At 64.2% G+C, this 57,671-nt stretch carries 50 protein-coding genes and 1 tRNA gene (1 of these 51 cut by a window edge); 37 read left to right on the plus strand and 14 right to left on the minus strand.

Annotated features, from left to right (window positions below; all coding sequences use genetic code 11):
- Positions 1–147, plus strand: partial view of a type II toxin-antitoxin system PrlF family antitoxin gene (locus GA0071312_RS03430; RefSeq protein ID WP_074443614.1) — the 3' portion only. It extends 180 nt beyond the left edge of the window; the window shows 147 of its 327 coding nt (coding positions 181–327); its start codon lies beyond the left edge, outside the window; its stop codon occupies positions 145–147.
- The gene (locus tag GA0071312_RS03435; RefSeq protein ID WP_074443615.1) at positions 144–662 is read left to right on the plus strand and encodes a type II toxin-antitoxin system YhaV family toxin; all 519 of its coding nucleotides are present in this window, start codon (positions 144–146) and stop codon (positions 660–662) included. The genes GA0071312_RS03430 and GA0071312_RS03435 overlap by 4 nt, the downstream gene beginning before the upstream one ends.
- Before the next feature lie 70 nt (positions 663–732).
- On the opposite strand, the gene GA0071312_RS03440 is transcribed toward GA0071312_RS03435, so the two are convergent.
- On the minus strand, positions 733–2,412 hold the full coding sequence (locus GA0071312_RS03440; protein WP_074443616.1) for a thiamine pyrophosphate-binding protein: 1,680 nt from the start codon (positions 2,410–2,412) through the stop codon (positions 733–735).
- A 292-nt stretch (positions 2,413–2,704) separates the two neighbouring features.
- Here GA0071312_RS03440 and GA0071312_RS03445 point away from each other — a divergent pair.
- The 6 genes from GA0071312_RS03445 (at position 2,705) to GA0071312_RS03475 (ending at position 10,536) form a co-directional block, all read left to right on the plus strand.
- Positions 2,705–2,794 (plus strand) — tRNA-Ser (locus GA0071312_RS03445).
- Between the two features lie 83 nt (positions 2,795–2,877).
- On the plus strand, positions 2,878–4,137 hold the full coding sequence (locus tag GA0071312_RS19540; RefSeq protein WP_131817692.1) for a hypothetical protein: 1,260 nt from the start codon (positions 2,878–2,880) through the stop codon (positions 4,135–4,137).
- A gap of 19 nt (positions 4,138–4,156) precedes the next feature.
- Positions 4,157–5,917 (plus strand): hypothetical protein, encoded by a 1,761-nt coding sequence (locus tag GA0071312_RS03455; protein ID WP_131817693.1) that lies wholly within the window; start codon positions 4,157–4,159, stop codon positions 5,915–5,917.
- A 310-nt stretch (positions 5,918–6,227) separates the two neighbouring features.
- A protein-coding gene (locus GA0071312_RS19105; protein WP_420819944.1) for an IS630 family transposase occupies positions 6,228–7,288 on the plus strand; the annotation gives its coding sequence in 2 pieces (ribosomal slippage) (positions 6,228–6,717 and positions 6,717–7,288; 1,062 coding nt in all).
- 65 nt (positions 7,289–7,353) lie between these two features.
- On the plus strand, positions 7,354–8,403 hold the full coding sequence (locus GA0071312_RS03470) for an NAD-dependent epimerase (protein ID WP_074443619.1): 1,050 nt from the start codon (positions 7,354–7,356) through the stop codon (positions 8,401–8,403).
- A gap of 210 nt (positions 8,404–8,613) precedes the next feature.
- Entirely contained in the window at positions 8,614–10,536 is a 1,923-nt protein-coding gene (locus tag GA0071312_RS03475; RefSeq protein ID WP_074443620.1) for a polysaccharide biosynthesis protein, read from the plus strand.
- A 28-nt stretch (positions 10,537–10,564) separates the two neighbouring features.
- Here the strand turns inward: GA0071312_RS03475 and GA0071312_RS20545 are convergent, their stop codons facing one another.
- The 5 genes from GA0071312_RS20545 to GA0071312_RS03495 form a co-directional block, all read right to left on the minus strand.
- Positions 10,565–11,023, minus strand: a complete 459-nt coding sequence (locus GA0071312_RS20545; protein ID WP_420819957.1) for a transposase — start codon at positions 11,021–11,023, stop codon at positions 10,565–10,567.
- Positions 10,918–11,232 carry a helix-turn-helix domain-containing protein gene (locus GA0071312_RS20550; protein WP_420819948.1) on the minus strand — a complete coding sequence of 105 codons (315 nt, stop codon included), beginning with the start codon at positions 11,230–11,232 and terminating at the stop codon, positions 10,918–10,920. Before GA0071312_RS20550 ends, GA0071312_RS20545 begins: the two co-directional genes overlap by 106 nt.
- Before the next feature lie 545 nt (positions 11,233–11,777).
- Positions 11,778–12,821 (minus strand): ABC transporter substrate-binding protein, encoded by a 1,044-nt coding sequence (locus GA0071312_RS03485; RefSeq protein WP_074443621.1) that lies wholly within the window; start codon positions 12,819–12,821, stop codon positions 11,778–11,780.
- Entirely contained in the window at positions 12,791–14,161 is a 1,371-nt protein-coding gene (locus GA0071312_RS03490; RefSeq protein WP_238947078.1) for a sensor histidine kinase, read from the minus strand. The genes GA0071312_RS03485 and GA0071312_RS03490 overlap by 31 nt, the downstream gene beginning before the upstream one ends.
- A gap of 8 nt (positions 14,162–14,169) precedes the next feature.
- On the minus strand, positions 14,170–14,832 hold the full coding sequence (locus tag GA0071312_RS03495) for a response regulator (protein ID WP_074443623.1): 663 nt from the start codon (positions 14,830–14,832) through the stop codon (positions 14,170–14,172).
- Positions 14,833–14,969: 137 nt separating this feature from the next.
- Here GA0071312_RS03495 and GA0071312_RS03500 point away from each other — a divergent pair, with 137 nt between their 5' ends.
- The 6 genes from GA0071312_RS03500 to GA0071312_RS03525 all read left to right on the plus strand — a co-directional run bounded on the left by GA0071312_RS03500 (position 14,970) and on the right by GA0071312_RS03525 (position 21,347).
- Positions 14,970–15,956 carry a tripartite tricarboxylate transporter substrate binding protein gene (locus tag GA0071312_RS03500; RefSeq protein ID WP_238947079.1) on the plus strand — a complete coding sequence of 329 codons (987 nt, stop codon included), beginning with the start codon at positions 14,970–14,972 and terminating at the stop codon, positions 15,954–15,956.
- A 98-nt stretch (positions 15,957–16,054) separates the two neighbouring features.
- On the plus strand, positions 16,055–16,540 hold the full coding sequence (locus GA0071312_RS03505) for a tripartite tricarboxylate transporter TctB family protein (RefSeq protein ID WP_074443624.1): 486 nt from the start codon (positions 16,055–16,057) through the stop codon (positions 16,538–16,540).
- Between the two features lie 203 nt (positions 16,541–16,743).
- Positions 16,744–18,264 carry a tripartite tricarboxylate transporter permease gene (locus GA0071312_RS03510; RefSeq protein WP_074444182.1) on the plus strand — a complete coding sequence of 507 codons (1,521 nt, stop codon included), beginning with the start codon at positions 16,744–16,746 and terminating at the stop codon, positions 18,262–18,264.
- On the plus strand, positions 18,254–19,450 hold the full coding sequence (locus GA0071312_RS03515) for a CaiB/BaiF CoA transferase family protein (RefSeq protein ID WP_074443625.1): 1,197 nt from the start codon (positions 18,254–18,256) through the stop codon (positions 19,448–19,450). The genes GA0071312_RS03510 and GA0071312_RS03515 overlap by 11 nt, the downstream gene beginning before the upstream one ends.
- Positions 19,447–20,214: a citryl-CoA lyase gene (locus tag GA0071312_RS03520; RefSeq protein ID WP_074443626.1), complete on the plus strand. Its 768-nt coding sequence runs from the start codon at positions 19,447–19,449 to the stop codon at positions 20,212–20,214. The genes GA0071312_RS03515 and GA0071312_RS03520 overlap by 4 nt, the downstream gene beginning before the upstream one ends.
- A gap of 353 nt (positions 20,215–20,567) precedes the next feature.
- Positions 20,568–21,347, plus strand: a complete 780-nt coding sequence (locus tag GA0071312_RS03525; RefSeq protein ID WP_074443627.1) for an ion channel — start codon at positions 20,568–20,570, stop codon at positions 21,345–21,347.
- A gap of 158 nt (positions 21,348–21,505) precedes the next feature.
- On the opposite strand, the gene GA0071312_RS03530 is transcribed toward GA0071312_RS03525, so the two are convergent.
- The gene (locus GA0071312_RS03530) at positions 21,506–22,549 is read right to left on the minus strand and encodes a LacI family DNA-binding transcriptional regulator (RefSeq protein ID WP_074443628.1); all 1,044 of its coding nucleotides are present in this window, start codon (positions 22,547–22,549) and stop codon (positions 21,506–21,508) included.
- 149 nt (positions 22,550–22,698) lie between these two features.
- Between GA0071312_RS03530 and GA0071312_RS03535 the strand changes: the two genes are divergently transcribed.
- The 5 genes from GA0071312_RS03535 (at position 22,699) to GA0071312_RS03555 (ending at position 26,817) form a co-directional block, all read left to right on the plus strand.
- On the plus strand, positions 22,699–23,655 hold the full coding sequence (locus GA0071312_RS03535; protein WP_083204274.1) for a Bug family tripartite tricarboxylate transporter substrate binding protein: 957 nt from the start codon (positions 22,699–22,701) through the stop codon (positions 23,653–23,655).
- Between the two features lie 97 nt (positions 23,656–23,752).
- A complete protein-coding gene (locus tag GA0071312_RS03540) occupies positions 23,753–24,205 on the plus strand; it encodes a tripartite tricarboxylate transporter TctB family protein (RefSeq protein ID WP_074443629.1) in 453 nt (150 codons plus the stop codon).
- A gap of 9 nt (positions 24,206–24,214) precedes the next feature.
- Entirely contained in the window at positions 24,215–25,711 is a 1,497-nt protein-coding gene (locus GA0071312_RS03545) for a tripartite tricarboxylate transporter permease (protein ID WP_074443630.1), read from the plus strand.
- Positions 25,712–25,840: 129 nt separating this feature from the next.
- The gene (locus GA0071312_RS03550; protein ID WP_074443631.1) at positions 25,841–26,176 is read left to right on the plus strand and encodes a hypothetical protein; all 336 of its coding nucleotides are present in this window, start codon (positions 25,841–25,843) and stop codon (positions 26,174–26,176) included.
- Between the two features lie 434 nt (positions 26,177–26,610).
- A complete protein-coding gene (locus GA0071312_RS03555) occupies positions 26,611–26,817 on the plus strand; it encodes a hypothetical protein (RefSeq protein ID WP_131817694.1) in 207 nt (68 codons plus the stop codon).
- On the opposite strand, the gene GA0071312_RS03560 is transcribed toward GA0071312_RS03555, so the two are convergent.
- Positions 26,807–28,435 carry a TadE/TadG family type IV pilus assembly protein gene (locus GA0071312_RS03560; protein ID WP_074443633.1) on the minus strand — a complete coding sequence of 543 codons (1,629 nt, stop codon included), beginning with the start codon at positions 28,433–28,435 and terminating at the stop codon, positions 26,807–26,809. The two genes, GA0071312_RS03555 and GA0071312_RS03560, sit on opposite strands and share 11 nt — an antisense overlap.
- Before the next feature lie 239 nt (positions 28,436–28,674).
- On the opposite strand from GA0071312_RS03560, the gene hrpB reads away from it, so the two are divergent.
- A complete protein-coding gene (gene hrpB / locus GA0071312_RS03565) occupies positions 28,675–31,266 on the plus strand; it encodes an ATP-dependent helicase HrpB (protein ID WP_074443634.1) in 2,592 nt (863 codons plus the stop codon).
- Positions 31,267–31,350: 84 nt separating this feature from the next.
- Entirely contained in the window at positions 31,351–34,422 is a 3,072-nt protein-coding gene (locus GA0071312_RS03570; protein ID WP_074443635.1) for a bifunctional diguanylate cyclase/phosphodiesterase, read from the plus strand.
- A gap of 21 nt (positions 34,423–34,443) precedes the next feature.
- On the opposite strand, the gene hemW is transcribed toward GA0071312_RS03570, so the two are convergent.
- Positions 34,444–35,637 (minus strand): radical SAM family heme chaperone HemW, encoded by a 1,194-nt coding sequence (gene hemW, locus GA0071312_RS03575; RefSeq protein ID WP_074444184.1) that lies wholly within the window; start codon positions 35,635–35,637, stop codon positions 34,444–34,446.
- 113 nt (positions 35,638–35,750) lie between these two features.
- On the opposite strand from hemW, the gene GA0071312_RS03580 reads away from it, so the two are divergent.
- From GA0071312_RS03580 to GA0071312_RS03625, 10 genes are all read left to right on the plus strand, one after another.
- A complete protein-coding gene (locus tag GA0071312_RS03580; RefSeq protein WP_074443636.1) occupies positions 35,751–36,548 on the plus strand; it encodes an MOSC domain-containing protein in 798 nt (265 codons plus the stop codon).
- 365 nt (positions 36,549–36,913) lie between these two features.
- Positions 36,914–39,253 (plus strand): hydrogen gas-evolving membrane-bound hydrogenase subunit E, encoded by a 2,340-nt coding sequence (gene mbhE, locus GA0071312_RS03585; protein WP_238947080.1) that lies wholly within the window; start codon positions 36,914–36,916, stop codon positions 39,251–39,253.
- A gap of 3 nt (positions 39,254–39,256) precedes the next feature.
- Positions 39,257–39,676 (plus strand): MnhB domain-containing protein, encoded by a 420-nt coding sequence (locus GA0071312_RS03590; RefSeq protein ID WP_074443638.1) that lies wholly within the window; start codon positions 39,257–39,259, stop codon positions 39,674–39,676.
- Entirely contained in the window at positions 39,673–40,155 is a 483-nt protein-coding gene (locus tag GA0071312_RS03595; RefSeq protein ID WP_074443639.1) for a sodium:proton antiporter, read from the plus strand. The genes GA0071312_RS03590 and GA0071312_RS03595 overlap by 4 nt, the downstream gene beginning before the upstream one ends.
- Complete coding sequence (locus tag GA0071312_RS03600; protein ID WP_074443640.1) at positions 40,148–41,734, plus strand: proton-conducting transporter transmembrane domain-containing protein; 1,587 nt, start codon at positions 40,148–40,150, stop codon at positions 41,732–41,734. The genes GA0071312_RS03595 and GA0071312_RS03600 overlap by 8 nt, the downstream gene beginning before the upstream one ends.
- On the plus strand, positions 41,734–42,078 hold the full coding sequence (locus tag GA0071312_RS03605) for a Na+/H+ antiporter subunit E (protein WP_074443641.1): 345 nt from the start codon (positions 41,734–41,736) through the stop codon (positions 42,076–42,078). The genes GA0071312_RS03600 and GA0071312_RS03605 overlap by 1 nt, the downstream gene beginning before the upstream one ends.
- Positions 42,071–42,361 carry an MrpF/PhaF family protein gene (locus tag GA0071312_RS03610; protein ID WP_074443642.1) on the plus strand — a complete coding sequence of 97 codons (291 nt, stop codon included), beginning with the start codon at positions 42,071–42,073 and terminating at the stop codon, positions 42,359–42,361. The genes GA0071312_RS03605 and GA0071312_RS03610 overlap by 8 nt, the downstream gene beginning before the upstream one ends.
- Complete coding sequence (mnhG, locus tag GA0071312_RS03615; RefSeq protein WP_074443643.1) at positions 42,361–43,578, plus strand: monovalent cation/H(+) antiporter subunit G; 1,218 nt, start codon at positions 42,361–42,363, stop codon at positions 43,576–43,578. Before GA0071312_RS03610 ends, mnhG begins: the two co-directional genes overlap by 1 nt.
- A gap of 103 nt (positions 43,579–43,681) precedes the next feature.
- The gene (locus GA0071312_RS03620; protein ID WP_074443644.1) at positions 43,682–45,154 is read left to right on the plus strand and encodes a sensor histidine kinase; all 1,473 of its coding nucleotides are present in this window, start codon (positions 43,682–43,684) and stop codon (positions 45,152–45,154) included.
- The gene (locus tag GA0071312_RS03625) at positions 45,151–46,542 is read left to right on the plus strand and encodes a sigma-54-dependent transcriptional regulator (RefSeq protein ID WP_074443645.1); all 1,392 of its coding nucleotides are present in this window, start codon (positions 45,151–45,153) and stop codon (positions 46,540–46,542) included. Before GA0071312_RS03620 ends, GA0071312_RS03625 begins: the two co-directional genes overlap by 4 nt.
- Before the next feature lie 26 nt (positions 46,543–46,568).
- Here GA0071312_RS03625 and GA0071312_RS03630 read toward each other — a convergent pair whose 3' ends face one another.
- Entirely contained in the window at positions 46,569–46,841 is a 273-nt protein-coding gene (locus GA0071312_RS03630; protein ID WP_074444185.1) for a hypothetical protein, read from the minus strand.
- Positions 46,842–47,149: 308 nt separating this feature from the next.
- Between GA0071312_RS03630 and GA0071312_RS03635 the strand changes: the two genes are divergently transcribed.
- Both GA0071312_RS03635 and GA0071312_RS03640 read left to right on the plus strand, forming a co-directional pair.
- Positions 47,150–47,650, plus strand: coding sequence for a Panacea domain-containing protein (locus tag GA0071312_RS03635; RefSeq protein WP_131817695.1), 501 nt, complete (start codon positions 47,150–47,152; stop codon positions 47,648–47,650).
- Entirely contained in the window at positions 47,613–48,137 is a 525-nt protein-coding gene (locus tag GA0071312_RS03640) for a hypothetical protein (RefSeq protein WP_074443647.1), read from the plus strand. The genes GA0071312_RS03635 and GA0071312_RS03640 overlap by 38 nt, the downstream gene beginning before the upstream one ends.
- A gap of 10 nt (positions 48,138–48,147) precedes the next feature.
- On the opposite strand, the gene fdhF is transcribed toward GA0071312_RS03640, so the two are convergent.
- Both fdhF and GA0071312_RS03650 read right to left on the minus strand, forming a co-directional pair.
- Entirely contained in the window at positions 48,148–50,958 is a 2,811-nt protein-coding gene (gene fdhF / locus GA0071312_RS03645) for a formate dehydrogenase subunit alpha (protein ID WP_074443648.1), read from the minus strand.
- 81 nt (positions 50,959–51,039) lie between these two features.
- Positions 51,040–51,750 carry a TlpA family protein disulfide reductase gene (locus GA0071312_RS03650; protein ID WP_238947081.1) on the minus strand — a complete coding sequence of 237 codons (711 nt, stop codon included), beginning with the start codon at positions 51,748–51,750 and terminating at the stop codon, positions 51,040–51,042.
- Positions 51,751–51,789: 39 nt separating this feature from the next.
- Between GA0071312_RS03650 and argH the strand changes: the two genes are divergently transcribed.
- Positions 51,790–53,181, plus strand: a complete 1,392-nt coding sequence (gene argH / locus GA0071312_RS03655; RefSeq protein ID WP_074443649.1) for an argininosuccinate lyase — start codon at positions 51,790–51,792, stop codon at positions 53,179–53,181.
- Positions 53,182–53,208: 27 nt separating this feature from the next.
- On the opposite strand, the gene GA0071312_RS03660 is transcribed toward argH, so the two are convergent.
- Positions 53,209–53,541: an antitoxin Xre/MbcA/ParS toxin-binding domain-containing protein gene (locus GA0071312_RS03660; protein ID WP_074443650.1), complete on the minus strand. Its 333-nt coding sequence runs from the start codon at positions 53,539–53,541 to the stop codon at positions 53,209–53,211.
- Positions 53,542–53,543: 2 nt separating this feature from the next.
- Complete coding sequence (locus tag GA0071312_RS03665) at positions 53,544–54,932, minus strand: MFS transporter (RefSeq protein ID WP_238947082.1); 1,389 nt, start codon at positions 54,930–54,932, stop codon at positions 53,544–53,546.
- 203 nt (positions 54,933–55,135) lie between these two features.
- Between GA0071312_RS03665 and GA0071312_RS03670 the strand changes: the two genes are divergently transcribed.
- The 3 genes from GA0071312_RS03670 (at position 55,136) to GA0071312_RS03680 (ending at position 57,662) form a co-directional block, all read left to right on the plus strand.
- Positions 55,136–56,545 (plus strand): amidase, encoded by a 1,410-nt coding sequence (locus GA0071312_RS03670; RefSeq protein ID WP_074443651.1) that lies wholly within the window; start codon positions 55,136–55,138, stop codon positions 56,543–56,545.
- 104 nt (positions 56,546–56,649) lie between these two features.
- Positions 56,650–57,027, plus strand: coding sequence for a hypothetical protein (locus GA0071312_RS19855; RefSeq protein WP_074443652.1), 378 nt, complete (start codon positions 56,650–56,652; stop codon positions 57,025–57,027).
- On the plus strand, positions 57,024–57,662 hold the full coding sequence (locus GA0071312_RS03680; RefSeq protein WP_238947083.1) for a Maf family protein: 639 nt from the start codon (positions 57,024–57,026) through the stop codon (positions 57,660–57,662). The genes GA0071312_RS19855 and GA0071312_RS03680 overlap by 4 nt, the downstream gene beginning before the upstream one ends.
- The last annotated feature ends 9 nt before the right edge of the window (positions 57,663–57,671 follow it).

The following is a 57,671-nucleotide window of genomic DNA, read 5'->3' on the forward strand; positions in this document are numbered from 1 at the left end:
GCATTTCTTGATTTCATCGAAGCGGATATCAAGGCCCATCCCGAGCGCCTGAAGGCGCTCGACGGCGCCCTGCATGATCGCCTCGCGGCGCTCGTCGGGGATATCGATGTCGATCTGGATGCGCCGCTGTCGCCGGATGACGCATGAGCGCGCCGGTGGCGCCGCTCACCGTCAACGGCTGGTCGATCTACGCGCATCCGCTGTTTCTCGACCAGCTCGACGCCCTGATCACACAGGTCGAGGCGCTGCGGGCGCGCGATCCGCAGGGATGGCGGCGCAAGAATGCAACGAAGCGCCTTGCCGCAATCTTCAGGCTCGCGCGCGAGGTCATTCCGGCGGATCCCGGATCGCCGACCTTCCGCCAGGGCGACAGTCTCGGCCCGGCGCGCAGACACTGGTTCCGGGCGAAGTTCTTCCAGCAATACCGCCTGTTCTTCCGCTTCGACACGGCGAGCGGGATCATCGTGATCGCCTGGGTGAATGACGACGAGACGCTGCGCTCTTACGGCAGTCGAAGCGATGCCTATGCGACCTTCAAGGGCATGCTCGAGAACGGTGATCCGCCGGAGGATTTCGACGCGCTCTTGCAAGCCGCCCGCAATGCCAGCGACAGGTTCGAAACAGGCCTCGCAGCCGCATCAGAGCCCGAGCCCCGGAAATGAAAACACCCGCCGTCGCCGGCGGGTGTCTCTCACGTCATCACGCGGGGACGCGCGCCTGCGCCCCGCTCCCTCACGCCTTTTCCTGCATCGCCTTCTCGCGGATGGCCGAGAGCGTGGTGGTGGGGGTGATGGTTTCGGGGTCGATCAGGAGGTGGATGATCGCCGGCTTGCCGCTGGCCATGGCTTCCTTCAGGGCGGGGGCGAATTCCTCCGTGCGCTCGACCCGCGCGCCGAAACCGCCGAAGGCGCGGGCATAGGCCGCGAAATCGGGGTTCTTCAGCATGGTCGCCGAGACGCGGCCGGGATAATCGCGCTCCTGGTGCATGCGGATGGTGCCGTACATGCCGTTATCGACGATCAGCACGATGATCGGCAGATCATATTGCACGGCAGTGGCGAATTCCTGACCGTGCATCATGAAGCAGCCATCGCCCGCGACCGAGATCACCATGCGCTCGGGGAAGGCGCGCTTGGCGCCGACTGCTGCGGGCAAGCCGTAGCCCATGGAGCCGGATGTCGGGGCGAGCTGGGTGCCGTAATGGCGGAATTTCCAGAAACGGTGCACCCAGCCGGCATAATTGCCCGCGCCATTGGCCATGATCGCGTCATCCGGCACGGCTTTGGCGAGTTCAGCCATGACCTGGCCCATCTGCAGATCGCCCGGATGGGTGATCGCAGCCGGATCGCTCCAGGCCAGATAGTCTTCATGCGCCGCGCGGGTATCCTCCGCCCAGGGCAGATCCGCCGGCGGCTGCAGGCTCTCGAGTGCGGCGGCGAAGGCGCCGGGGCTGGCATTGATCGCCATGAAGGGGCTGTAGACGCGACCGAGCTCGGAGGAATCGGGATGCACATGCACGAGGCGCTGGCGCGGTGCGGGAATCTCGAAAAGGCTGTAGCTCTGGCTCGGCATTTCCGACAGGCGCCCGCCGACGACGAGCACCAGATCGGAATCCTTGATGCGCTTCAGGAGTTTGGGGTTGGGGCCGATACCGAGATCGCCGGCATAGCATTCATGCAGGGTGTCGAACAGCATCTGGCGACGGAAGGACGTGTGCACCGGCAGCCGGAAGCGCTCGGCGAAACGCTTGAAGCGTGTCACGGCCTGCGCGTCCCAGCGCCCGCCGCCGAGAATGGCCACCGGGCGTTTGGCACCGGCGATCAGCTTTTGCAGCTCCGCCATCTGTGAAGGGCCGGGATATGTCTCGATCGGCGTATAGGCGGGCGCATCCGCAGTGACGGCGGCCTCGGTGAGCATGTCTTCCGGCAGGGCGATCACAACCGGACCGGGACGCCCGGAGGTGGCGACATGGAAGGCACGCGAGACGAGTTCGGGAATGCGGGCGGGATCGTCGATCTCGGTCACCCATTTGGCGATGCTGCCGAAGACGGCGCGGTAATCGAGCTCCTGGAAGGCCTCGCGCTCGCGCATCTCGCGCCCGATCTGGCCGACGAAGAGAATCATCGGGGTGGAATCCTGACGCGCGATATGCAGACCCGCCGAGGCATTGGTGGCGCCGGGGCCGCGTGTGACGAAGCAGATGCCGGGCTGGCCGGTGATTTTGCCATAGGCCTCCGCCATCATCGCCGCCCCGCCTTCCTGGCGACAGACAGTGACGCCGATCTGCGCATCATGCATGGCATCAAGCGCCGCGAGATAGCTCTCACCGGGCACGCAATAGATCTGCTGTGCCCCGTGCAGGGCGATCTGGTCGACGAGTATCTGGCCGCCGGTGCGGGCTGTCGCGCTCATGGTGTTTCCTCTCCGATGCGCCCCTCGCAGGGCGCTTTCTCCGGGCATTCACCGCATCACGAATGCGGATTCGCCGGTTCGACGTGATCATTGCCGTGAGACTAGCCGATGGCCCGCCCGCAATGAAGGCGCAAGCCCGCCCACGCGGCTTGTGCGCGATGCCTGCGCGCCGGCGAAGCGGGTCGGAATTTCGAACGAAGCCCCCTCAACCCGCTTGTCCCCACGCCCGCCCCATGCTAATCCGCAGCCGGCCACCGAAGAGCACCCCACGCGGGCGCTAGTCGATCATTGCGGAGAGGTGGCAGAGTGGTTGAATGCACCGCACTCGAAATGCGGCATACGGGCAACCGTATCGGGGGTTCGAATCCCCCCCTCTCCGCCATCCCTGGGTTGCAAAAATCGTAAGCCGAGAAAGTCCCTCGCAAAGTGCCCGGTTGTGTGCCCCGCAACACGATGGAGATCGCAATGGGACACAACAGTCATATCCCGGGCCGCAATGGGCATGAAAGCATCAATTGCGCCGACCCGACAAAAATCCAAGCAAAATCAACAAACGTAACCGCAGATGTAACCCCGGATGTAACCGCAAATGTAACCAGCGGGATTCAGCTGCCGGAAGCGGGAGGACCGCGAAAGGCTGTGGATCATTCCTGCGGCATGACGCCGCAGGCTGATATCGGGCTGCGGAGCGGGGCCGCCGGGGCCGCCCACATGGAACAGGGTTTGCATGGAGGCGGGTTCGCTGCGTCGACAGCGGCGTCCGCACGGGAAAATGCCAGCGCCGACACGCACCACGCCGGCCATCACGCTGGCATTGACGGACCTTTGTCAGAGCAAACGAATCGCAATACGCTGATCGAACATGCCGATCACCGCGCCCAGGGGCGGCGCTCAAGAAATGGAGAAAGCAGGAAACGCTTCAGCCAAGGTGACTTACTGCGAAACTTGCCGCAGAATCTGTCACGGGACCGTGACGCTTATGTGTTTCAGCGGCGTGTTCCGAAATCCGTTTTCGGATCAACTGCAGAAACAGCGTTTACAAAGAAGCATTCGTCGCGCATCCTTCGTATCCGGCTCGGCCCGATGACGCCGCCCGAAGCGAAGAAGCGGGCACGTCATCTGAATGCGTTTTTTGACATTCTGGTTGCGTCCATGAGTTCGACCGTGAATACACCGATGAATAAGAATATGATTTCGTCCGAACAGCCCGATCCTTTCGATATTCTCGCAGGGGAACTACGGCGTCTGCGTGATGCGTTTGCGGGCGCGGCCCCGCCGCTCGATCCGGCGACTGCTATCTATGCCACGCATATCCGCGATATCGTGCATGCGGAGCGCGCCCGAAAGGGCGGCGAGAGTGACGATATCGTCGCCCGGCATGCCCCGCAGATCACTGCCAACGCGTTTTCCCGGATGCAGACATTCAGCAGCTTGATGGACCAGCTGAATGGTGATCCCGGCCTGCTTGATCATCTCGGGGCAATGATCGGCGATCGGAACCGGCAGCCGAGCGGGCCGCAAGACGCGGCCCATGATGAGGATTTCCGGTACGCCCATAGGTCAACCGGGCCGATGAAGTACAGCGATCATGACGGCGCGGAGCACGCGCAGGGTCGCATCCGCATGAATCTGCTCGGGCATCAGGGTGGGGACAAGACTGTGAACCCGGATGCAGCCTCCATGCCATTAGGCACCGCGACTGCGCCCGTGCGGGGGGCCGGGTGATCCCGACGCTTCGGTGATCTTGATCCCGGAAGCCTTGATCCCGGAAGCCAAGAGGGGCATGCCACCGGCTCAAACGGGATCGAAGCCGCAGGCCGCGCCGGACGGCATGCCTGTGGCGATGACCAAAAATCAACCTCAGACAACGGCTTCGCGTGCAGGGCAGAGGACGCAGACAATTGCCAGTGTGACGTCGGGCAGTCCGATCGCGCCCACTTCGCCAGATCAGGACACATCAGCTCAGGGCGCATCAGATCATGATGCAGTGGCGAACCCGGATCGTTCCTTGCCGAATATGTCCGCTTCCGACCTGTCGCGGCAGGAGAGCGCGTCGAGCATCGCAGATCTCGGCCCCAAGCCTGCGGAACTTGGCATCCCTGCGTCCAGCATGAGCACCGCTTACGCGACGCATTATGCGTTTGGCGGATTTGCCCTGTCCGTTGCCCCTGCAGCGACCGCGACCTGGCAAGCGTCGGCGCCCGCGCTGGGCAATCATATGCCGCCGCAGCATGGACCCTCGCAGCATGGCCCCACGCATCACGGACCAGGGCATCAGTTCCCGCCATATCAGGCACACCCCTATCATCAGCCCGGTCCGGCACCGACATTCTCTGAGCTCGCGGATTCCTATGACGAACGCCAACGTCAGCGCGCGGCGACCGAAAAACTGCTCAGCAAAGCACGGCTTGCGCGCGCTACCTTCATCGGCCTCCTCGGCGATCTCCCGATTACCGCCTACCGACCGAGCGATCTGCAATTCTATATCGACCGGATGCAGTACTGGCCAAAAAACCACATCAAGCGCAGCTCCGAATTGCATGACGTGGCACTGACGGAATGGCCGATCGCGGAAATCATCGAAGACAACCGCGACTTCAAATGTGAGGGGATCTCGCGCAAGACGCTGGAAGACAGCTATGTCGCCTTCGTGCGCGCGATCATTCGTGACCGGCGCACGGAACTCGGCTTCGCGGACCCCTTCCGTGACATGAAGATCGCCTGGCCGCTGAGCAGCACGAGCCCGCGCAAACGCTTGCCGATCAGCACGCTCACGCTGAACAAGGTCTTCGTCCATGGCGTCGAAAGCGGGTATCTCGAAGAAGCAATCCTGCCGCTGATGGCCTATCTGACCGGGCGGCGGATCGGTCTGCTGCTGCATCTGCGGGGTGAGGATTTCCGCCAGCGAGACGGCGTCTGGATCGTTCATCCCCAATCGCATATCCGTTTTGAAGGCAAGCGCATTCGCGTTCCCTACAAGACCGAAGCCTCGTTGCGTGCCTTTGTTCTCCACAACGTGCTCGATGAGATCGGTTTTGCGTTGTGGGCGAGCGAGCAGACAGGGCCGGTCTTCGCCAATGCGCTGCGCTATCCCGATCCGTCAAAACTCGCTTCGCGTCGTCTCAACCGGTTGCTGCAGCGCTCTGACGCCATCGCCGAGAACATCGAAGTGCTGCACAGCTTGCGTCACCAGGCGATCGATCGCATGCGCCATGAAAAGCTCGACGACAAGAGCCGGTACCTCCAGGCCGGCCATCGGGGCGCGAGGACGGAACACGACGATTATGGCGCTGATAATCTCAGCGGCGAGAACCTGCACGCGGTTGCGAACATGCCCCTCGACGACGGGCTTGATCTCTCGCCGTTCAAGAAGTTGGATTTTGACAGGATGGTGAAAGCAGTCCGCACCACCGGGCGCCGGGCCGGGGTGACGGCGCGGCGCTCGGGCCGAAATCCAGCCACCACTGCGATGGTCAGCTCCCCGTCTGTTTTTAGGGTCGCATGACTGTCTGAGGAGGATGAGGGCCAAAGTTGCGCGGCACGCCCGCGCCATCAGCTTCCATTGGGCCGTGGCTTCAACCACCGGTACCGACGGTAAAGGTGCCGTGCTTGTACAGCCATGCAAGCGGAACAGCATATGGACTGCGCACCCTTACGGAGTTGGCTCAGGTTCTGCGCTTATTCGGTCTCCAAGCAGACTGCGTTCAGAAATTCCGTACGTTATTGCGGATAATACCAATCCGCATTGAAATTGACTCGGGGGATTCCCTCCGAGGCGCAAATCAGATTCAAGGTGGCGAACGGAGGAGTTCGCCATGGCTGCTTTGCCCTTGCGGGATGATTTTGACGCGGAACGCTGCCGTGCGGCGGCGCGGCGCTCGAAGGATGGGGCGCAAACGCGCCGGCTTCTGTCTATCGCGGCTATCTATGAGGGATCGAGCCGGGCGGAGGCGGCCCGGCTCGGCGGCGTGACGGCGCAGATCGTCCGCGACTGGGTTGAGCGGTTCAACCGAGAGGGACCGGAGGGGCTCGTCGACCGCAAGGCGCCGGGCAAGGCTCCTCTGCTCGGCCCCGATCATCTGGCGGCCCTGGCACGGCGGGTGGACGAAGGACCGATCCCGTCCGTCCATGGCGTGGTGCGCTGGCGGATCGTCGATCTCGCGCAATGGCTCTACGAGGAGTTCCGCATCGCAGCGAGCGAAGACACGGTGAGCCGGGCCCTGCGCAAGATGGGCTATCGCAAGCTCTCGGCGAGGCCGCGCCATCATGCGCAGGACACGCATACCATCGAGGATTTTAAAAAAGTTTCCCCGCCCGCCTGGACGAAATCGCCGCCCACCAGAGCCTCGCGCCCGATGACATAGAGGTCTGGTTCGCCGACGAGGCCCGCATCGGCCAGAAGAACAAGATCACCCGACGCTGGGCCAAGCGCGGAACCCGCCCCTCGGCGCCGCACGATCAGCGCACCGCCTCGACCTACATCTTCGGGGCGATCTGCCCGCAGGAGGGAAAAGGGGCGGCTCTCGTCCTGCCGCGCTGCGACACAAAAGCCATGAACCTTCATCTCGTGGAGATCGCCGCCGCAGTCGCCCCGGGCAAACACGCCATCCTCATTCTCGATCAGGCCGGATGGCACATGGCCAAAGGCCTCGAGATCCCGCAAAACATCACCCTCCTGCCGCTGCCGCCAAAATCGCCCGAGTTGAATCCGGTCGAAAACCTCTGGCAGTTCATGCGCGACAATCTCCTCTCCAACCGAGTCTTCGCCTCCTATGACCAACTCCTCGACCTGTGCTGCCAGGCCTGGAACGCCATCATCGACCAGCCATGGCGCATCATGGCCATCGGGCTGCGAGACTGGGCTCATCGGTTCTGATCATTGCGGGTTGGTATTAGCCGGCACCGCCTTGGCGAAATGTTCTTCGCGGAGGATTTGGTCGGATGAGCACTTCAGGCACACGCACCGCACTCGTCACGGGCGCTGCCGGTTTCATCGGCTTCCACCTCGCGCGCCGCCTCCTTGCCGATGGCTGGGTGGTGATCGGCATTGACGGGATGACCGATTATTACGATGTGCGCCTCAAGCAGGCGCGGCTGACCCAGTTGCGCGGCGCGGGCGGCGAGGGCACCAACGCCTTCCGTTTCCATGAGGTGATGCTGGAGGACGCCGCGCGCATTGCGGAGATCTTCGGCGAGGCAAAGCCGGATACGGTGGTGCATCTCGCAGCCCAGGCCGGCGTGCGCTATTCGCTGGAAAATCCGCGCGCCTATATCGATTCGAATCTCACCGGGACCTTCAACGTCATGGAGGGCGTGCGCGAGAGCGCGCCGCGGCATTTCCTCGCCGCCTCGACGAGCTCCGTCTACGGCGCCAACACCGAAATGCCGTTCGGCGAGACGGATCGTACCGATCATCCGATCACGCTCTATGCGGCCACCAAGAAAGCCAATGAGGCGATGCTGCATTCTTATGCGCATCTGTGGAACCTGCCGACGACGGCGTTTCGCTTTTTCACCGTCTATGGCCCCTGGGGCCGCCCGGACATGGCTTTGTTCAAATTCGTCAAGGCCATCCTCGCGGGCGAGCCGATCGATATCTATGGCGAAGGTCGCATGAAGCGTGACTTCACCTATATCGACGATCTGATCGAATCCGTCACCCGCCTGATCGAGACCCCGCCGGAGGCGGGCAAGCCCGTGGAGGGCATCGATGATTCGCTCTCCCCTGCCGCGCCCTGGCGCGTGGTCAATATCGGCGGTGGTCAGCCGGTAGGGCTCCTGCCCTTCATCGAGACCATCGAGCGCGAGCTCGGCCGCGAGGCGATCCGCAACATGCTGCCCATGCAGAAAGGCGATGTGCGCGAAACCGTCGCCTCCGCCGATCTGCTCCAGGCCCTGACCGGCTATCGCCCCGGGACAACGGTCGAGGAAGGCGTGCAGCGTTTCGTGGCCTGGTATCGGGAATACTATGGGTTGGCATCAGTGGAATGATCCTTGCCAATTGCAGCGCGAGGCGCCAGCAAACCGAGCCATGACCAGATTAGAAGGTAATGCGCTGCATCACGTTGAAATTGATTGGCTGCGTTGAATTTTGGTCGATTGCGGCGGCGCACCCGCTCTGTATCGCTCGGTGTGAACTTTACGGCTTCTGGCGTGCGTGATACTGGCAACGAAATGGCTGGCGAATAGGGATTGGCGGGAATGCGCATGCTCGGGGGAAAAATTTCCCTCTCCTGGAAAACCATGCTGGCATCCGGCCATGATGTCGTTATGGCCGTGGCATCACTCATGATCGCATTAATTGCTCGCTATGGAAATGATGTCTGGCGGATTGATCAACTCGGACTGTGGCTGACTCTCTTCGCTATCACGTGTCTGGTTATTTTTCAGTGCCTTGGTCTTGGTCGGGGCATGTGGCGCTTTGCATCGATTACTGATCTGCGGACCATCGTCCTTGCGGCGACAGCCTCCGTCATCGTCTTTATGCCGCTTCTGTTCAGCGTCACACGCCTGGAAGGATTCCCACGCACCGCATTGCCGATCACGTGGTTCGTAATGATCGTGCTGATCGGCGCGCCCCGGCTGGCATACCGCGCCTTCAAGGACGGCGGCTTGACGGGATTGCGTGCAGGCGATCTCGCGGACCGTCCGCGCGAGGAAATTCTGATCGTCGGAACCGTCAGTGAAGCCGATCAGGTCATTCGCGGATACGGTCTCGAGAATTCTCGCCACCACGTTCATGGTATCATTGATATAAAGTCTGGAAAAAACGGACGTAGTGTCAGAGGAATCCCGGTTCTCGGCGCAGTTTCCGAACTCGCCGAGATCGTCCCGCGACTCAGTCGAGCCGGCACCACCATAAATGCGCTCGTTCTGGCATCACCCAGTTTCTCTGGGGACTGGTCCACCCTGCTGCAAACGGCGACGGATTTACAGCTACCTTTGCGTCGGGTTGCATCAAAGCCTTTGACAGGGATGGAGCCTGATCTTGCCGAACTGACCCTAGAAGATCTGCTGAGACGTCCAAGCATCAACCTTGAGATGGACAATATTGCCGCTCTCATCCGTGATCGCGTCATTCTGATCACAGGCGCCGGCGGCAGTATCGGTTCCGAGATCGTCAGGCAGGTGGCGCGTTATGGTCCCCGTCAACTCATTCTCGTGGACCTCTCCGAATACGCGCTATACGAGATTAATCACGAGATCTCTCGCGACTTTCCGGAACTGTTGCACACAGCCGTGCTCGGCGATGTACGGAACAACGGTCAGATGCACACTTTGATAACGCGTGAGAGGCCGTCGGTGATATTTCACGCTGCGGCTCGCAAGCATGTTCCGCTGATAGAGATCAATGTTTGCGATGGCGTAGCGACCAATGTTTTCGGCACGCGCAATCTCGCGGATGCAGCAGTCAAAGCCGGTGTCGAAGCATTCGTGCTGATTTCGACCGACAAGGCGATCCGTCCCACAAGCACGATGGGTGCATCGAAACGGGTAGCTGAGCTCTATTGTCAGTCACTTGATGTCGCCGGTTCTAACACCCGGTTCATCACCGTGCGGTTCGGCAATGTTCTCGGTTCGACGGGTTCGGTCGTACCGCTGTTCCGACGTCAGATTCTCGCAGGGGGCCCGGTGACGGTGACCCATCCCGAGATGAAGCGCTATTTCATGACCATTCCGGAAGCCACCCAACTGGTTTTGCAGGCGGCGGCAACCGGGATCGAACAGCGGCGCGCCCGGGGTCGTATCATGGTTCTGGACATGGGCAAGCCTGTACGGATCGTCGATCTCGCGCGATCCATGATCGTGCTCGCCGGATTACGTCCCGATCACGATATCAAGCTCGCTTTCACCGGACTACGACCGGGAGAGAAACTCTTCGAGGAACTGTTTGACCCGACGGAGCACCCCGAACCTTCGGGGGTTGACGGAGTCTTTGTCGCCTCGCCCTTGCTTGCCGATCCGGAAGTCCTCATGCGCGATATCGCGGCACTTGAACGCGCCGTCTTGGATGGTGACGAGGTGATGGCCCGTTCCGGCCTGTTTGCCTTGCTACCGGAACAAGCCCCCAAGTTATCGGATCAGACGGCTACAGTGCCACCTGTTGAAAGAAGACCTGCCTGAGAGTGGGATTCGAAAGTTTATTATACTCCTACCCTGCCAAAACCCGAAAATTCTGGCGTGTTATAAGGCAGAGGTTGTTTGATACCTTGTCGCGGAAGTTGTGGCATTCATTTGGAATGGTTTCGTGCAGGAATGCGAGGATGGCATCTGCGAACTGTTTCTGCGTTGGGTAATGACGATTATGCATCACGTGCTGGTGCATGACCGCCCATAGCCGCTCTATCGGGTTTCGATGCGGGCAATATGGTGGAAGCTGGATCAGGTGAATGCGACACCCGGGTCGTGACAGGAACTGCCTGACATCCGGACCCTTGTGGTAGCGTGCGTTGTCCCAGGTCACGTGGATCAGGCATTTGTCGGGGTTGCGGGCCTCGATCTTGCTCAGAAGCTGCGCCGCACTGATCCCGTCGACCGTCGTCGGTTCGACGAAGGGGGTGTCATGCCAGATTGGCCGCCCTGCCAGGCATCTACCGAGAGCGCATCCCAGCCGGCACGTTGATAGGCCTTGTCCCAGATCCGAATGGTGTCTTCGTCAAGATACAAAAATTCGGCGATCTCTTGGCAGGACTTTCCATCACCCAGCAGCAGGATCGCATTCGCCCGCCGAGCAATGCCATGGTCCTCGCGTTGGCTGCGGAGGCAGGCCTCAAGTTCACGGCGTTCTGACGTGGAAAGGAAGCCACGGCAGATCACCATACCAGCTGAGTCGCTTCGCAGATGCGCGTCAACCCCAAATTCGGCTTCCCAACGACTCGGAGTATATGTTATTCTTTAAACTTATGGCTGGAAGCTCGGCGTGGCTCAATGGGACGCTGGGCCGCCGGGCGGAAGCATGATCCCGAGCGCCTTGATTTCGAGGTTTCGACGAAAGCGATCCGTAAGGCACCCTGACGCTGCCGTTATGATCAGCGCTTGCACTTTGAAGGCTGACCGGTTGGCAATTGCGGGCGCAGTTTGCATGCACAGGACGTCGCGTGGTTTTGCTTGCCTGATGGCCCCTCCGTGCGCAGATCGGTTACCCGATGATCGGTCGGCTCACACGCGGTTGATACGGGGCATGGCGGCATGAACCGACACACCTTATTACGCGATACCCACGCGTTATTGGGAGGGCCATCCGGGCGACTGAATCGCCGCGCGGTCTCATGGGCCCTCAATCGCCTTTTAGTCACGCGAAACTGTACCCGCTTTCGTCAGAATCCTGTATGCCAGTTTTGGCGCTCGCAGGTTCCGGCGGCGCATCAAGGCTGCTCGACCGAATTGCTCCAGGTTTCGAGGAACGCTTCACGATTGAGCGCGTCAAGATAGACCAGCAAGGCAGGCCCCAGTCTGATCGGGCCGAAATCGGATGTGTCGCGCATCGCGGGATCGCGCAACGGAGGCAAGATCCGCGGTCCGGTGAAATTCTCGGCATTGCCGGAGCGCAGCAGGTGGTCGAGGAACAGACCGGCTTGGACCGGGTCGCGCGCCGTCGTCGGGATCAGGACGGTGCGCAGCATGACGTTGCGATAATCCCCCAGCCGGATGATTTGCAGGTCCGAATCGGGATCGACATGCTGTTCGGCATAGCTGCCCAGAACATTGTAGGCCATTGCCAGTTCGCCGTTCGCAATGTCATCGATCATTTGACCAGAACAGCAATAGAGCCTGACATCCAGCCGTCCGAACACTTCGGCGAGACGCCAGAACGTATCGGAATTGCGCGCTTCCTGTGTGGCAAAGAGATAGCCCAGACCGCTTTCGCGCACATCGTATGTGCCGACTGCGCCAGAGAAGCGCTCGGGATGCTCGCGCAGCAGCGCCACCAGTTCGTGGCGTGATCGGGGCAGCGCGAGCCCCTCGAAATGTTGCGGCGAAATCACCACGACGGCTGGCTCACTGGTGAAGCCGAAAACCTGATCGCGCCATCGGGCCCATGAAGGCAGGCGCGCGGTCTCCTCCGAGCTGTAACCATGGGCAAACCCGTCATTGGCGAGTTTGAGCTGAAGATCCATGGCGCTCGAGATGGCCAGATCGAACGGCCCCTGCTCCCTGATCAGCGCGCGGAAGATCTCGGCGCTGCTCGCCGTCGTGTAGTCTATCGCAATATCCGGATGGATTTCCTGGAAACTCTCGATCAATGGCGCAAAAACGCGCAATTCTGCGGTGCCGATCAGGCGCAATTGCGAGCCATCGTCGACCCTGGCCGGAAAAAAGCCGCGCTCTTCCACTTCAAGGGCCTGCGCGAGCGTCGCCAATGCGAGCAGGGCCGCGCTCAGCGCAATGACAAGAGAAGTGTGACGCATATCCCGGGTCCATCCTGCGCGCCTGTCATTTCGAGACGCCCACCATGCGCGTGCACCACTTCGTTGGCAATCGTCAGGCCCAGCCCCGATCCGACGACGTTGCCGACATTCCCACCGCGCCTGAAGCGCTGGGTCAAGGTGGCGATGTCGGCGCCGTCGACGCCGCGGCCCTGGTCGCAGACGCGAATTCCGGCCTGTGCGCCACGGTTCTCCAATGTGATGGTGATCGTGCTCTCTGCCGGGGAATACTTGATGGCGTTATCGAGAACATTGTGTAGCGCATTCTGCAGGAGGATCGCATCCCCCTTTATCCACAGCGATGGCAGTTCGGTGCGGATCCGGATATCCTTCATGTCGGCAGTCGGGCGCAGCGTATTGATGACGTCCCCGAGCAGTTCCGCCAGATCGACGTCGCTGTGCGTCAACTTGTCTGTGCGGAAGCTCACCATGGCGTGGTCGAGCAACTGTCCGGCCGAGCGTGAACTTTCATCCACGGCCCGAATCACGCGACGCAGAATCTCCTTGTTCTCGCTCCTGGTCACGGAGTGCAGCGCGATTTCCGCTTGCGTGCGCACCGTGGTCAAGGGCGTGCGAACCCGATGTGCGGCCTCGGCGATGAAGTCCTCGGATCGATCGAGAGAGGAGGACAGTCGCTCCATGAAGCGGTTGAGCGCCGTCAGCAAGGGGGCAATCTCCTGCGGTGCGGTCGTCTCGAACGGTTTCAGGTCCGATGCGCCGCGCCGCGACACGATTTGCGTTATCGCCGTCAGGGGCTGCAGCGAGACCCTGGCGGCCCAGAAACTCAACACCGCCGCAAGCACGAAAAACGCCAGGGAAACAAGCGCCGCCGCACGTGAGATACGCGCCGAAATCGCATCTACCGCGTTGCGTGTCTGCGCCACGGCAACGATCACGCGCACCGCCCGCTCCGACGCGAAAACCGTGCGCTGGACCATCGCCACGCGCACATCGTCACCGCGATAGGACAGCGTATCGAACGCCACACCGCCATTGATGCGCGCGCCCTGTTCCACCGGCAGATCGTCATAACCGGTCAGCGTTTCGCCATCGCTGAGCACACGATAGAACACGCGCTCCTCGTTGATCGCGCCGAGCATCGAGAACGCGGCATACGGGATTTCGAGCCGGATCCGGCCTGCTTCGCTGCGCAATTCCTCGGCGATCGCGGTCGCGGAGGCGGCGAGAATGTTGTCTTGTGTCTGTTCGGCGGCCTGTTGCGAGAAGCTGCGCACCATGCCCCATGAAAGCAACGCGAGGAAAGCGGCGATCACTGCGAGTTGAAGCGTCAGCCGCCGGCTGATCGAGCCGCGGGTGCGCACCGTTGCGCTCATGGCAGCGTCATCCTGTAACCCAGTCCGCGAACCGTTTCTATGCGCGGTGTTCCCCCTTCCAGGCGCCGCCGCAAGCGCGCCACATACACCTCGATCGCGTTCTCGGTGATGTCCGCGTCGAAGCTGAACAGCCGATCGAGCAATTGTGCCTTGGAGAGTATCTGGCCGGCATTGCGCATCAGAACCTCCAGCAGGCGAAGCTCACGGTTGCGAAGCGTGAGCGCGTGATCGGCGACATGCAAAGTTCCCGCAAGCAGATCGAGGGTGACGTCGCCCAGGGTGATCCGGTTGTCGGCCGCACCGCCGCGACGGCGCAGAACGGCGCGGATGCGCGCTTCGAGTTCGGAAAAATCAAAGGGTTTGGTGATGTAGTCATCCGCGCCGAGATCCAGCGTGCTCACCCTGTCCGAAACCTGCGAGCGCGCCGTCAGCACGATCACGGGTGTGGTGCGATCGATCCGGTGCCCTGCGAGAAAGTCGCGTCCGTCACCATCGGGAAGCATGACGTCGAGCAGGATGAGATCGTATTCGGCGCATTGCAGGCAGGTTCGCGCGGCATCGAGGGAGGCGGCATGGTCGATGACATGGCCGTCAAGGCCCATGCGCTTGACGACCGACTCAGCCAGTTCCGGATTGTCCTCGATCAGAAGAAACCGCATCTGCCCTCGCTGAATCCACCGGTCCGTGGTGGCGCGCCGTCGCCGGTCGCGCCGTCTCGTGTCAGGCCGATGTCAGCCTGGGATGCAAGATGGAGCAAGTGGGTGGAGACAACCACCCTGACGCATGGGAGGATAACATGAGCATCAAGATGATGACACGCCGTTTCGTGCTGGCGGCAGCCGCGTCCACCGTGGCTTTCGCCGGAGCGGTTCAGGCCGACGAACACCAGGTACTCGACAGCATTCACTTCATCGTTCCCGGCGGCGCTGGTGGCGGCTGGGACGGTACCGCACGCGGTACCGGTGAGGCGCTCACCGAATCAGGGCTGATCGGCCAGGCGACCTACGAGAACATGTCCGGTGGCGGTGGCGGTGTCGCGATCCGTTACATGATCGACAATGCCGAGAGCCTTCATGACGCGATGATGGTGAATTCCACGCCGATCGTGATCCGCTCCCTGACAGGGGTTTTTCCGCAGAGCTTCCGTGACCTGACGCTGGTGGCCGGGACGATCGGCGATTATGCCGCTCTGGTGGTGAATACCGACAGCGATATCGAGACACTCGACGATCTGCTCGCAGCCTATCGTAACGATCCCGCGAGCATGGCAATCGGTGGCGGCTCGGTTCCGGGCGGGATGGACCATCTCGTCGCGGCTCTGGTCATGGAGGCTGCGGGCGAAGATCCGACCGGGTTCAACTACATCGCCTATGATGCCGGCGGCAACGCCATGGCCGGTTTGCTGTCGGGCGAGATCGCCGCATTGAGCACCGGCTTCTCCGAAGCGATCGATCTGGCCGAGGCCGGTGAGGTGCGCATTCTCGGGGTGACTGCCGAGGAACGCGTGGACGCCTATCCGGACGCGCCCACCATCATGGAACAGGGTGTTGATGCAACCTTCGTCAACTGGCGCGGATTCTTCGCCGCCCCGGGCCTTCCCGAGGAGCGTCTCGAGGAATTTCAGACAGTGCTGGCCGAAATGTATGACACCGAGGCCTGGGAAGAGGTCCGTGCACGCAACGGCTGGGTCAATATCCACAATAACGGCGAGGATTTCCGTGAATTCCTCGAAGAACAGGAGCAGCAGATCGGCGATCTGATGCGCACGCTCGGCTTCCTCTGAGCAAAGTGCCGCAAGGCACGATCAGGCCCGGCTTGTCCGCCCGATGCTTCGGGCGGACATCGTCTGCTTGTGGGAGCCGGCATTGACTGGAGGAAAAAATGGCACTGGATCGATGGATTGCCCTCGTTTTCGTGCTCCTGTGTCTCGTATACGGCTATGCGGCATTCTTTACTCTGGATGACCTGCTGCCCCCCTTCATGCAGCGCAATCCGGTCTGGCCATCGACCTTTCCCAAGATCCTGGCGGTGATCGGGGTCTTGAGCGGCATGGTGGTTCTGCTGGGTCTCGAGAAGGCCGCCCCCGACACGGCGAAGGAACCGGAGATCAACTATCGCCGGCTCACCGAATACAAGCTCGGCCAGGCACTCGTGCTTCTCGGGCTGATGGTGGCCTATGCGCTCGCCCTGCGGCCACTCGGTTTTCTGTTATCGACCTTCGCTTTCCTGACACTCGGCGCGGCTCTTCTCGGGGAGCGTCGTTTCATGATCCTGCTTCCCGTGGCTGCCCTGGCGACGGGGGGCGTGTGGTATCTCGTGCAGGAGGTGCTGGGGATCTTTCTCAGTCCGCTGCCACGCATCTTCTAGAGCGCATGCCGACCTGACGGAGTCAGACCGTGCGCTCCAGGTTATTGTTCGACGCATCATTTCTTTCCGTCAGCCGGTATCCACCTGACGGAATGATACTCCAGGGGCGGCTCCACCTGCCGGGGCTGCCTCACCGGCTTCGTCGCACCGTCTCATCGCGCTGTCTCGTCGCGCTTTCGCGGAATTTGCTCCAGGAGGGCATCATGCTCGAAGGGCTCCTCATCGGCCTGTCAACGGCCGTCTCACCAACGAATCTGCTGCTTGTGGTCGCCGGCTGCCTGATCGGAACCCTGATCGGCATGCTGCCCGGTCTGGGGCCCATGTCGATCATCGCCATCATGATCCCGGTGGCGATCACGATCGGTGATCCGACCGGCGCGCTGATCCTGCTCGCGGGGGTCTATTACGGCGCGATCTTCGGTGGTTCGACATCATCGATCCTGCTCAACGCGCCGGGCGTTGCCGGGACGGTGGCCTCGAGTTTCGACGGCTATCCAATGGCGCGCGCCGGTCACGCGGGAAAGGCCCTGACCATTGCGGCAATTGCGAGTTTTGCGGGCGGGACGATCGGCGTGGTCCTGCTGATGATCTTCGCGCCGATGCTCTCGTCACTGGCATTGCTGTTTCATTCGGCCGAGTACTTTGCGCTGATGGTCGTCGGACTGTCGGCCATCGCTGCTTTCGCGGGAACCGGACAGGTTTTCAAGGCCGTCATGATGACGCTTCTGGGGTTGATGATGGCGACGGTCGGCGAAGGTGCGCTGTTCAACATGCCCCGCTTCACGATGGGCGTGATGGACCTGCAATCGGGTTTTTCCTTCATCACGCTGGCCATGGCACTGTTTGCTCTTCCCGAGGCGATCTTTCTCGTTCTCAAGCCCCGCGTCATGGGTGGCGAAGGAAGCAAGGGCGGCAAGATCAGCGGACTGCGGATGAGCCGCGCCGAGGCCCGATCGATCACGCCGGTCATCGGGCGGCAATCGGTCCAGGGTTTCTTCATCGGTGTGCTTCCGGGTGCCGGGGCGACGATCGCTTCGTTCCTCGGCTATGCGGTCGAGCGCAACATCGCCAGCAAGGAGGAGCAGCAGAAATTCGGGCATGGTTCGGTCAAGGGTCTCGCCGCACCGGAGACGGCCAACAACGCCGCCTGCACGGGTTCCTTCGTGCCGTTGCTGACGCTGGGGATACCGGGCTCCGGCACGACCGCGATTCTTCTGGGCGCCCTGATCGCCCTGAACGTCACACCGGGGCCGCGGCTGATGGTCGACGAGCCACAGATCTTCTGGGCGGTCATTATCTCCATGTATATCGGCAATCTCGTACTGCTGATCCTCAATCTGCCCCTGATTCCCTATATCGCCAAGATCCTGGCGATACCGCGCAACTATCTCATTCCGTTCATTCTCTTCTTCACGATGATGGGATCGTATATCGGGCAGAACAACGCGACCGAATTACTTTTGCTCGTCGGATTCGGGGTCATGGCGACCGTGCTGCGCTTTGCAGATTATCCCCTCGCCCCTGTGCTGATCGGCTTCATTCTCGGGCAGATGATGGAGGACAACTTTTCGCGTGCCATGCAGATCTATGGCGGTTTCGATTTCATCATCGAACGCCCGATGACGCTCGGATTGCTCATCTTCGCGGTGGTGCTCCTGGTGCTGCCCAGCATCAGGGCGCGCCTGGCGCGACAGAAGGCGAAAGGTATTGCCGATGGCGACTGATCCGCTGGCCGGGGTGCGTGTGCTCGACCTCACGAACGTCCTCGCGGGCCCCTTCGCGTGCCACCAGCTGGCGCATATGGGAGCCACGGTGATCAAGGTCGAAGCGCCGGGGCGCGGTGATCTGGCGCGCAATCTGGGCGCTGATCGCGCATTGAGTGCCGTCGGCATGGGCATCAGCTTCCTCGCTCAGAATGCCGGGAAGAAATCCGTGACCCTCAACCTGAAGGACCCGCGCGGCGCGGATCTGCTGCGCCGCCTCGTGCGCGAAGCCGATGTGCTGGTCGAGAACTTTCGCCCGGGCGTGATGGCACGTCTGGGACTGGGTCCGGACGCCCTGCGGGCGGACAACCCGCGCCTGATCTATTGCGCGATTTCCGGCTTCGGCCAGGACGGGCCCTGGGCGGACCGGCCGGCCTATGACCAGATCGTGCAGGGCGCTTCCGGCGTGATGTCGATCACGGGCGATCCTGCCGGGGGGCCGATGCGCGTCGGTTACCCGCTATCGGATACGATCGGCGGCCTTACGGCGGCCATGGCGATCTGCGCCGCGCTGCAGGCCGAACCGCGTGGCGGGTTGATCGATGTGTCGATGCTGGAAGCGACGCTGGCGACGATGGGCTGGGTCGTATCGGATTATCTCATCGGCGGCGTCGTACCGGCAGCGCGCGGCAACGAAAACGTCACCTCCGCCCCGTCCGGGGCATTCCAGGCTGCCGATGGGCTGCTGAACATCGCCGCCAACAAGGATGAGCAATGGCAGGCGCTGGCGCTTCATCTGAAACGTGAGGACCTGCTTTTGCGCCCCGAATTCGCAACCCGCGAGGACCGCAAGACCAACAGGCTTCGTCTGCGGGCGGAACTGGAAACGGTCCTGACCACCCGCCCCGCCACGGTCTGGGAAAAGGAACTCAACGCCATCGGCGTACCGGCAGGCGCCGTGCTGGGCGTACCGGAGGCGCTGGCGCATCCGCAGGTCACCGATCGCGGTCTGGTGGCGCATTTCGATAATGTACCGGGATTGGGGCGTGGGATCGATGTGGTGCGCACCGGTTTCAAGATCAATGGTCAGCCCCCTGCGGTCGCGGATCCCCCTCCCATGCTCGGTGCGGACAATGCGGCGGTATTCGGCGCTCTCGGCCTGACTGCGGCGGAGCTGCGTGATCTCGAACAGGAGGGCGTGATATGAGCGATGTTTCCGACTGGTGGCATACCGCGATCATCGACATGGAGCCCGGTCGCATCACGCTTCGCGGGCATCCGGTCGAGGCGCTGATCGGAAATCGTGGTTTTGCCGAGATGATCTGGCTGATGATCACGGGCGAAACGATCGACGGCCCGCGTGCCCGTCTGCTGGAAGCCAGCCTCGTGGCAGCCGTCGATCACGGGCCGCAAGCCCCGTCCATCGCCGCAGCACGCATGGCGGCGACCTGCGGTGTTGGTCTCAACAACGCCATGGCCACCGGGCTCAACATGCTGGGTGACGTGCATGGCGGCGCCGGGGAGCAGGCGGTCATGCTCTACGAGCGCATCGATACTTCCGCCGATCCCCTCGGCGAGACGCTCGATGCGTGGCGCGCCGAGCATGGGCGCTTCATTCCCGGCTTCGGCCACCGCTTTCACAAGCCGGTCGATCCCCGTTCGCCACGCCTGCTGGCACTCGTCGACGCGGCGGCGGCCGAAGGCTACGTATCGGGACGTTTCGCACGAATCGCCCGCGCTATCGAGGCCCGTCTGGCCACCGAACGCGGCAAGCCCGTTCCACTGAATATCGACGGCGCCACTGCGGTCATCCACGCGGAACTGGGATGCCCGCCACCATTGGCGCGCGGGCTCTTCTGCCTGTCGAGATCGGTCGGACTTCTGGCCCATGCCTGGGAACAGCAATGCCAGGGCGGACGCAACAAGGGCCCGACGCCACCCGGCTATCGCTGGACCTACGACGGCGTTTGACGGGTTTGCCTGCCGCCGGTTCGCGCAGATGCAGAAGTTCGACGCCCCCGCTCCGACACGGCATCGGCGGAAGAATCGGGACGATCGATTCCCATGCACGGACGGTGTGACCGCTTGCCTCACGGCGGCCACGCCGTTCATACTCGGACTGCTCGCGTTGCGCAGCATGTGCGATGTCTCGCATGTCGCCGCCAGACAGGGCTGAAACCAGGGAAAATCGGAAAACTCTTCCAGAAACCCCTCCTGAACCGGTCGAATTCAGGAGGGTTTGATCAAAACGCCCCGATCTCGCTACAGCCATGCCGGCGTTGCGAAGCGTGGTTGCCGGCAAAGACGGGCAGCATGTTGGACATATGAACGAACTGCATGACACGATCAGGCTACTCTATAACGGTTCGAGTCAGCGCGCCCGGCGGTTTCGCTACGGGCTGATCGTCTTCGACACGCTGAGCATCATCTATTTCATCACGACTGCTGCACTACCCACGACACAGGTTCTGGCCGCGTTGAATGCCGCTCTCGGGCTCCTGATCCTGCTTGACCTCGCCGCCCGATTCTGGACTTCCGATAACCGGCGCCGCGAGCTGACGCGCATCTATACGCTGGCGGATATCATCGTGATCGCGTCCCTCTTCCTTACCCCGTTATTGATCGAAAATCTCGCCTTCCTGCGCGTTCTGCGCGGGTTGCGATTGATTCATTCCTATCATCTGTTGCGGGATCTTCGGAGCGAGAGCCTGTTCTTCCGACGACACGAGGATGCAATCCTCGCCGCAGTCAACCTCTTCGTCTTCATCTTCGTAAGCACATCGATCGTTTTTGTACTCGCCTTTGACGAACAGGCCGGAATCACGGGTTATATTGATGCGCTTTATTTTACCGTGGCGACGCTGACGACCACGGGCTTCGGTGACATCACCATGACGACGCCGGGCGGCAAGCTTCTGTCAGTCTTCATCATGGTCGTTGGCGTGGCACTCTTCCTGCAACTGGCGCGCGCCATATTCCAGCCGTCGAAAATCAAGCACAAATGCCCCGAATGCGGTCTCGATCGTCACGAACCGGATGCGATCCATTGCAAGCATTGCGGTGAGCCGCTGAAGATCGAGACACACGGCAGCACTGCCGCATGAACGCGCCGGACTGGCCTGAACAGCCACCCGAAATGCTTGCCGGGCGGACAATGTCACTTCGGCGCTACCGGTCGTGTTCGGTCACCTCATTCTCTGCGTCAGCCGGTATCCACCTGACGGCATGATACCCCAGCGGGATGCAGGATCCCCGCCGAAATTCAGGTCGTTGCGCCACGCATCAGCTGCAGAGGCAGGTGCCAGATGTCTCCAGCGGGCAACGCGGATGGCATGGCATTCGGATCATCCTCCCGGTCGGGAAAGAGCCGGCGGCAGAGCATGCGCGCGGCGCAGGCTCCCATCTCGAAACGCGGGTTGACGATGGTCGTGAGGCGGGGATTGATCATTGCGACGAGGTCAAGCCCGTTAAAGCCTGCAAGCGCGAGATCATCCGGTACGGCGATGCCGTTCTCCAGGCAATGAAAAACGGCGCCGAGCGCCAGATCGTCATTGGCGAAATGGATGGCATCGAGATCCGGGCGGTCGGCGAGGATGGCAGCGCAGCCGGCACGCCCAGTAATCAGGGACGAGGGCGCATCCGCGATATGCACGGCGAGATCCAGCCCGCGCCGGGCGAGCGCTGCGGCGAAGGCCTCCCGGCGCTTGCGCGAGCGATCCGGTCGCTCACCCCAGGCACCGACATAGCCGATACGCCTGCGCCCGGTCTCCACCAGATGGGCGGCCATCAGCTCCCCGGCCTCGTATTGCGATGTGCCGACGCAGAGATCGATCGGATCCCCGTCCACATCCATCACCTCGACGACCGGACATGACGCGGCATGGAGCATGGCCCGGACTTCGGGATGATGCTCCAGCCCGCTGATGATCACCGCGCTCGGGTTCCAGGCGATCAGATCCTGCAGGATCGCGGCTTCGCGAGCCTGGTCGTAATGGGTAATGCCGAGCACCGTGCGCAAATGCGTGCCGGAGAGACCATGGTCGATCCCGTCGATGACCTCGGGAAAGACGCTGTGGCTCATGGAGGGCACGATCACCGCCACGAGGTCCGTCTCGCGCGCCCGCAGGGCACCGGCCACACGATTGGGGCGATAGCCGAGTTCGCGCGCTGCTACCCGCACCTTCTCGCGCAATGCGGACGAGACGTTGGGCGCGCCACGCATGACGCGGGACACGGTGATCACGGAAACGCCGGCGCGTGCCGCGACGTCGCGCGCGGTGGGCGGGGAAATCTCAGGGCCCGACATGCCACCTCATCGGATACTCAAGCCGTGCGGCCCCAAGGCCGGATTGGCGTTCAATCTCCTCGTTTAATCGTTGAATTCTCGAATGACAACGTTATCATTGGAATTGATAACGATACCAATCAAGAGAATTCAACTTGAGGGAGGAAAACATGTCGATCCGCAAACACCTTTGCGCACTGGGTGCGGGCGCTGCCCTGCTCACCGGCGCAACTGCCGTCCAGGCCTTTCCGGAACGCCCGATCAATCTCGTGGTGCCCTTCAATGCCGGCGGAGGCACGGATCTGCTCTTGCGTGCTCTGGCGCCCCACTTCGCCGAGGCCATCGATGGCGACGTCTTCGTCTCGAACACCGCCGGCGGTTCGGGGACGGTAGCAGCGGGCGCGCTGGCGGGCCAGCGTCCGGACGGCTATCAGCTGGGCTACTGGTCGATCACCGTGTCCACGATCCAGCCACAGGTGCGCGAGGCGCCTTATGGTATCGACAGCTGGACACCGATCTGCTCGGTTGCGGCCTCACCCACCCTCTTCTTCGTCAATGCCGACAGCCCCTTCGAGACGATCGAGGACGTGGTCGCCGCCGTGGAGGAGAACCCGGGGCAATATCTCTACGGCTCCTCAGGGCCCGGCGCGATCACGCATCTGACCATGGTCGCCGCCTTTTCCGGCCTCGGCGTGCTCGACAAGGTGCGCCACCTCCCCTTCCAGGGTTCCGGCCCGGCCTTGCAGGGCATGGCCGCAGGCACCATCCAGTTTTTCGGTGATACCGAATTGCTGATGGCCAGCGGCGATTTCCGCCCGCTCCTGGTGTTCAACGATACCCGGCTCGAGAGCTTCCCTGATGTTCCCACGGCTGCGGAAGCCGGTATCGAGGCGCCCTTGAACGAGCTCTATCTCTGGGGCGGTCTCTTCGCACCGGCAGGTGTCGATGCGCAGGTGACGGCGCAGCTCTCCGACGCCTGTGAGCAGGCCGTGAATTCGGAAGGCTTCCAGGCCTTTGCCGCGCGCACGAACACGGTGATCGACTTCAAGGACGCGGAGGAATTCGACGCATTCTTCCGGGCGCAATACGAAGCCAATGGCGCCTTGATCGACGCTGCCGGTCTCTGAAGTCCGATCCCTGAAAAACCGGTCGGAGCGCGGCGCGATCAGCCCGCGCTCCGGCAAGTTGGGCTCTGCCGGACAAGGCGATTACCTGGAGTTTGCGATGTTGGCGTTGATGAACGAGCGCGCACTCGTCGCGATCGCGCTGTTCCTGACCGGCGCAGCGCTTCTCGCGACGACGTTCGGGAGTAGCCCTGATCTGCCACCGGCTTTCGACCCGACTTTCTTCCCGCGCATTATCCTGATCCTGTGGGTCGGGCTCGCCTTCATGGAAATCGCGGCCGCGATCCGGCATGGCACGCCCGCGCAGGAACCCGCGGCATGGCGCATCGGTGCGCTGATCGTCGCCGTCGTGCTCTATGCCGTGTTCTTCACCCGACTGGGATTCTTCATCACCTCCGTCGCCTTCTGCACGGTGTCGCTGCTCGCCCTCGGCCAGCGGCATGTCGCGACGATTGCCGCCTTCGCGATCGGGGCGCCGGCGGTGCTGCTGATCCTGTTCAACCGGATTCTGAAGATGCCACTGCCGGCATCACCGTTCTTCTGGTGGCTGTAAGGGGTTGATATGCTCGAACTGCTGCCACAGGCCCTGGGCCTGATCTTCACTTTGGAGGGCGTCGCGGTCCTCATTCTGGGGACGATGCTCGGCATCATCCTCGGCGCCCTGCCCGGGATCGGCTCGACCGTCGCCGTGGCGATCATCCTGCCCTTCACGCTCGGCATGGGCCAGATCCCGGCCATCCTTCTCGTCCTCGCGATCTATGCCGGCTCGGTCTATGGCGGATCGATTTCCGCCATTCTGATCAACACGCCCGGCACGCCGCAATCGGCAGCGACCTGCCTTGACGGCTATCCGATGTCGCAGCGTGGCGAAGCCGGGCTGGCGCTTGGCTGGGCCACATTGGCATCGGTTGCCGGTGGCATTGTCTCGGCGATCATGTTGATCCTCGCGGCCCCGCAGGTCGCAGCTTTCGCACTCAATTTCGGACCGATCGAGACCTTCGCCCTGATCCTGCTCGGGCTCACCTGCATCGTCTCGGTTTCCGAGGGCTCGATGATCAAGGGGCTGCTCGCCGGCGTGATCGGGATCTTTCTGTCGAGCGTGGGCGGGGACCCGATCACCGGTGAAGGGCGCTTCACCTTCGGCCTCTTCAATCTCATCGCGGGCCTTGACCTGCTCGCGGTGGTGATCGGCGTCTTTGCCCTGTCGGAAGTGCTGCTGCGCGCCTCGCGCAGGATCGACGGCGCCGCGCTTCTGGTGGCCTTCGAGGGGATCGTCCTGCCGAAGCTGCGCGCCTGGAAGGGGCGCCTCGGCGGGCTCGCCAAGTCGATCGCCATCGGCTGCGGCGTCGGCGTCCTGCCCGGAACGGGGGCGGCGACGGCAGCCTTCATCTCCTATGCCGAAGCGCGCCGCTCGTCGCCGCGGCGCGACGATTTCGGCAAGGGTGAGCCGGACGGGATCATCGCCTCGGAATCGGCCAACAACGCGGTGACGGGCGGCGCGCTGGTGCCAACCATGGCGCTCGGCATTCCCGGCGACGCCATCACCGCCGTGATGCTCGCCACGTTGACGCTGCACGGAGTCACACCGGGCGTGCGGCTGATGACCAGCAATCCGACCCTGATCGCCGCGATCTTCACCGGCTTCGCGCTGATCAACCTGATCCTGCTGCCGCTCGGGATGCTGGTCTCGCGGCTCGCCGCCCCGCTTCTGCGCATGCGCGAGGCCTTCCTGATGACCGCGATCGCCGTCTTCTGCGTGATCGGCGTCTATTTCGTGCGTGGCAATCCCTTCGATCTGCTGGTCATGGCGGTTGCCGGGGTGATCGGCTTCATCCTGCGCCGCCAGGGCTACCCGATGGCGCCGCTGGTGATCGGCATGGTGCTCGGCCCGACGCTTGAGATGAGCCTGCGCCAGGGCCTGATCATCACCAATGGCAGCTTCACCGCCTTCTTCACGGGTCATCCGATCGCGGTCGCCCTGATGATCGTGGCGCTCGTGCTCCTGTCGCTACCCGCCTTGCGGGCCCTGCGCCAGCGCTCGCGCCTCCGGACCGAGTAGCGGGTATATGCAGGTCAGGTGCCTCATGAGCATGGACCTTGCGCGCAACACGCCGCCGGAAAACGCCTGTCGCTCACCAGACTATGCGGGATTTCGACAGACCGGGAGCCTTCGCTGACGAGATCCGGAATGCTGCCCGAATCAGCGAGGCCAGACGACAAGACGCTGGCCAGCATGCTGTCGGATCGCGGGCGGCTGCTTGTTCTCGATGCGATGAGCAGCTTCGGTGCACTCCCCCTCGACCTGCGCGCCACCCGGGCTGCGGCTGTCGTCGCAGCAAGCGGCAAATGCCTCGAATCGATCCCCGGCGCAGGCTTCGTCCTCGTCGACCGGGAAGCGATGAGGCGCGTCTCCCACAAGGCACCGAGCGTGGCGCTCGACCTTTTGCGAACAGTGGCCCAACTTCGAACGAAAGGGACAATGGCGCCTCACGCCGCCGGTTCAAGTGATCGCCACACGCGCTGAAACCTTGCACATTCTTGCCCGCGAGGGCGGACCACAGGCACGAATCGACCGCTACCGGCAAAATCTGGCCGTTCTCACGGAAGGACTTGCAGCGGAAGGGCTGGAGCGGATCATCGTCACCTTTCCTTTCCGTCGGGGCTCTCGGGCGGGTTTGAAGCGCTCTACGAGGAACTCGCATGCCTGGGATTTCAGATTTATCCGGGGAAGCTGGCCGCCGGGGGACCGTTTTCGCATCGCCTGCATCGGTGCTGTTCGGCCAGACGCCATGGCGCGCTGCGTTGCCGCATTCCGGCAGGTTCTCGGTGAACTCCAATCCGGCCCATGACGCGCCGGACACGCGCCTTGGACAAACACGGATCGATCGGCTGACGAAGCAGCGGCCCGCGTGAGCGGCATTGACCTGGAGCGCGCTGCGACCTGACGGAATGATGCTTGTGTCGGAGACCGATTTCCAGCGATTGGATCATTTCGGATGCGGCAATCGGTCGGCAGAACCGAGACAAAGCCCGGAACCGGTATGGACGCGGCGGAGAAAGGGAGAGCCAGCGCAGATACAAGGCTTTTTCCGGTTCCTCGACAGCATTGACAAGGCGCTTGTCGCCGCAGCGATTGTACCGGTGACGATCATGGTCAATGCGTGATGCGCTCCCGGCGCGAGCGGATGTCTCTGGCGATCTGGTCGAAGGCGCGGCCGACACTGCTGACATCGGCATCGAAGAAATGCTCCGGCGTCGTTGCGCAATCATCCAGCATCTGACGCGCCTGGATACCCTCCTCGAAACGCTGCAGGTCGAAGCCGATGGTGAAGATCTCGATTCCTTCGTTCTTCATCCCGGTGCAGAGCTGCAACATTCTGGCGTCGAGAAAATCCTGATCGTTGCTTTGGTCGACACCGTCATTCTCGCTGATGAAACCCAGGGCGCCGTAGTCGCTGTCTCCGGTCGGTGCATTGAGCGAAAAGAACTGGTTGATGCCGTCGGTCATGAAGATGGCGATCTTCTCGACATTCTGCGGATCGTAGTCCCGCGGCGCCGGCGCATCCCCCCACATGCCGGCCCAGCGCGGCGAGAGCGTGCGCCATGCCCAGGCCAGACCCGTCGGCGTCATGGTGCCGCTGCGCCCCCAGGGCATCAGGGAATCGATCGCATCGCCGAGCAGGCGCCGGTCATTGGTCCAGTCGGTGATCACGTTTTGCGGGCAGCCGAGATTGGGGCCGCGCCCCATATTGCTTGATGCGGTGGTCGTCACGCTCTCGTCGATCGCGACCGGCAGATAACTGTTGTGCATGGCCTCGGCATCAGGATTGCCAACACCCTGCCAGGATGGCCAGTAATAGGGCGTGAACGGCGCGATTGCCGGCGGCGCATCCGTCAACGCGTGAGGGTCACGCCCCCTTTCCTCGACGCATCCCATCCAGCCATCGGCGACATGGCAGGTGCCGTTGATCCGAACACCGGGACAGGGGCCGGGGCGCGCCCATTCGCTGCGATTGCCCAGATAACACACGCCCAGAGCGGCATCCCAGGTCACGCCGGTACCCTGGCAATCCGCAGCGGCAACTTCGCTCGCGCTCCAGATATAGCGGTTGGCGTAGCGGGAGGTGCCGGGCGGGTGGTTGTGCGGTGCCTCGTCGAGCGGGGCCAGCCAGTCGCCGCGATCGCGCCCGATATTCACTGCCGTCACGTAGGGCACCACGTTCAGAAGCACCCGTTGGCCGGATGCTTCACCTTCGGGCAGGATGGTGTCGATGAGGCCGTGCGCCGCATCCTGCAGCGCCTCCAGCCTGCTGCGGAAACGCATCGATCCCGTCACGTCGAGCACCAGCGAGATTTCGAAGGAACGCAGCTCACCGCGCGTGCGGGCCTCGGCACGCAGCGGCAGCTCCGCGAAGCCGAAGAAGCGCATGAAGGTTGTGGGCACGCCGCCGTTGACGGAAACCGCAACCAGTGTCTGCGTTTCCTCGACCGGATTTTCACGCATGACCTGGAGATCGCGGATCACGGGCGCGTGCGAGACCTCTTGCAGGCGCACGAGCAGCGCTTCCTCCGCAGCATCGAGCGCGGCGCGGTCCCGCGATCGCCCGACAGCCTGCATCGCCGTTGCATCCACCATGGCCTGAACCGTACTGCGCGCATCCGCCCAGCGCGAATAATCCAGAGCCGCACCGATCGCGCCAATGATCGGGATCAGGGCAAGGGCGAAGATGAGGGCGATATTGGCCCGCATGTCGGCACGAAACCCGAGGGCGACATGCGCCATGCACCGCGCCGCAGCGGTGATGGACCGCAAGGCGCCCTGGATGATCGCGACAGAATTCAAGATCTTCATCATTGCCCCTGAAACCGCTTCCTGATTGCTTGTAATTTAAAGTTGCTAATCAATTCTCAATACGTTGTTACACCCCCAAAGCCAATCGATCAGGGCAGCGAAGCCCGGCAGATCCGCCCGCCTGCAAACAGGCGATGCAGCCGGAGTGCAGATGGTCTAGATCTCTGCGCATGTCTGATTCCGCAGAACCCGCAGCCCCCGCCTTCCGCGAGGCTCTTCCCATCGACGCCGTGCGCGATCGCATTACCGCGACGCTCGACGATCATGCATCAGCGGTGCTGGTGGCGCCTCCCGGTGCGGGCAAGACCACGCGGGTGCCGCTGGCGCTCCTGCGCGATGCGCGTTTTCTCGCTGGTGACAGCGCTGCGGGGCGACAGATCATCCTGCTCGAACCCCGCCGGCTCGCCGCACGGGCGGCAGCGCAGCGTATGGCCGAGAATCTCGGCGAACGCGTCGGCGAGACCGTCGGTCTGCGCATGCGCTTCGAGACCCGCTCCGGGCCGAAGACGCGGATCACCGTGGTGACGGAGGGCGTCTTCGCGCGCATGCTGCTCGATGATCCCCTGCTCGACGATGTCGGGCTGGTGATCTTCGACGAGTTCCACGAGCGTTCCCTCGATGCGGATTTCGGCCTCGCGCTCGCCCGGGACGTGCAGACGGGTCTGCGCCCGGATCTGCGTATCCTGGTCATGTCGGCGACCCTCGACGGTGCCCGTATCGCGGCGCTGCTCGGACCCGAGGCGGAAAACGGGGAGGCGCAGCCGGCACCGGTAATCGAATCGCAAGGGCGCAGCCATCCGGTGGAGACGCGCTATGGCGGGCGTGATCCGCGCCGCCCGCTCGCCGCCGACATGGTCGATTGCATCCTGCGGGCGCTGGCGGCGGAAACCGGCTCGGTTCTCGCCTTCCTGCCCGGTGCTGCCGATATCCGCCGGGTGGAGGGGCTGCTGACGGAGCGCCTGCGCGATTCAAACCTGATCATCGCGCCGCTCTTCGGTGCGCTGGAGCGCTCCGAGCAGGACCGCGCCATCGCCCCGGCGCCGCAGGGCAAGCGCAAGGTGGTGCTGGCGACGAGCATCGCGGAAACCGCGCTCACCATCGAGGGTATCCGCGTGGTCATCGATTCGGGCTATACCCGGGTGCCGCGTTTCGAACCGGGTTCCGGCCTGACGCGGCTGGAGACCGTGCGGATTTCGCGCGCCGGCGCCGATCAGCGGCGCGGGCGCGCGGGACGCACGCAGCCGGGCATCTGCTACCGGCTCTGGGAAGAAGCGGCAAACGGGGCGCTCGCGCCGTACCAGCGCCCTGAAATCCTCGATGCCGATCTCACCGGGCTGGTGCTCGATTGTGCCGCCTGGGGCGAGACCGATCCCGCCCGGCTGCCCTTCCTCGATACGCCTCCGGCACCCGCCCTCGTGGAAGCGCGCAAGCTGCTGACCGATCTCGGTGCGATCGAAGCGGATGGGCGCCTGACGGATACGGGCCGCGCATTGCGCACCCTGCCGCTGCCCCCGCGGCTTGCCCGGATGATCGTCGCTGCGGCGGCGGAATCGCCGCAAGCCGCACGCCTCGCCGCCGATTGTGCTGCCGTCCTGGTCGAGCGCGGACTCGGGGGTGACGATGCCGATCTCGCACAACGGGTCATGCGCCTGCGCCGTGAAGGCGGGGGTCGGGCGCAACAGGCGCGCGCCATGGCGCGACGCTGGGCGCAGGTCATCTCGCCCGATGCGGATCGCCGGGAATCGCAGGCCGACACCGGGATGCCCGATGAGGCGCTTGCTGATGAAGCGATTGGCGGGCTGCTCGTCACCGCCTATCCCGAACGCATCGCGCGCGCGCGCGGCAAACCGGGGGAATTCGTCATGGCCAACGGACGCGGCGCGGTGATCGATGCCGCGCATCCGCTGGCCGGGGAAGGCTATCTCGCCATAGCCGAGATCAGTGGTACGGCGGCGCGGGCGCGCATCATCGCGGCGGCGCGCATCACGCGCGACGAGATCCGTGCGCGGGCCGGAACGCGGATCACGACGGGCGCCGAGATCAGCTACGATCCCGCCGCACGGGCCCTGCGCGCAGCGCGCAGCGAGCGGCTCGGCGCCCTCGTCCTGACCCGGACTCCCTTGCCGGTTCCCGAAACCGAGGAAGCCGCCCGCGTGCTGGCGGAGGGGATTGCACGCGATCCCGGACCGGCGCAATGGCCCTGGACGCCCGCACTTGCGCAATTGCGCGCGCGTGTCGGCTTCCTGCGCCGGGCGGAAGGTGCCGATGCCGGCTGGCCGGATCTCTCCGATGCCGCCTTCGCCGAAGCCGCCGCCGATCTGCTCGCCCCCTTCATCATCGGTCGCAATGCGCTCTCGCGGATCACGGCGGGAGATCTGCACGATGCGATCGAGGCGTTGCTGCCCTGGGATCTGCGCGCACGGCTCGACCGGGAAGCCCCAACCCATTTCACCGCGCCGACGGGCACGCAGGTGCCGATCGCCTATGAGGGTGCGGAGCCGATGATTTCACTGCGGGTGCAGGAATTGTTCGGCCTGACCGCCCATCCCGCCATTGCCGGCGGGCGGCTGCCGCTCGTGCTCGAACTGCTCTCGCCGGCGCGCCGCCCGATCCAGATCACCCGGGATCTGCCGGGCTTCTGGGCCGGATCCTGGGCCGAGGTGCGCGCGCAGATGCGCGGGCGCTATCCCAGACATCCCTGGCCGGAGGATCCGCGAGAGGCCGCGCCAACACGACACGTGACCAAACGGAAGAATCAATGATCGTGCAGCTTTCCTGCGTCATACAAGCGCGGCTGAAACGATTTCTTGAAGATTCGCTGCCAGCCTGTCTTACAGGTTGCAAGAATGTTGGAGAACGCGCAGATGCGCGAGCGTGACGAGGCGACGCGACGATCAGACCATCAAGACCGATACGATGCGCAGCATGACGCCCGGCGCCACGACGAGGCTGTACGCCTGCAGGCCCTGCGCAATTACCGCATTCTCGACAGCCCGCGCGAGCCTGCCTTCGACGATCTCGTGGAACTCGCCGTCAAGGCGACCGGCTGCCCCGTCGCGCTGATCAACTTCCTCGACGGCGACCGGGAGTTCTTCAAGGCGGAGATCGGCCTCGATGCGCGCGAGCGCCCGCTCACGCCCGATTGCATCTGCCTGCCCACGCTGCATGAACCCGACCTCCTGGTAATCCCGGATCTGTCTGCGGACCCGCGCTATGCCGGAAATCCCAAGGTCGTGGCCGCGCCGGGTTATCGCTTCTATGCCGGTATCGCGCTGCGCAATGCAGAAGGCGTGCCCGTCGGCACATTCTGCACGCTCGATTTCGCCGCCCGCCCGCAGGGCCTCACGCCCGATCAGGCTGGAATGCTGCGCATCCTCGCGCGCATGGTGATGGACCGGGCCGAGCAGCGCCGGGCCCTGCTCGCGGCCCGCGAGCGCGAAACCCGGTTCAGGCTGATGGCGGAAGCGATGCCGCAAATGGTCTGGTGCGCCGATCCGGAGGGGCGCATCGTCTATTCCAACCAGCGCTGCCGGGCCTTCATCCATGGCGATCCGGATGATCGCCGCCGCATCGACTGGCTCGACTTCGTCCATCCCGAAGACCGCAAGCGGGCTGCGGAAGCCTGGGATGAAGCCCTCGCGCAGGGTGCGGCGCTGGAGATCGCGTATCGCTTTCGCCACCATGGGGGCGATTATCGCTGGATGCTGGCGCGGGCCTTGCCGGTACGCGATGCGACGGGGCGGATCGAACACTGGTTCGGTACCTCGACCGATATCCACGAGACCCGCGCCGCCCAGGCCGAACTCGCCATGAGCGAGGCGCGCTATCGCGCCCTCATCGAAGCCAGCGCCCTCGTGGTCTGGCGCGCCGCAGCCGATGGGGGGATCGTCGACAGCACCGGGTGGGAGGAGATCACCGGGCAATCCCGCGAGGAATACAAGGGCGACGGCTGGCTCACCGCCCTGCATCCCGATGACCGCGAACGCTTCACCATGCGTGCGAGGGCACGCCTGCCGAATGATCGCCCACGCGCCTCCCACTACCGGCTGCGGTTTTCGGATGGCAGCTACCGCTGGGTCTGCACACGCGCCGTGCCGCTGTTCGACGATGACGGCGCATTGCGCGAATGGATCGGCACCGTCACCGATGTGCATGATGCCCGTGAGGCCGAGCGCAAGCTGACCGAACAGGGCGAGACGCTGCGGATCACGCTCGAAAACATGGATCAGGGCCTGCTGATGGTGGATCACGAGGGCCGCATCCGCGTCTATAACCAGCGCTTTCTGGAATTGCTCGATCTGCCCGAGGCGATCGTCCAGGGCGAGGCGCATTTCGACGATCTGACCCGCTATCAGGTGGCGACCGGCGAGGTCGTTCTCGACGCGGGAAACTGGCCCGAATGGCTGCCTTATCCGCATGAGGTCCGGGGCGCACCCCCCGTCTATGAACGGCAAAGACCGAATGGCAGCGTCGTCGAGGTGCGCTCCGTCCACCTGGCCGGCGGCGGCGCGGTGCGCACCTATACCGATGTCACCGAAACACGCCGGGTCGAACGCGAAATGCTGCGCATGGCCCGCCAGGATGCGCTGACCGGGCTGCCCAACCGCTTCGCCCTGCAGGAGCGCCTCGGCCAATTGCGGGCGCCCGGAAATGGAGAGCGGATGCGTTTCGGGCTGATGCTGGTCGATATCGACAATTTCAAGGATCTCAACGACACGCTCGGTCATGCTGCCGGCGACGAGATCCTGTGCGCCATCGGTGACCGGATTCGCAGCGTGATTCCCGAGGATGCCCTGGCCGCGCGTCTTGGCGGCGACGAATTCGCCGTGCTGCTGCCGCAGATCGAAAACATGGTCGATCTCGAACGCGTGGCGACACGGATCGTCACGCGCATGCGCCACCCCTTCCGCATCGCGGATCGCGATTTTCCCTGTCGCGCGAGCGTCGGCATCGCCGCCTTCCCTGATCACGGCGATGATATCGACGAACTCGTCAAGCTCGCCGATATCGCGCTCTATGCCGCCAAACATGCCGGGCGCGACCAGTATACCGTCTATACTCCAGCACTCGGCGAGGCTGCGCAGAAACGCGTCCACACCCTGCGCCACGCCCGCACGGCACTGACCCAGAACGCGATCGTGCCGTTCTATCAGCCCAAGATCGATCTCGTGGACGGTTCGGTGCCGGGTTTCGAAGCGTTGTTGCGCTGGCGCCATCCCGAAGGCGGGTTGCGCAGTCCAATGGAAATCGCCGAGGCATTCTCCGATCCCGAACTCTCCGTGGCGATCGGCGAGCGCATGCTTGATCGCCTGATCGACGACATGCGCAGCTGGGATGCCGCAGGCATCGCGACCGGGACCGTCGCGCTCAACATCGCCAATGCCGAATTTCTCAATCCCAGATTCGCCGACAGCGTGATCGCCGTGCTCGACGCGGCCGGCATCGCGCCCCACAGGCTCGAGGTGGAAGTCACCGAGAACGTCTTTCTCGGCCATGGCGCGCAGGCGGTGTCGCGGGCCCTGCGCCGTTTCCGGGAGGCCGGCATCCAGGTCTCGCTGGACGATTTCGGCACGGGCTACGCCTCGTTGACCCATCTCGACCAGTTTCCGCTCAACTGGATCAAGCTCGACCGCTCCTTCGTCTGCCGGGTCGGCAAGAGCACACGCGCCGAGGCGATTCTCGAAGGGACGATCAAACTGGCGCACAGCCTCGGACTCGGGGTCGTGGCCGAGGGGATCGAGACCGAGACGGAACTGGCATTCCTCGCCGCATCGGGCTGCCAGTTGGGCCAGGGCTATCTGTTCGCCCGCCCGATGGCGGCCAGCCGCGTGCCGCATTTCATCCGCGAGAGCAATCCGGGACCGGAACTGGTCGCACCGCTGGGCCCGCGCCGCAAGACGGCAGCCGGACCGGCGTGACGAACGTGCTTCCGGCGCGCATTACGCGGCGAGATCCGCCACCACGGCATTGAGGATCGGCAGACCTTCCGGCGTCACGGCGAGGCGCCCATCTGCTCCCTCGCGCACCAATCCCTGCGCTATCAGACCCTCGATCCGCTCGCGTCGCAAGGCCCGGCCCGAGAGCGCGGCGAGGCGTTGCGGATCGATTCCCTCGATCAGGCGCAGACCCATCACCAGGAACTCGTCGCCCTGCTCCTCGCGGGTCAGGGCATCGAAGACCGTGACCCCATGGCCCTGTTTCTCGGTCATGCCGAGCCAGGTCTCGGGATGCTTTTGCGTCTCGCTCGCCATCCGCCCGAGCGGCGTGACCACGCGGCCATGGGCGCCGGGTCCGATCCCGACATATTCGCCGTAGCGCCAATAGACCAGATTGTGCCGCGATTGCGCACCGGGGCGGGCATGGTTGGAGATCTCGTAGGCCGGCATGCCGTGGCGCTCGCAGATCTCCTGGGTGATGTCGAACAGGGCCCGCCCGGTCTCGTCATCGGGCACGGTGAGGCGCCCGGCGCGATGCAGCGCCTCAAAGACGGTGCCGGGCTCGATGGTGAGCTGATAGAGCGAAAGATGCTCGGCAGCATGCCCGATCGCCTCTTCGAGCTCGCGCGCCCAGCCCTGCGGCGTCTGGCCGGGGCGGGCATAGATCAGATCGAAGGAATAACGCTCGAAGGCGCTCGCGGCCATCTTCACGGCAGCCAGCGCTTCGGCACTGGTATGAAGCCGCCCCAAGGCCTTGAGAGCGGCATCATCAAGCGCCTGCACGCCGAGCGAGACCCGGTTCACCCCCGCTGCGCGATAACCGCGAAAGCGCTCGGCCTCGACGCTGGTGGGATTGGCCTCCAGCGTCACCTCGACGTCGCGGTCGACGCTCCAGGCCTCGCCGACGGCGTCGAGCAGACCGGCAACCGTGGCCGGATCCATCAGCGAAGGCGTGCCGCCGCCGAGGAAGATGCTTGTGACGTGGCGTCCGGGGGTGAGCTCGCGCATATGGGCGATTTCGCGGCGGAAGCCTTCGAGATAACGCGCCTGATCGATCGGGCGGTGCCGGACATGGCTGTTGAAATCGCAATAAGGGCACTTGGCCGCGCAGAACGGCCAATGCAGGTACACCCCGAACCCGGCATCGCGGGTCGGGTGGTCGATTGCCGCAAGGGCGGAGGCGGAAGGCGCGATCATGCCGGTGGTTTGCTGCAACACGCGGCATTTGGCAACCACGCTTTTGCGCGCAGGCGCCTGCCTTCATGCCGATCGCGCTTGCAGGCGGGCGCCCGCGCCGTTAACCCGTTTGCATGACGATACGCATCGCGAGTCTTCACCGTTATCCCGTCAAGGGCCTGTCGCCGGAATCCGTGCCGCAGGCGCGGCTCGAGACCGGCGGTTATTTTCCCGGCGACCGGATCTTCGCCATCGAGAACGGCCCGTCGGGCTTCGATCCCGCCGATCCGCGCCACAAGGCCAAGACGCATTATCTCATGCTGATGCGCAACGAAGCGCTGGCGCGCCTGCGCAGCCGCTACGACGATGCGACCGATACGCTCGTGATCGAGGGGGAAGGTGGCGCGCGCATTGCGGCGCGCTGCGGCGATCCCGAGGATGCACGCGCCATCGCCGCCTTCGTCGCACGGCATGTCCCGGGCGACGACCTGCGCGGCGATGCCGCCCTGCGCGCAGCCCCGGCGGGCTTTCGCTTCACCGATTCGCGCGAGGGCTTCGTCTCGCTGATCAATCTCGCGAGCATCACCGCCATCGAAGGCATGGTCGGGGCGCCGGTCGATCCGCTGCGCTTTCGCGGCAACATCCACGTGACCGGCCTGCCCGCCTGGGGCGAGTTCGATCTCGTCGGCCAGGTGCTCGAAGCGCCGTCCGGCCTGCGGCTGGAAGTCACGAGTCCGATCGTGCGCTGTGCCGCGACCAATGTCGATCCGGGGACGGGTCTGCGCGATCTCGCCATCCCGCAGGCGCTGATGCGCCATCTCGGCCATATGGATTGCGGCATCTATGCGAAGGTGATCGCGCCGGGCAGCCTTGCCGCAGGCGCGCATCTGGCGGTGAGCGACGAGCGGGAGCAGGGCGGATTGCCGTTTTGAACGCAGCGCTTCGTGGGGCCATGTCCGGAAATCCGAACGTGCTCCGGGGCGCATCGTTCGGGAATGCGGACACAGCTGCGCATCATGCGCCGACGGGATCGCGGACAAACACGCATAACTGCAAGGTTTTGCTAAGACGCGCAGGTTAAGCCCCGTTTGGTACGGGTTTTGCCCAAGGGGTACGGGTTTTCCCCATGGGGCACGGGTTTTCCCCAAGGGTTCTTGTTTTGCCCAAGGGTTCTTGTTTTCCCCAAGGGTTCTTGTTTTACCAAGCGGCGCAGGCGGCGCCGGGCAAGACCGGGGACGCATGCACCAGCCCGGCCGATATGGTCCGGGCCCGGGTCAGAGAGATGGAGGCCAGGCTCTTGTCCGTCACGTTAGCGCTCGTTCTCGGGCTGATCGGGTCGATCCTCGCGCCATTCGTTGCGGCGCGCTCAAAAACGATCGGCAATGCCCTCGTCGTGGCCGTCCCGGCCCTGCTCTTCCTGTTCTTCCTGATGCAGTTGCCTGCTGTGGGCGAGGCGCCGATCATCGAAGTGAACCCCTGGGTGCCCACTCTGGGGATCGATCTCACGATCCGGCTCGACGGGTTCTCGCTGCTGTTCGCCTTGCTGATCAGCGGCATCGGCACCCTCGTGGCGCTCTATGCCGCCTCCTACATGGACGAGAAACCGGCCTTCACCCGGGCGCAGTTCCTGCTCTACATCCTGCTCTTCATGAGCGCGATGCTCGCCACGGTGACCGCCGACAACCTGATGGCCCTGTTCGTCTTCTGGGAGATGACGAGCCTGCTCTCCTTCCTGCTGGTCGGGTTCGATTCGACCAAGCTTGCCGCCCGCAAGGCGGCCTTGCAATCCATGCTGGTCACGGTCGGCGGCGGGCTGTCGCTGCTCGCCGGCATCATCCTGATCGGGGTGACGGCGGATACCTTCTCCATCAATGCGCTGATGGCGGATTCCTCCGCGTTGACGCAGAGCCCGCTCTTCAGCGCGATCATCATCCTGATGATGGCGGGCGCCTTCACCAAATCCGCGCAGGTGCCGTTCCATTTCTGGCTGCCCAACGCCATGGCCGCGCCGACCCCGGCCTCGGCCTATCTGCACTCCGCCACCATGGTGAAGCTCGGCGTGTTCCTGCTCGCCACGATGGCGCCGATCTTCAGCCAGGCCGCCTGGTTCGGCCCGACGCTCGTCGCCTTCGGCGGCGCGACCATGCTGATCGCCGCGCTTCAGGCCCTGCGCTCGACGGCCTTCAAGGCGGTGCTGGCCTTCTCGACCGTGGCCTCGCTGGGCACCATCACCATGCTGATCGGTCTCGAGGGCGAGGTCGCGGCGGTGGCGACCGTCGGCTTCATCCTGGCGCATGCGCTCTACAAGGCGGCCCTGTTCTTCTGCGCCGGCATCGTCATCCACGCCACCGGCGAGCCGCGGCTCAGCCGGCTCGGGGGGCTGGCATCGGTCCTCCCGATCACGGCGGGCGCAACGGTGCTTGCCGCGATTTCCGCCGCAGGCCTGCCACCATCGGTCGGCTTCATCTCCAAGGAATACCTCTTCGAAGCCCAGCTCGAATCCACCTTCACCACGATCGCCGTGCTGATCGGCGTCCTGGTCAACACGGTCATGGTGGCGATCGCGGTCGTGGTGGTGATGCGCCCCTTCTTCCGCCCGGCCCGCCGCGCGTTGCCCGTGCATCATGGCGAAGCGACGGGGATGACGGTGGGCCCGGTGATACTCGGCATTACCGGGCTTATCTTCGGCCTCGCTCCCGGGCTGGTCGCCAAGAGCCTGATCCAGCCGGCGGCCTCCGCGATCTATGGGGAGCCGCTCGACGCCTCGTTCTATCTCTGGCACGGGCTGACGCCGATGCTCGCGCTCTCGGCGCTTGTCGTCGCGCTCGGCCTGCTTCTGGCGAAATACTGGAATCCGATCCATATCGCCCTGCGCCGTCGGCGCGTCTTCGACCGCCTGCTCACGGATCGCGGTTATTACTGGGTGCTGGACAGCACCCTGGCGCTGGCACGCTGGTCGACGCTGCGGCTGCAGAACGGCGATCTGCGCATCTATACCGTGGTGATCGCCACCGTCGTCACCTTCGCCATGGGCTATGGGCTGATCGCGGGCCAGGGGCCTGTCTTCCCCAGCGTCCCGCATGAGGATTTCAGCATCTACATGATCGGCGTGACCGGGTTGATCATCGTCGGCAGCATCGTTGCGGCGCTGACGACCTCGCTGGTCACGGCAATCATCGGTGTCAGCCTGGCCGGCTACGGCCTCGCGCTCGTCTTCCTGCTCAATGGCGGGCCGGATCTGGCGCTGACCCAGTTCTCGGTCGAGACCCTGTTCATGGTGATCGTCACCGCAGTTCTGCTGCGCCTGCCGCTCGTCTTCCGTACCACACGCAGCCGTGGCGAGCGCAGCTTCGACGCGGTGCTGGCGGGCGTCTTCGCGCTCGCCATCTTCGCCAGCGTGCTGTGGATCGCGGCTGTGCCGTTCAACCCCGTGATCCCGGAATATTTCGCGCAGGTGAGTTACACCGAGGCTTTCGGCCGCAACGTGGTCAACGTCATCCTCGTCGATTTCCGCGCCCTCGACACGTTCGGCGAGATCGCCGTCGTCGCTTTCGCGGCGCTCGGCGCCTGGGCGCTGCTGCGGCGTCACAACGTGGCGAGGAAGAAACCGGCCGACATGCCGGCGAAGGGGAGCTGATCCATGCGTTCCATCATTCTCGTCGCCTCGACGCGGATCTTCTTCATCGTCATGCTGCTGGTCTCGCTCTGGATCCTGCTGCGCGGCCATAACGAGCCGGGCGGCGGCTTCGTCGGCGGGCTGATGGGCGCGGCGGCCTTCGCCACCCTCGCCTTCGCCGCCGGCGCCGAGGAGGCGCGCAGGCGCCTGTGGATTCACCCGGCAGTGCTGATGGGCGCCGGGCTCGTGCTCGCCGCCGTGAGCGGCCTGCCCGGCGTCGTCCTCAACGGTTCCTATCTCCAGCATCAATGGCTGGAACTGTCGCTCGGCCTGTTCGACCTCAAGCTCGGCACCACGCTCGTCTTCGATATCGGCGTCTATTTCGTCGTCGTCGGCGGGGTGCTCGCCTTCATGTTCCGCCTCTACGAAGAGGAGCAGGGATGACTTTCCTCTACGCTGCCGCGATCGCCGCCTATTCGGGCTGCGGGCTCTATCTGATGCTGTCGCGCCATGTGGTGCGCATCATCCTGGGCCTCGCGCTCCTGACCAACGGGGCGATCTTCCTGATCTTCTTCTCCGGGCGGATCGGCGCAATGCAGCCGGCAGTGATTCCGCTGGGCGACAAGCAACTCGCGCTGGATGCCGCCAATTCCCTGCCCCAGGCGCTGGCGCTGACGGCAATCGTCATCGGCTTCGCCCTGACCGCCTTCGCGGTGGCGCTTCTGGTCGCCGCCTACAAGCGCCTCGATACGCTCGATGCGCGCGAGATGACGGCGGCGGAGGATATGGGCTCGCCCTTCCTGCCACCGGACGGAAGACCTGCCGAAGGAAGACCTGCCGAAGGAAGACCCGCCGAAGGAAGACCCGCCGAAGAACCCGCTGCCGCCGGCAGGAAGAGCGACGAGGTGAAGACCAATGGCTGATCAGCTGGATCTTCTCTGGCCCGTCCTGATCCCGATCACGACGGCGGCGCTCGCGGCCTGTTTCTGGTACAATATCAAGGTCCAGCGCATTATCAGCTTCATCGGTCTGGTACTGCTCTTCGCCGCCTCGGTGAAGCTGACCATGACCGTGGTCGAGCAGGGCGTCATCGCCAAGCAGTTCGGTGGCTGGGCGCCCCCTTTCGGCATCAGCTTCGTGGCCGATCCGCTGGCCGCCGCGCTCGTCGCGATCACCGGTCTGCTGGCGCTGACGGTCGGGATCTTCGGCTTCTACGACGTGCGCGCACGTCATGAGCGCGCCGGGTTCTACCCGCTGTTTCACGGGATGATCACGGGCGTGAACGGCGCCTTCCTCACCGGCGACGCCTTCAACCTCTATGTCTGGTTCGAGGTGATGCTGATCACCTCGCTCGGCCTGCTGGTGATCAGCCGCAGCCGCGAGCAACTCGATGGCACCATCAAATATGGCATCCTCAACCTGTTCGGGACGATCCTGTTCCTGATCGGTCTGGCCCTGCTCTACGGCGCCACCGGCACGCTCAACATGGCGGATCTGGCGCGTGTCCTGCCGGGCATGACGATGACACCGGGCCTGATGACGGCGGCGATGCTGTTTCTCGCGGCCTTCGCCATCAAGGCCGGCCTGTTTCCGCTGTTCTTCTGGCTGCCGGCCTCGTACCATACCGCAACCTTCGCGGTGGGGGCGATCTTCGCCGGGCTGCTCACCAAGGTGGGTGTCTATGCCACCTTCCGCACCTTCACGCTGCTCTTCCTGATTGAGGGCGAGACGCTGCGCTACGTCTTCACCTTCATCGCGGCGATGACGATGATCACGGGCGTGTTCGGCGCGGCGGTGCAGTGGAACATCCGGCGTATCCTGTCATTCCACATCATCAGCCAGATCGGCTACATGCTGATGGGGCTCGCCATCGCCACGCCGATCGCCTGGGCCGGCGCCTCTTTCTACATCATCCACCACATCATCGTGAAGGCGAACCTGTTCCTGCTTGCGGGCGCGATCCGCGCGGCGGGGGGCTCTGATGATCTGCGCAAGACCGGGGGCTTGCTGAAATCGCATCCCTGGCTCGCGGTACTCTTCCTGATCCCGGCGCTCTCGCTCGCCGGCCTGCCGCCGCTCTCGGGCTTCTGGGCCAAGTTCCTGGTAATCGACGCCTCGCTGCGGGCCGAGTATTACGGTCTTGCCGCCGTGGCGCTGGTCGTGGGCGTGCTGACGCTGTTCTCGATGATGAAGATCTGGATGGAGGCGTTCTGGAAAGCCTCGCCGGTGAAGCCGTCGCGGCGGCGTCATGTCCCCCTGGCCTTCATCATCCCGATCGCGATGCTGGGCGCGGTGACCATGACCATCGGCCTCTTCGCCGATCCCTTTGTCACCTATGCCCGCAACGCCGCCGAGGTGCTGGTCGATCCGCCGCTCTATATTGCTCCGGTCTTCGGCGCCGAGGCGGCTGCGGAAGCCGGAGCGCTGATCGCGGGTGAGGCTGTGGAGGCGGAGATGATCGATAACGGCCCGGTGGACGGCGTTGAGGAGGAGGTTCGGTGATGGCGCTCTTGAATCCGCTTCGTCTGGCTCTGCTCGGCCAGCTCTTCGTCGTCTTCATCATCGCGCTGATCCAGTCCGCCTCGCGCGTGGCCATCGCGGCCTTGTCACCGCTGGAGAGCCTGAAACCGGCCGTGGTGGCGGTGCCGCTCGATCTGCGCACGGATCTGGGCATTGCCACGCTGGCCAATCTGGTCTCGCTGACCCCCGGCACCACCTCCCTGCATGTCTCCGATGACCGCAAGACGCTCTATGTGCACGTGCTCGACAATCCCGGCGTCGAAGCCGTGGCGCAGGATATCAAGGGAACCTTCGAGGGGCTGATCCGGAGGATCGAAGATGTTTGAATCCATCGATGCTTTCGTCACCGGCGCATCCGTCGTGATGCTGGTGATTCTGGTCATCGCCCTGGTCGGCGCTGCCGTGCGCATGATCGTGGGGCCCGGCTATGCCGATCGCTTCGTCGCCCTCGACATGCTGACCGGCATCGCGGTGGCGGCCTGCGCGCTGACGGCGGCGGTGACGTTGCGGCGTGAATTCCTTGATGTGGGGCTCGGCGTCGCCCTCATCGCCTTCCTCGCCACGGTGGCCCTCGCCTCCTTCCTCGAGAAGAAGGAAAGGAAGTCCTGATGCTCGCGCTTCTCGCCTTTCTCTTCAAGCTCGTCGGCGTCGGCTTTCTCTGCGTGGCGACGATCGGCGTGCTGCGCTTCGTGGATCCGTTCCAGCGCATGCATGCCTCGACCAAGGCCGGCACGCTCGGTGCGGGCCTCGTCCTCGTGGGCGTCGCCATCGATATGGGGCAGACGGATGCCGTCATCGTCGCCGGCATCACCTTTCTTTTCCTGCTGGCGACGCTGCCCGTGGCCGGTCACCTGCTGGGGCGCGCCTCGTATATTTCCGGTGCACCGCTGGAAAGCAGCGAAGATGCGCTCGAAGGCGTGCTGCCACGTTGCGAGGTGCCGCTCGAAGCGCGCGGCGAGGCTGCCTTCGAGCGCCGGATGGAGTCGATGCTGGGCGGCGCAACGGACCATTCCGGCGCTGCGGCAAAGCCCGATACGGCACACAGGGCGGCGGAGGCGGACGCATTCGCGAAACCCGGCTATGACGCGGTCCGTTTCGCCATCTTCGGCCCCGACGCCAAGGCCATTGCGCGGCGGGCGGAAACCCTTGCCCATGCCCGTTCGGTGCCTCTATCCGGCATCGCTGTCATCGACGAGGACTGCATTGCACGGGCCAAGGTACCCGATCCCGGCGAGGTGATCCGCTCGGCCCTGGCCAGGACGCTCGCCGAAACGCAGGGCGTGACGGCGGAAAGCCGTGTGCCGTTCTCGCTCACCTACGAGGAGGGCGATCCGCTCGCGCTGATCCCGGCTTGCGATGCGCAGGCGCGTGAATTGCTGCTGCTGCCCTGCGAGGGCTGGTGCGATCACGGGGCGGATCTCGGCCTGCCCGCCGGCGAATCCCAGCCCGGCGACAAGCTGTTCGCGCTCGCCGAACGCCATGCCGGTGCGACCCTGTTCGTCGGCACGGCGCAGGCGAGCGGGCCCGTCGCGATCCTGCATGACGGCTCCGATGCATTGCACAGCCTTGCGCTCTGGGCGCTCGGATCGAGGCTCTGGGACGCGAAGGACATCCTCCTCACCGGCCGACCGAACGCCGAACAAACCGAGGCAATCGCGGCTTTCGCGGAAGAGAACGCGCTTGAACTGACATTGTCGGATGTGGTCCCGGCATCGGCCTGCGCCGTGATCATGAGCGCACCGCCGGCGCGACAGGTTCATGAAGCCGGTGAATTCTGGCAGGATCGCATCGTGCCGGGCTTTCGCGCGGACGTGCTGGTCGGCTGAGTCTTGCGGCGCAGCACGCGTCGGGTGCGTCGTGATCGATGATGTCAGCCGGGGCGTGCGCATCGGCGCGTCGGGCTCGTATCAGGGGAGCGCATGAGAAGCCATGGCGAAAGTCGTCGTGCGGCGCTGGCCGCTGACTCTCACGCTGCCGCTCGGCGCATCGCTCGCCATGTTCCTGGTGGCACTGGCGACGACGCAGATCGCGCTGCTCCTGCAGGAGGATCGCGAGATCCGGGCGCTGGAGAGCAAGGCCGCGATCTTCCTTGACGCCATTGCCGACGGCGTGGCGCTCTCGCTCGCGGACGGGCCGGACGCGGCGCGCGCGCTTCTGGGCGGCAAGCTGCGGGTGCGTGAGGCGCTTGCTGATGAAGGGCTCGGGCTGCGCTGGATCGACGGCGCCGGCACCTTGCATGTCCTGACCCCCGGCGACGGCGATGATCGCGAGATTGCCGATCTCGTGACTTTGCTGCGCGCCGAACCGCCCGGTGCTCTCCGGTTCACCATCGCCAGAGACGGCAGCCGTGCACTGGCCGGTCGGCACTACAGCCTCGAGGAAGGCAGTCTCCTCGTTGCGGCAGCCCTCGATACGGCGGAAATCCACGAGGCGCGCGCCTTGATGGAGCGCACGGCGCTGATCGCGACCTTCATTCTGGCCGGAATTGCTGCATTGCTGACCTATCTCTTCACCCGCAGGGCGCTGGCACCGCTGCCGGCCATCGCACGCGAACTTGCGGATGAATACGACCCCGCCGGCCAGCGCGCCATCGCGGTATCGGCCGAGATCGGGCCGCTGACGCAAGCCCTCGCAGCGCGGCGCGAGGCCGAGGATGCGCGTTCCGCCGCACTCGTGAGCACCGGCGAGAAGGAGCGCAACGCGCTGCTCGCCAAGCTCGCCGCCGGTCTCGCCCATGAGGTGCGCAATCCGCTCGCCGGCCTGCTCAATGCCGTTTCCACCCTGCGCCGTTTCGGCGAGGACGAAGCGGTGCGTCGCGAGACGCTCGACCTGATCGAACGGGGCCTGCGCTCGATTTCACGCGTGGCCGATACGATGCTCGCAACCTATCGCCCGGCCAGCGGGCGGATGCGCTTCACCCGCGAGGATCTGGACGACCTGCAGACGCTTGTCGGCCCCGAAGCGCGCCGGCGGCAGCTTTCCCTCGACTGGCGAATCGACGCAATGCAGCCCATTGCAATCGATGCCGAAGCCTTGCGGCAGATCCTGCTCAACCTCCTGATCAATGCCTGCAAGGTCTCTGTCGAGGCAGGCCGGGTCGGGCTGACCGTCACACAGAGCGCGCATGAGACATTGTTCGAGATCGAGGATACGGGAAAGGGCATGCCTGATGCGATCGTCGCCTTCCTGCGCGACGGCGCCCGCAAGGCCGCCATGGCCGAACACAAGGGTCTTGGCCTGTGGATGGTGATGCGCCTGCTGGAGGATCTCGGCGGGCGCGTCAAGGTGCGTTCGCTCTCCGGCGAGGGCACCCGGGTAACCGTGCGCATCCCGACAGGGCCGCACGGCAGCGCCTCGGACGCGCCGCATCATCCCGCGCCGGAACGGGAGGGCGCCGCATGAGCCGCCCCGCCATGATCCTGATCGTTGAGGATGACGAGATCCTCGGGCGCTCACTGCTGCAGCGCCTGAGGCTGGAAGGCCATGATGCCCGCCTCGCCGCAGACGCGGCGACGGCGCTCGGAATCGTCGGGCGCCAGCGCCCCGATGCGGTGATGTGCGATATCCGCCTGCCCGATCGCGACGGCGAGAACCTGATGCGCGAGATCTTCGCCCGCATCGGTGCCGTGCCGACCCTGTTCATGACTGCCTATGGCGATATCGACCAGGCCGTGCGGCTGGTGCGGGCCGGGGCGCGCGATTATCTCACCAAGCCCTTCGATCTCGACGAAGTCGTCGAGGCATTGCGCAACGCCACGCGTCCCGTGGCGAATATCGCAGACGCCGCCGGCACGCTCGAGGATATGCGCGGGGCGCAAGACGCGTTCGCCAGTTTCGGTCTCTCACCGGCCTCCGCCGCGATCAGGCGCACGCTGGAGCGCGTTGCGGATGTCGACCTGCCGGTGCTGCTGCTCGGCGAGACCGGGACCGGCAAGGAGATCGCAGCGCGCTTCCTGCATGCGCAGAGCCGACAACGCGAGGCGCCCTTCATCGCGGTGAACTGCGCCGCGCTTGCGCCGGAACTGGTCGATTCGGCCATCTTTGGCCATGAGAAAGGCGCCTTCACCGGCGCCGTCGAACGCCATCTCGGCTTTGCCGAGAAAGCGGGCGCGGGCACGCTCTTCCTCGACGAGATCGGCGAGCTCGATCCGGCGCTGCAGGCAAAGCTGCTTCGGCTGGTGCAGGAGCGTGAATTCATGCGGGTGGGCGGCAGCCGACCCGTCCCCTTCGACGCTCGCCTCGTCTGCGCCACGCATCGTGATCTCGAGGCCGAGATCGCCGCCGGCAAGTTTCGCGAGGATCTGTGGTACCGCATCAACGTCGTGACGGTGCGGATGCCGCCCCTGCGTGAGCGACCCGAAGAGATCGCGCCGCTGATCGCCCGATTCCTGGCCGTGGCCGGTCCGCGCCTGCGCGGCGAAGCGGTGAGCGTCTCCCAGGAGGCGCTCGAGGCGGCCAATGCCTATGATTGGCCGGGGAATGTGCGCGAGCTCGAAAACCGAATCGACCGGGCCGCCGCGCTCGCGGAAGCGCCGCAGCTCGGTGTCGCTGATCTGTTTCCCGATCATCCGGATCGAGAGGCGGTAATGCGCGGGGCGGAGACGGGGCGCAATCGGGAAGCGGGCATCGGCATGACATTGGCCGAAGTGCGCGATGCGGCCGAACGCGCCCATATCGCGGCCACGCTTGAGGCGACGAAGGGCGGTGTCCAGGAGGCCGCCGCGCGACTGGGCATTTCCCGCACGACATTGTGGGAAAAGATGCGCCGTCACAATCTCTCCGGCGCCTGAAATCGCGCGGCAGGCGCAGCCCGGCCCTATCCGCGCAGGGTCAGGCCCGGATGCTCGATCATGAAATGCCGCAGGGCCGCGACGAGCTGGCGGGCATGGGCGACATCATGGCGGCGCACCGCGGCACGGATATCGTCGATCATCATGTCGCGAATGCGCTGCGCCCCGTGCTGCTCGTGCAGCAGATAGGCGCCGAGCGTCACCGCCACCATGTCGGGAAGATGTTCATGCTCGGCAATCGCGGCAACCTCCTCCGCTGTGAGATCACAAAGCGCGATGCAATCTTCGAGGGTGATCATGGCGTCCTCCCTGTTTCCCGTTCCGGCCCTCGCTCCGCCGGGCGGATAGCCCGCTGACGCAACGATGCCGCTCCAGAGCGCCCCCGCTTCTCTTGCATGGTTGCGATTGTCGGGCCTCGGCACCTTCGACGCAATCATGTGATCATAGGATGAAATGCAGGTGCCGACCTTGACCTGTCTCAAGCCTAAAAGAGAACGGCCAAAGGTTGACAAATGGCGGATGTCACGTCGTCGACTTGCAAGCGATTCGCCCTGATTCTATATCTGCGTCTCGTGATTTGCCCGGCCACATACCAGAGGAGGAGAGAATGGGAGGCCACGACGCACGCGCCATCGCCAATCACATCCTCGACATGGCGAAGGAACACGGTCGCGAGATCACCGTGATGCAGCTCCTGAAGCTGATCTACATCGCCAATGGCTGGTCCTGGGCCCTGCTCGGCAAGCCGCTCGTCCGGGATCCGGTGGAGGCCTGGCAATACGGGCCGGTTTATCCTTCCGTATATCGTGACTTCAGGAGGTTCGGAGGGCAACCGATACGTGAGAAGAGTGCCATGTTGAACGGTGCCCTGCCTTACAGCTGCCGACTCGATGATCAGGAGCGTGAATTACTCGATTCGACGGTGAGACACTACGGCGGCCTTCATGCCTTTCGCCTTTCGGAGATGACACATGAGCCGGGTACACCCTGGTCACAGATCCGGGAAGGGAATGGCGCCTATACTGAGATTCCACAGAAACTGATCAGGGCACATTTCGAGACATTGCGTGATGAGCGAAGACAAAGAGAGCAAGAAAAACAAAAATAGCACGATTGGGGCCTTCATCGCTGAAGAGGCGGAAAAGTGGGATGCAAAGAACTTTGATAACAATGATTACCTAAAGGAATTAGAGTACAAAGTATCTAAGCTTGAGTTTTTGCTTGAGGAATCATCAAAAAATAAGGACTACATTCAAGTATTAAGCGAATATACAAAAGAATTAAAGTCAGAAACCCGATTCTATAAATGGATGCGTATCTTCATGATTGCGTTTTCTCTAATTTTTGTTATATTTCTTCTGTCCCTCCTCGTGTGTGTCGTATTCTACCATCAGATATTATTCTACTTCCAAGGGCCATATTTCCGTAGTTCGCTTGTAATAGCGATCATTGGCGGTAGCGTCGTGATCACGTCTTTGATTTTGCGCGGAGTATTCCGCCTCGCGACGGAGCGACATGCAGACGAAGAATTCCCACCGCACATCGAGAAAATGATCAACGCTGCGAATGCGATGAATCGATCTCAAACCAGCTGACCCGCCCACCTCACTTTGCCGCAACAATCTCCCGCGCCACCCGCGCCGCGCAGAACTTGAATTCCGGAATCTTGCCGTAAGGGTCGAGGACCGGGTTCGTCAGGATGTTGGCCGCCGCCTCCACATAGGCGAAGGGGATGAACACCATCCGGGACTGAAGCGCGGTATCGGCGCGAGCGGGGAGACTGATGGCGCCGCGCCTCGTCTCGACGCGGATCGTCTCGCCGGGCGCGATGCCCAGTCGCGCCAGCGTATCGGGATGCAGGCTCGCGCTCGGGCCGGGTTCGATCGCATCGAGCACCGAGGCGCGCCGGGTCATGGCGCCGGTATGCCAGTGTTCGAGCTGGCGCCCGGTGGTGAGCACCAGCGGGAAGGCCTCATCCGGCAATTCCGCCGGATCGGTGACATCCGCCGGCACGAACAGGCCGCGCCCGCCCTCGCGCGGAAAGCCGTCGCCGAAGACGATGGCGCTGCCGGGCTCATCGGGGGCCGGGCAGGGATAGGTCACCGCGCCTTCGCGCTCCAGCCGCTCCCAGCTGATATTCGCCATGGACGGCATCACCTGCGCCATCTCGGCGAAGACCTCGCGCGGATGGGTATAATCCCAGTCGAGCCCGAGATGGCGGGCGAGATCGATGATGATGGCGAGATCCTCGCGCGCGTCTCCGGGCGGCGGCAGGGCCGGGCGGCCCATCTGGACCTGGCGGTTGGTATTCGTCACCGTCCCGGTCTTCTCCGGCCAGGCAGAGGCGGGCAGGATGATATCGGCGAACATCGCGGTCTCGGTGAGGAAGATGTCCTGCACCACGAGGTGATCGAGCGCGGCGAGCGCCTCGCGGGCATGGGCGACGTCGGGATCCGACATCGCCGGATTTTCGCCCATGATATACATGGCGCGGATCTCTTCGCGATGGATCGCCTCGATGATCTCGACCACGGTGAGCCCCGGCTGCGGATCGATGGCAAAGCCCCACAGGGCCTCGAACCGCTCGCGCGTGGCGGGATCGCTCACCTTCGCGTAATCGGGCAGGACCATCGGGATCAGCCCGGCATCGGAGGCGCCCTGCACGTTGTTCTGACCGCGAAGCGGATGCAAACCGGTGCCGGGGCGCCCGACATGGCCGGTCATCAGGGCGAGCGAGATCAGGCAGCGGGCATTGTCGGTGCCATGCGTGTGCTGCGAGACGCCCATCCCCCAGAAGATCATCGCCCGCTCCGCCTGCGCATAGGCGCGGGCGAGCTCGCGGATGCGCCCGGCCTCGATGCCGCAGACGGGCGCCATGGCTTCCGGCGTATAGCGCGCAAGATGCGCCGAGAGCTTGTCGAAGCCTTCCGTGTGGGCCTGGACATATTGCCGGTCATAGAGCTCTTCCGCGACGATGACATGCATCATCGCATTGAGCAAAGCCACGTCGGAGCCGGGGCGGAACTGGACAAGATCGCTGGCGTGATTGCGCAGCGCATGCCCGCGCGGATCCATCACGATCAGCCGCGCGCCGGCCTTGGCGGCCTGCTTGAAATAGGTCGCGGCGACGGGGTGGTTTTCCGTCGGATTGGCGCCGATCACGATGATCACGTCGGCTTGAAGCGCATCGGTGAACGGCGCCGTCACAGCACCGGAGCCGATCCCCTCCATCAGGGCAGCGACGGAGGAGGCGTGGCAAAGCCGCGTGCAGTGATCGACGTTATTCGTGCCGAAAGCCTGCCGGATCAGCTTCTGGAAGAGATAGGCCTCCTCGTTCGACCCCTTGGCCGAACCGAAACCGGCAATGGCGTGCCCGCCATGATCCTTGCGGATGCGATTCAAGCCTCCGGCGGCAAGGCCCAGCGCCTCGTCCCAGCTCGTCTCGCGAAAATGGGTCAGCGGGTTTGCGGGATCGATATTCAGCCCCTTGGGCGCATTCTCGCGGCGGATCAGCGGCTTTGTCAGGCGCTGGGGGTTGCTGATATAATCGAAGCCGAAGCGGCCCTTGACGCAGAGCCGGTTCTCGTTGGCCGGCCCCTCGCGGCCCTCGACATAGGCGATTTCACCATCACGGATCTTGTAGCTGATCTGGCAGCCCACACCACAATAGGGGCAGACGGAATCGACTTCCCGCTCCACCGCGCGTGAGCCGATCTGCGTATCCGCATCGACGATGGATTTCGGCATCAGCGCCCCGGTGGGGCAGGCGGCGACGCATTCCCCGCAGGCGACGCAGGTGGAATCCGCCATGGCATCGTCGAGATCGAAGACCGGGCGGTGGTGATCGCCGCGAAAGCCCATGCCGATCACGTCGTTGACCTGCACGTCGCGGCAGGCGCGGGCGCACAGATTGCACGCGATGCAGGCATCAAGATTGACCGCCATGGCCGGATGCGAGAGATCCTGATGCGGGGTCTCATGGTTGAATCGCGAGGGAAAGCGCGATTGCGCGACGCCCTGCGCTTCGGCGAAGTGCCAGAGCGGCGCGATCTGGTCATGCGCGCACTCCTGGGGCGGCTGGTCGGCGACGAGCAATTCCATCACCAGCTTGCGCGCGGTGACGGCGCGCTCGGAGGCGCTGGTGACCACCATGCCGGGCTGCGGTTCACGGATGCAGGAAGCGGCGAGGACGCGCTCGCCCGCGATCTCGACCATGCAGGCGCGGCAATTGCCGTCCGGCGCATAGCCCGCTTCCGGGCGATGGCACAGATGCGGGATGGTGACGCCCTCGCGCCGGGCCACGTCCCAGATGGTTTCGCCGGGGCGGGCGACAACCTCACGCCCGTCGAGTTCGAAGCTGATGCCGGTCTGCGCGCCCGCGCCCTGATCGGCGCCCGATTCCGTTGCCCGCGCCATCACGTCCTCCCGACGCCCAACACGCGACGAAGCCGCTTCGCCTAGCGTAGACGCGCATCAGAACAACGTTGCAGGCGCGCGTCAAGATGAACCGCGCGCACCATCGAGCGCTTCGCGCAGAAAACGGAACCCGTCCTCGCTGGCCCAGTCGGCATAACCGCGCAGAATGGCGAGTTCGCAATTGTTGGGCCCGAAGATCACGGTCGTGGGCAGGCCGACAACATGGCCCGAGCGCTGCATCGTCTGCAGCAATATCCCGTCGTTTTCGGCATGGTAGCGCAGATCGTCGATGCCGTGTTCCTCGAGCCAGGCGCGGGGCTTGTCGAGATTGCGGGTGTCGACATTGATCGCCACCACCTCGAAATCATCGCCGCCGAATTCCGTCTGCACGGTATTGAGCGCCGGCATCTCCTCGCGACAGGGCGCGCACCAGGTGGCCCAGAAATTCACCAGTACGGTGCGCCCGGTGAAATCCGCAAGCGTCAGCGTCTCACCATCGGGCCCCGTGAATTCCATCTCCGGCGGCAGGCGCGGCACGGAATGGACGTTCACCGCCGCCACCTCGCCGCGCGCATGCGGCGCCAGCGCCTCGACGATTGGCACGGAGGGCGCGCAGGCCTCAGCCACCGCCTCGCCGCCGGGGGAGAGCAGGGTATAGGCGACACCCGCCGCGCCGGCGAGCAGGGCCAGCGCGATCAACGCTTTCGGGACCTTGCCCCGCCCGGAAGCAGGCGCTATCGCTTGATCAGGATCACCGGCGGGGCGGTTCGGGTCGTCATTGTGCATCGTCATCGTCGATTTCACCGTCATTCCATCAAGAGGGGCCAGCACGTGAGCAATCGGATGTGGGGCGGACGCTATGCCAGCGGACCCGCCGAGATCATGGAGGAGATCAACGCCTCCATCGACTTCGACAAGCGCATGGCGCGCCAGGACATCCAGGGCTCGCTTGCCCATGCGGCGATGCTGGCCGAGACCGGCATCCTCTCCCGTGAGGATGTGGCCGCGATTTCGGGCGGACTCAAGACCGTATTCGAGGAAATCGAAGCGGGATCGTTCACGTTCTCGCGCGCGCTCGAAGACATTCACATGAATATCGAATCGCGTCTGAAGGATCTGATCGGCCCTGTGGCCGGGCGCCTCCATACGGGCCGCTCGCGCAACGACCAGGTCGCGACCGACAACAGACTCTGGGTGCGCGACACGATCGACACCCTCGATGCGCAGATCCGGGATCTGCAAATGGCACTCGCCGAGAAGGCCCATGGCTTCGCCGGCGCGGTGATGCCCGGCTTCACGCATCTGCAATCGGCCCAGCCCGTGACTTTCGGCCATCATCTGCTTGCCTATGTCGAGATGCTGGGCCGTGATCGCGGACGGCTCGCGGATGCGCGCAAGCGCCTCAACGAATGCCCGCTCGGCGCGGCGGCCCTGGCCGGCACCTCCTTCCCGATCGATCGCGAGATGACGGCGAAGGCGCTGGGTTTCGATCGGCCCACGGCGAATTCGCTCGATTCGGTGGCCGATCGCGATTTTGCTCTTGAGACGCTTTCGGCCGCTTCGATCTGCGCCGTGCATCTGTCACGCTTTTCCGAAGAGATCGTGCTCTGGATGACGCCGCAATTCGCCTTCATCCGGCTTTCCGACAAGTTCACCACCGGCTCCTCGATCATGCCGCAGAAGAAGAACCCGGATGCGGCGGAACTGATTCGCGGCAAGTCCGGGCGCATCTTCGGCGCGCTGCAGGCGCTGCTCGTGGTGATGAAGGGCCTGCCGCTGACCTATTCCAAGGACATGCAGGAAGACAAGGAAGGCATGTTCGACGCCCTGCAATCGCTCTCGCTCTGCCTCGCGGCGATGACGGGCATGGTGCATGACATGGAGCCCGATACCAGGGCGATGAAGCGCTGGGCCGGGGCGGGTTTTTCCACCGCGACCGATCTCGCCGACTGGCTGGTGCGCGTCCTCGACATGCCCTTCCGCGACGCCCACCACGTCACCGGGCGCCTCGTCGCCATGGCCGAGGCGCAGAAGACCGGGCTGGAAAAGCTCTCGCTCGCCCAGATGCAATCGGTCGAGCCGCGCATCACCGACGAGATCTTCAAGGTACTGGGCGTCGAGCGCTCGGTGAAGAGCCGCGTGAGCTATGGCGGCACCGCACCGGCCAATGTCAAACGCCAGGCCAGGCGCTGGCTGACGCGGCTGGAGAAGGAAGCCGGGTGAGGCGGGGAGGCTTTGCGCCGCGCTCCCTCAGATGAAAACATCGCCATCGAGCCGATCGATCACTGCCGACACCGCAATGCTGCGGCCATGCCGGATCAGATCGACCGGTCGCGTCCCGTCCAGCTGCGGATGGGGCGCATGAAGCCAATGGCGTATCTCGTCCGGAGTGTAATACGCCGCGAGATGCTCGGTGACGTGACCCAGATCCGCGAGAATAAGCGCATGGCGTGGCGGCTTGGCATGACCACTCTTCCAGCCGGCGAGAGCGGCTATCGGCACTCCGGCAATGGCAGCGATGTCCTCGTCCGTCAGACCGCCATTCTGCACAAGCGATTTGATCAGAATTTGATCAATATCCATCCTCACCCCCCGTTCGCCACACCCGTCACCACCGCCTTCGGCGCCTCGGGTCGCGGGCCCTTCGGGGCGGGGACGGTGGCGAGCAGGAGGGCGCCGGCGGTCCAGACCAGGACGATGGTGGCCATGCCGGCGCGCTGGCTGTCGAAGAGCGTCGTGGCCGTGGCGTAGAGCACCGGGCCGAGGAAGGAGATCGACTTGCCGGCCAGGGCATAGAGGCCGAACATTTCCGATTCCATCGCTTGCGGCGTCAGCCGCGCCATCATCGAGCGGCCTGCCGCCTGGGCGGGGCCGACGAAGATGCCGAGCCCGAGTGCGAGCACGATGAAAGTGGTGATGTCATCGACCATCAGGATCGTCACGCCCAGCCCGATCAGGCCGGCAAGCGCGATCAGGATCGTCGCCTTGGGGCCGATCCGGTCATCGACGAAGGCGAAGCTCGCCGCACCGAGCCCCGCCGTGACATTGAGGCCGATGGCGAAGATCAGGATCTGGTCGAAGCTCATGCCGAAGGTGCCCGCCGCATAGAGCCCGCCCACGGCAAACAGCGTCGAGAGCCCGTCGCGATAAAGCGCCGAGGCGATCAGAAAGCGCACGAGATGCCCCTGATGGCGGATCTGCTTCAACGTGTTCCACAAGACCGCAAGGCCCCGGGAGACATGTTCGCGCCAGGGCGCCGGACTGGCCTTCGTGTCAGGGGTGAGAAAGAACAGCGGCAAAGAGAAGAGGAAGAACCAGGCCGCCACGACCAGCACCGTGGCACGCACGTTCTGCGCGTCATCCGTACCCACCAGTCCGAAGAAGGGCTCCTCGGCCTGAACCAGCAGGACGAGGCACAGCGCCAGCGCACCGAGCCCGCCCATATAGCCCATGCCCCAGCCCCAGCCGCTGATCCGCCCGGTCATGTGCGGCGGCGCGATCGTCGGCAGCATGGAATTGTAGAATACCGTGCCGAGCTCGAAGGCAATCGAGGCGATGATCATCAATGCGAGCGCATAGACCACGAAAGACGCGTCGGGCCGGGCGAAATACAACAGCGCCGTCGCGATCACGGTGATCATCATGAAGCTGAAAAGCCACGGCTTGCGCCGCCCGCCGCGATCGGCGATCGATCCGAGAATCGGGCTCAGGATCGCCACGGTCAGACCCGCAGCGCCGAGCGCATAGCCCCACAGGGCCGCGCCGGCAGTCTCGTCGCCATAGATGCCGCGGGCGAAATAGACCGAGAAGATGAAGGTGCCGATCACCGTGTTGAAGGCGGAATTCGCCCAGTCATACAGACACCAGGCCGCGAGGCCCAGGCGGCGACGCCCGCGCTCGGGATCCGGTGCCTGAGGCGGAGCCGCGTCCTGCTCTGCTGGGTCCTGAATGGATGCGCCGGGGGATTGCGCCAAGATCTCGCTCCGCTGATTCGTCGTGCCGCAGGCAGCCTACAGCCATTCGCCCGCCATCGCATCCTGCGCTGCGAACCGGCGACCAAAGCCCAAAAGGCCCTTGCATCGCTGCCTGCGGATTCCGGCATCACGCGGACTGGTCAGGCTGGCCGGCTTTGTTAAGGTATCACCCTGCCACAGAACCATCGACCGAGGGCAACAGCGTGACCGATCTTCTCTCCTTCGACGCCCACGACCTTCTCGCCGGCTATCGCAACCGCACGATCTCACCGAAAGAGGTTGCGACCACCGTTCTCGATGCGATCGAGGCCCATCAACCGGCGCTCAACGCCTTCGTCTGGATCGACCGCGAGACGGCGCTCGCAAAGGCGGGCGAATCGGAGGCACGCTGGGTGAAGGGCGAACCCTTGGGCGCCCTCGACGGCCTGCCCATGACGGTCAAGGACAATGTCGCGCAGGAAGGCTATTCGATGCTGCGCGGTTCGCGCACATCCGCTGACAGTCGAATGGCCTTTTCCGCGCCGGTGGTGGGACGCATGGTCGAGGCCGGGGCGATTCCGGTCGGGCGCACGACCCTGCCGGAATTCGGCTGGAAGGGTCTCGGCGATTCGCCGCAGCACGGCATCACACGCAATCCCTGGGATACGCGCCATACCACCGGCGGCTCCTCGGCCGGGGCGGGTGCCGCCGCCGCGCTCAATCTGGGCGTTCTGCATATCGGCACGGACGGGGCCGGTTCGGTGCGCATTCCGTCGAGCTTTTGCGGGATCTTCGGGCTGAAACCAAGCTATGGCCGCATACCGGCCTATCCGCCCTCACCTTTCGCGATCGTCTCGCATATCGGGCCGATGACGCGCTCGGTGCGCGATGCGGCGCTGATGCTCAGCCTCACCAGCGGCCCTGATCCTCGCGACATCACCGCGATCCACGCGCCCTCACCGGATTTTCGCGTCGGCCTCGAGGATGGTGTGCGCGGCCTGCGCATCGGCTGGAGCCCGCGACTGGGTTACGTCGAGAATCTCGACCCGGAAGTGGAGGCGATGACGGCGAAGGCGGCGAAGGTCTTCGAGGAACTCGGCGCGCATGTCGAAGAAGCCGACCCGGATTTCGAGGAACCGATCAGCGTGATCGAGACGCTGTGGTTCGCCGGCGCCTGGTCGGTGGTGCGCACCATCCCCGAATCGCGCTGGGAGGAACTCGATCCCGGCATGCTCGCCGTCGCCCTGAAGGGCCGCGATATCGCGGCTGCGGATTTCGTCATGGCCGCGAGCGCGCGCAACATGGTCTTCTCCGCCATGGACGCCTATCACGACCGCTACGATCTGCTGCTCACGCCGAGCCTCGCCACCACCGCCATCGAGGCGGGGCACAACACGCCGCCGGACGGACGTTTCGGCGACGACTGGCTCAACTGGGCGCCGTATTCCTATCCCTTCAATCTCAGCCTGCAACCCGCCGCCAGCGTGCCCTGCGGGCTCTCGAAGGCCGGGCTCCCGGTCGGCCTCCAGATCGTCGGCCCGATGCTCGCCGATGCCCGCGTCCTCGCCGCCGCGCGCGCCTTCGAGAGCGCGCGCCCCTGGGAGCGGCTCTCAGCACCGCGTATCCGGCATTGATCGGATGATGCGAACAGCCTGGGCGAATGCGGCAAGGCGATTGAACCCGCGCGCGCAAACGCGTATCGCTGGGCGCAGACGGTGAGCATGCAGCGGAACGGATCATGGCGGAGATCGGCGACCGGATCGCGAAAATCGAAGAGGAGATCATCGATCTCGCCGACCGTGCGGAGAATTGCCGCAAGGTGATGATCGCCGCGCGGATCGGCATCATCGGCGGCGCGGCGGCACTCGCCGCCTTCATTTTCGGCATCCTGCGCTTCGACGGCCTCGTCTTCGTCGTGGCGGTAACCGCGATCCTCGTCGGAATCGTCACCTACGGCTCCAACAAGTCGACCCGCGAACAGCTGCTCGCACAGATCGCGGAACGCAAGGCCGTGCGTGCGGCCATGATCGATTCCCTGCGCATGGATACGGTGGTGCCGACATCGCCGCGCCCCGGTCTGCCGAACGGTCACGGCCCGGCTGGAGGTGCATCGTGAGCGATCCCGGCGCCCTGTGGCGCGATCCGCATCCGCTGGTGCTGGCATCAGGCAGCGCCACACGCAAGGCGCTGCTCGCATCAGCCGGTCTCTCCTGCATCACCCGCCCCGCGGCGATCGACGAGCGTGCCGCCGAGGCGCAGGCGCGCGCGCAGGGCGCGGATCCGGCGCAACTGGCGCTGCATCTCGCACAGGCCAAGGCGCGGGACGTGTCGGAGGCTCTTGCCGATCACCATCCGCAGGCGATCGTCATCGGCGCCGACCAGACCCTGGCGCTCGGCGAGACCATCCTGCACAAACCCGCCGACATGCAGGCGTTGCACGACCAGATCGCCCGGCTTTCCGGGCGGAGCCATCTGCTGCATGCGGGTGTGAGCCTGTGGCGTGGCGGCAAGCCGCTCGCGAGCTTCATCGACAGCGCCACGCTCACCCTGCGCGCGCTCATGCCGGAGCAGATTGCGCGCTATTGTGCGCTCGCAGGCGAGGACGCGCTGACGAGCGTGGGCGGCTACAAGCTCGAAGGGGCGGGAATCCATCTGTTCACGCAGGTGGAGGGCGCCCATTCCACCATTCTCGGCCTGCCGCTGATGCCGCTGCTCGCGGCTTTGCGCGATGAAGGCTGTCTGGCACTGTGAGGCTGTGCG

Source organism: Saliniramus fredricksonii (assembly GCF_900094735.1).
Classification (GTDB): Bacteria; Pseudomonadota; Alphaproteobacteria; order Rhizobiales; family Beijerinckiaceae; genus Saliniramus; species Saliniramus fredricksonii.

Coding starts and splice junctions, on each gene's coding strand:
- GA0071312_RS03435 (WP_074443615.1), top strand. CDS start 144: ATGAGCGCGCCGGTGGCGCCGCTCACCGTCAACGGCTGGTCGATCTAC.
- GA0071312_RS03440 (WP_074443616.1), bottom strand. CDS start 2,412: ATGAGCGCGACAGCCCGCACCGGCGGCCAGATACTCGTCGACCAGATC.
- GA0071312_RS19540 (WP_131817692.1), top strand. CDS start 2,878: ATGGGACACAACAGTCATATCCCGGGCCGCAATGGGCATGAAAGCATC.
- GA0071312_RS03470 (WP_074443619.1), top strand. CDS start 7,354: ATGAGCACTTCAGGCACACGCACCGCACTCGTCACGGGCGCTGCCGGT.
- GA0071312_RS03475 (WP_074443620.1), top strand. CDS start 8,614: ATGCGCATGCTCGGGGGAAAAATTTCCCTCTCCTGGAAAACCATGCTG.
- GA0071312_RS20550 (WP_420819948.1), bottom strand. CDS start 11,232: ATGGTGATCTGCCGTGGCTTCCTTTCCACGTCAGAACGCCGTGAACTT.
- GA0071312_RS03485 (WP_074443621.1), bottom strand. CDS start 12,821: ATGCGTCACACTTCTCTTGTCATTGCGCTGAGCGCGGCCCTGCTCGCA.
- GA0071312_RS03495 (WP_074443623.1), bottom strand. CDS start 14,832: ATGCGGTTTCTTCTGATCGAGGACAATCCGGAACTGGCTGAGTCGGTC.
- GA0071312_RS03500 (WP_238947079.1), top strand. CDS start 14,970: ATGAGCATCAAGATGATGACACGCCGTTTCGTGCTGGCGGCAGCCGCG.
- GA0071312_RS03505 (WP_074443624.1), top strand. CDS start 16,055: ATGGCACTGGATCGATGGATTGCCCTCGTTTTCGTGCTCCTGTGTCTC.
- GA0071312_RS03510 (WP_074444182.1), top strand. CDS start 16,744: ATGCTCGAAGGGCTCCTCATCGGCCTGTCAACGGCCGTCTCACCAACG.
- GA0071312_RS03515 (WP_074443625.1), top strand. CDS start 18,254: ATGGCGACTGATCCGCTGGCCGGGGTGCGTGTGCTCGACCTCACGAAC.
- GA0071312_RS03520 (WP_074443626.1), top strand. CDS start 19,447: ATGAGCGATGTTTCCGACTGGTGGCATACCGCGATCATCGACATGGAG.
- GA0071312_RS03525 (WP_074443627.1), top strand. CDS start 20,568: ATGAACGAACTGCATGACACGATCAGGCTACTCTATAACGGTTCGAGT.
- GA0071312_RS03530 (WP_074443628.1), bottom strand. CDS start 22,549: ATGTCGGGCCCTGAGATTTCCCCGCCCACCGCGCGCGACGTCGCGGCA.
- GA0071312_RS03535 (WP_083204274.1), top strand. CDS start 22,699: ATGTCGATCCGCAAACACCTTTGCGCACTGGGTGCGGGCGCTGCCCTG.
- GA0071312_RS03540 (WP_074443629.1), top strand. CDS start 23,753: ATGTTGGCGTTGATGAACGAGCGCGCACTCGTCGCGATCGCGCTGTTC.
- GA0071312_RS03545 (WP_074443630.1), top strand. CDS start 24,215: ATGCTCGAACTGCTGCCACAGGCCCTGGGCCTGATCTTCACTTTGGAG.
- GA0071312_RS03550 (WP_074443631.1), top strand. CDS start 25,841: ATGCTGCCCGAATCAGCGAGGCCAGACGACAAGACGCTGGCCAGCATG.
- GA0071312_RS03560 (WP_074443633.1), bottom strand. CDS start 28,435: ATGGCGCATGTCGCCCTCGGGTTTCGTGCCGACATGCGGGCCAATATC.
- hrpB (WP_074443634.1), top strand. CDS start 28,675: ATGTCTGATTCCGCAGAACCCGCAGCCCCCGCCTTCCGCGAGGCTCTT.
- GA0071312_RS03570 (WP_074443635.1), top strand. CDS start 31,351: ATGTTGGAGAACGCGCAGATGCGCGAGCGTGACGAGGCGACGCGACGA.
- hemW (WP_074444184.1), bottom strand. CDS start 35,637: ATGATCGCGCCTTCCGCCTCCGCCCTTGCGGCAATCGACCACCCGACC.
- GA0071312_RS03580 (WP_074443636.1), top strand. CDS start 35,751: ATGACGATACGCATCGCGAGTCTTCACCGTTATCCCGTCAAGGGCCTG.
- GA0071312_RS03590 (WP_074443638.1), top strand. CDS start 39,257: ATGCGTTCCATCATTCTCGTCGCCTCGACGCGGATCTTCTTCATCGTC.
- GA0071312_RS03595 (WP_074443639.1), top strand. CDS start 39,673: ATGACTTTCCTCTACGCTGCCGCGATCGCCGCCTATTCGGGCTGCGGG.
- GA0071312_RS03600 (WP_074443640.1), top strand. CDS start 40,148: ATGGCTGATCAGCTGGATCTTCTCTGGCCCGTCCTGATCCCGATCACG.
- GA0071312_RS03605 (WP_074443641.1), top strand. CDS start 41,734: ATGGCGCTCTTGAATCCGCTTCGTCTGGCTCTGCTCGGCCAGCTCTTC.
- GA0071312_RS03610 (WP_074443642.1), top strand. CDS start 42,071: ATGTTTGAATCCATCGATGCTTTCGTCACCGGCGCATCCGTCGTGATG.
- mnhG (WP_074443643.1), top strand. CDS start 42,361: ATGCTCGCGCTTCTCGCCTTTCTCTTCAAGCTCGTCGGCGTCGGCTTT.
- GA0071312_RS03620 (WP_074443644.1), top strand. CDS start 43,682: ATGGCGAAAGTCGTCGTGCGGCGCTGGCCGCTGACTCTCACGCTGCCG.
- GA0071312_RS03625 (WP_074443645.1), top strand. CDS start 45,151: ATGAGCCGCCCCGCCATGATCCTGATCGTTGAGGATGACGAGATCCTC.
- GA0071312_RS03630 (WP_074444185.1), bottom strand. CDS start 46,841: ATGATCACCCTCGAAGATTGCATCGCGCTTTGTGATCTCACAGCGGAG.
- GA0071312_RS03635 (WP_131817695.1), top strand. CDS start 47,150: ATGGGAGGCCACGACGCACGCGCCATCGCCAATCACATCCTCGACATG.
- GA0071312_RS03640 (WP_074443647.1), top strand. CDS start 47,613: ATGAGCGAAGACAAAGAGAGCAAGAAAAACAAAAATAGCACGATTGGG.
- fdhF (WP_074443648.1), bottom strand. CDS start 50,958: ATGGCGCGGGCAACGGAATCGGGCGCCGATCAGGGCGCGGGCGCGCAG.
- GA0071312_RS03650 (WP_238947081.1), bottom strand. CDS start 51,750: ATGACGATGCACAATGACGACCCGAACCGCCCCGCCGGTGATCCTGAT.
- GA0071312_RS03660 (WP_074443650.1), bottom strand. CDS start 53,541: ATGGATATTGATCAAATTCTGATCAAATCGCTTGTGCAGAATGGCGGT.
- GA0071312_RS19855 (WP_074443652.1), top strand. CDS start 56,650: ATGGCGGAGATCGGCGACCGGATCGCGAAAATCGAAGAGGAGATCATC.